Source organism: Gemmiger sp. An194 (assembly GCF_002160145.1).
GTDB lineage: Bacteria > Bacillota > Clostridia > Oscillospirales > Ruminococcaceae > Allofournierella.
Genome location: NZ_NFKA01000001.1, coordinates 227,009 through 271,225, shown reverse-complemented (window position 1 = coordinate 271,225; position 44,217 = coordinate 227,009). Strand labels below are relative to the sequence as shown.

Annotated in this window: 40 protein-coding genes and 2 tRNA genes (1 of these 42 running past the window's edge); 6 read left to right on the top strand and 36 right to left on the bottom strand. The window is 59.3% G+C overall.

The features are described 5' to 3' along the window. Positions 1 to 274: 274 nt before the first annotated feature. From B5F28_RS01235 to B5F28_RS01205, 7 genes are all read right to left on the bottom strand, one after another. Positions 275 to 949, bottom strand: coding sequence for a sigma-70 family RNA polymerase sigma factor (locus tag B5F28_RS01235; protein ID WP_087180856.1), 675 nt, complete (start codon positions 947 to 949; stop codon positions 275 to 277). A gap of 39 nt (positions 950 to 988) precedes the next feature. Further along, positions 989 to 1,423, bottom strand: a complete 435-nt coding sequence (gene spoIIAB, locus B5F28_RS01230; protein ID WP_087292347.1) for an anti-sigma F factor — start codon at positions 1,421 to 1,423, stop codon at positions 989 to 991. 16 nt (positions 1,424 to 1,439) lie between these two features. Beyond that, the gene (locus tag B5F28_RS01225) at positions 1,440 to 1,736 is read right to left on the bottom strand and encodes an STAS domain-containing protein (RefSeq protein WP_087183634.1); all 297 of its coding nucleotides are present in this window, start codon (positions 1,734 to 1,736) and stop codon (positions 1,440 to 1,442) included. A 137-nt stretch (positions 1,737 to 1,873) separates the two neighbouring features. Further along, positions 1,874 to 3,151: a bifunctional folylpolyglutamate synthase/dihydrofolate synthase gene (locus B5F28_RS01220; protein ID WP_087292344.1), complete on the bottom strand. Its 1,278-nt coding sequence runs from the start codon at positions 3,149 to 3,151 to the stop codon at positions 1,874 to 1,876. Further along, entirely contained in the window at positions 3,123 to 3,893 is a 771-nt protein-coding gene (locus B5F28_RS01215) for a VanZ family protein (RefSeq protein ID WP_247643365.1), read from the bottom strand. The genes B5F28_RS01220 and B5F28_RS01215 overlap by 29 nt, the downstream gene beginning before the upstream one ends. Before the next feature lie 182 nt (positions 3,894 to 4,075). After that, positions 4,076 to 6,703, bottom strand: a complete 2,628-nt coding sequence (locus B5F28_RS01210; protein WP_087292338.1) for a valine--tRNA ligase — start codon at positions 6,701 to 6,703, stop codon at positions 4,076 to 4,078. 368 nt (positions 6,704 to 7,071) lie between these two features. After that, complete coding sequence (locus tag B5F28_RS01205; protein WP_087292335.1) at positions 7,072 to 8,148, bottom strand: 6-phosphofructokinase; 1,077 nt, start codon at positions 8,146 to 8,148, stop codon at positions 7,072 to 7,074. A 228-nt stretch (positions 8,149 to 8,376) separates the two neighbouring features. On the opposite strand from B5F28_RS01205, the gene B5F28_RS01200 reads away from it, so the two are divergent. Both B5F28_RS01200 and B5F28_RS01195 read left to right on the top strand, forming a co-directional pair. Further along, a tRNA-Gln gene (locus B5F28_RS01200) sits at positions 8,377 to 8,450 on the top strand. 40 nt (positions 8,451 to 8,490) lie between these two features. Continuing rightward, positions 8,491 to 8,566 (top strand) — tRNA-Pro (locus tag B5F28_RS01195). 149 nt (positions 8,567 to 8,715) lie between these two features. Here B5F28_RS01195 and B5F28_RS01190 read toward each other — a convergent pair. Then, positions 8,716 to 9,198: a GNAT family N-acetyltransferase gene (locus tag B5F28_RS01190; protein WP_087292332.1), complete on the bottom strand. Its 483-nt coding sequence runs from the start codon at positions 9,196 to 9,198 to the stop codon at positions 8,716 to 8,718. 209 nt (positions 9,199 to 9,407) lie between these two features. Between B5F28_RS01190 and B5F28_RS01185 the strand changes: the two genes are divergently transcribed. The 3 genes from B5F28_RS01185 to udk all read left to right on the top strand — a co-directional run bounded on the left by B5F28_RS01185 (position 9,408) and on the right by udk (position 13,660). After that, complete coding sequence (locus B5F28_RS01185) at positions 9,408 to 11,159, top strand: ABC transporter ATP-binding protein (RefSeq protein WP_087292329.1); 1,752 nt, start codon at positions 9,408 to 9,410, stop codon at positions 11,157 to 11,159. Further along, complete coding sequence (locus tag B5F28_RS01180) at positions 11,156 to 12,892, top strand: ABC transporter ATP-binding protein (RefSeq protein WP_087292325.1); 1,737 nt, start codon at positions 11,156 to 11,158, stop codon at positions 12,890 to 12,892. Before B5F28_RS01185 ends, B5F28_RS01180 begins: the two co-directional genes overlap by 4 nt. 150 nt (positions 12,893 to 13,042) lie before the next feature. Then, a complete protein-coding gene (udk, locus tag B5F28_RS01175; RefSeq protein WP_087292322.1) occupies positions 13,043 to 13,660 on the top strand; it encodes a uridine kinase in 618 nt (205 codons plus the stop codon). 80 nt (positions 13,661 to 13,740) lie between these two features. Here the strand turns inward: udk and B5F28_RS01170 are convergent, their stop codons facing one another. The 21 genes from B5F28_RS01170 to B5F28_RS01070 form a co-directional block, all read right to left on the bottom strand. Continuing rightward, positions 13,741 to 14,712, bottom strand: coding sequence for a serine hydrolase (locus B5F28_RS01170; protein ID WP_143424664.1), 972 nt, complete (start codon positions 14,710 to 14,712; stop codon positions 13,741 to 13,743). Positions 14,713 to 14,932: 220 nt separating this feature from the next. Continuing rightward, a complete protein-coding gene (locus tag B5F28_RS01165) occupies positions 14,933 to 15,142 on the bottom strand; it encodes a hypothetical protein (protein WP_087292315.1) in 210 nt (69 codons plus the stop codon). 102 nt (positions 15,143 to 15,244) lie between these two features. Then, a complete protein-coding gene (locus B5F28_RS01160; protein ID WP_087292312.1) occupies positions 15,245 to 15,445 on the bottom strand; it encodes a hypothetical protein in 201 nt (66 codons plus the stop codon). 13 nt (positions 15,446 to 15,458) lie between these two features. Then, complete coding sequence (locus B5F28_RS01155; protein WP_087292309.1) at positions 15,459 to 15,650, bottom strand: hypothetical protein; 192 nt, start codon at positions 15,648 to 15,650, stop codon at positions 15,459 to 15,461. A gap of 75 nt (positions 15,651 to 15,725) precedes the next feature. After that, a complete protein-coding gene (gene glgA / locus B5F28_RS01150) occupies positions 15,726 to 17,144 on the bottom strand; it encodes a glycogen synthase GlgA (RefSeq protein WP_087292306.1) in 1,419 nt (472 codons plus the stop codon). Between the two features lie 115 nt (positions 17,145 to 17,259). Then, a complete protein-coding gene (gene glgD, locus B5F28_RS01145; protein ID WP_087292303.1) occupies positions 17,260 to 18,384 on the bottom strand; it encodes a glucose-1-phosphate adenylyltransferase subunit GlgD in 1,125 nt (374 codons plus the stop codon). Then, the gene (locus B5F28_RS01140) at positions 18,378 to 19,595 is read right to left on the bottom strand and encodes a glucose-1-phosphate adenylyltransferase (protein ID WP_087292299.1); all 1,218 of its coding nucleotides are present in this window, start codon (positions 19,593 to 19,595) and stop codon (positions 18,378 to 18,380) included. The genes glgD and B5F28_RS01140 overlap by 7 nt, the downstream gene beginning before the upstream one ends. Before the next feature lie 70 nt (positions 19,596 to 19,665). Continuing rightward, the gene (gene glgB / locus B5F28_RS01135; protein WP_481808384.1) at positions 19,666 to 21,744 is read right to left on the bottom strand and encodes a 1,4-alpha-glucan branching protein GlgB; all 2,079 of its coding nucleotides are present in this window, start codon (positions 21,742 to 21,744) and stop codon (positions 19,666 to 19,668) included. 479 nt (positions 21,745 to 22,223) lie between these two features. Further along, positions 22,224 to 23,435: an AGE family epimerase/isomerase gene (locus B5F28_RS01130; RefSeq protein WP_087292292.1), complete on the bottom strand. Its 1,212-nt coding sequence runs from the start codon at positions 23,433 to 23,435 to the stop codon at positions 22,224 to 22,226. Positions 23,436 to 23,542: 107 nt separating this feature from the next. Next, the gene (locus B5F28_RS01125; protein WP_087292289.1) at positions 23,543 to 24,460 is read right to left on the bottom strand and encodes a dihydrodipicolinate synthase family protein; all 918 of its coding nucleotides are present in this window, start codon (positions 24,458 to 24,460) and stop codon (positions 23,543 to 23,545) included. A 166-nt stretch (positions 24,461 to 24,626) separates the two neighbouring features. Next, positions 24,627 to 25,076 carry a NanQ anomerase/TabA/YiaL family protein gene (locus B5F28_RS01120; RefSeq protein ID WP_087292286.1) on the bottom strand — a complete coding sequence of 150 codons (450 nt, stop codon included), beginning with the start codon at positions 25,074 to 25,076 and terminating at the stop codon, positions 24,627 to 24,629. Between the two features lie 6 nt (positions 25,077 to 25,082). Further along, positions 25,083 to 26,720, bottom strand: a complete 1,638-nt coding sequence (locus tag B5F28_RS01115) for an FAD-binding protein (protein WP_087292283.1) — start codon at positions 26,718 to 26,720, stop codon at positions 25,083 to 25,085. Between the two features lie 2 nt (positions 26,721 to 26,722). Beyond that, positions 26,723 to 27,733, bottom strand: a complete 1,011-nt coding sequence (locus B5F28_RS01110; RefSeq protein ID WP_087183653.1) for an ABC transporter ATP-binding protein — start codon at positions 27,731 to 27,733, stop codon at positions 26,723 to 26,725. A gap of 2 nt (positions 27,734 to 27,735) precedes the next feature. Beyond that, entirely contained in the window at positions 27,736 to 28,761 is a 1,026-nt protein-coding gene (locus B5F28_RS01105) for an ABC transporter ATP-binding protein (protein ID WP_087292280.1), read from the bottom strand. A gap of 12 nt (positions 28,762 to 28,773) precedes the next feature. Then, positions 28,774 to 29,667 carry an ABC transporter permease gene (locus tag B5F28_RS01100; protein WP_087292277.1) on the bottom strand — a complete coding sequence of 298 codons (894 nt, stop codon included), beginning with the start codon at positions 29,665 to 29,667 and terminating at the stop codon, positions 28,774 to 28,776. Positions 29,668 to 29,686: 19 nt separating this feature from the next. Next, positions 29,687 to 30,649, bottom strand: coding sequence for an ABC transporter permease (locus tag B5F28_RS01095; RefSeq protein WP_087180822.1), 963 nt, complete (start codon positions 30,647 to 30,649; stop codon positions 29,687 to 29,689). Positions 30,650 to 30,803: 154 nt separating this feature from the next. Beyond that, on the bottom strand, positions 30,804 to 32,402 hold the full coding sequence (locus B5F28_RS01090) for an ABC transporter substrate-binding protein (RefSeq protein WP_087292274.1): 1,599 nt from the start codon (positions 32,400 to 32,402) through the stop codon (positions 30,804 to 30,806). Positions 32,403 to 32,909: 507 nt separating this feature from the next. After that, on the bottom strand, positions 32,910 to 33,380 hold the full coding sequence (locus tag B5F28_RS01085) for a NanQ anomerase/TabA/YiaL family protein (RefSeq protein ID WP_087292271.1): 471 nt from the start codon (positions 33,378 to 33,380) through the stop codon (positions 32,910 to 32,912). A gap of 107 nt (positions 33,381 to 33,487) precedes the next feature. Then, a complete protein-coding gene (locus B5F28_RS01080) occupies positions 33,488 to 34,321 on the bottom strand; it encodes a carbohydrate ABC transporter permease (RefSeq protein WP_087292268.1) in 834 nt (277 codons plus the stop codon). 13 nt (positions 34,322 to 34,334) lie between these two features. Further along, positions 34,335 to 35,279 carry a carbohydrate ABC transporter permease gene (locus B5F28_RS01075; protein WP_414600602.1) on the bottom strand — a complete coding sequence of 315 codons (945 nt, stop codon included), beginning with the start codon at positions 35,277 to 35,279 and terminating at the stop codon, positions 34,335 to 34,337. Positions 35,280 to 35,442: 163 nt separating this feature from the next. Further along, positions 35,443 to 36,789, bottom strand: a complete 1,347-nt coding sequence (locus B5F28_RS01070) for an ABC transporter substrate-binding protein (protein WP_087292265.1) — start codon at positions 36,787 to 36,789, stop codon at positions 35,443 to 35,445. 341 nt (positions 36,790 to 37,130) lie between these two features. Between B5F28_RS01070 and B5F28_RS01065 the strand changes: the two genes are divergently transcribed. Next, a complete protein-coding gene (locus tag B5F28_RS01065; RefSeq protein ID WP_087292262.1) occupies positions 37,131 to 37,985 on the top strand; it encodes a MurR/RpiR family transcriptional regulator in 855 nt (284 codons plus the stop codon). Between the two features lie 81 nt (positions 37,986 to 38,066). On the opposite strand, the gene pgsA is transcribed toward B5F28_RS01065, so the two are convergent. The 7 genes from pgsA to B5F28_RS01030 all read right to left on the bottom strand — a co-directional run. Continuing rightward, a complete protein-coding gene (pgsA, locus tag B5F28_RS01060; protein WP_087292259.1) occupies positions 38,067 to 38,642 on the bottom strand; it encodes a CDP-diacylglycerol--glycerol-3-phosphate 3-phosphatidyltransferase in 576 nt (191 codons plus the stop codon). Next, a complete protein-coding gene (gene rimO / locus B5F28_RS01055; protein ID WP_087292256.1) occupies positions 38,626 to 39,978 on the bottom strand; it encodes a 30S ribosomal protein S12 methylthiotransferase RimO in 1,353 nt (450 codons plus the stop codon). Before rimO ends, pgsA begins: the two co-directional genes overlap by 17 nt. A gap of 193 nt (positions 39,979 to 40,171) precedes the next feature. Then, positions 40,172 to 40,684: a regulatory protein RecX gene (locus B5F28_RS01050; RefSeq protein ID WP_087292252.1), complete on the bottom strand. Its 513-nt coding sequence runs from the start codon at positions 40,682 to 40,684 to the stop codon at positions 40,172 to 40,174. A 4-nt stretch (positions 40,685 to 40,688) separates the two neighbouring features. Continuing rightward, entirely contained in the window at positions 40,689 to 41,855 is a 1,167-nt protein-coding gene (gene recA, locus B5F28_RS01045) for a recombinase RecA (RefSeq protein ID WP_087292249.1), read from the bottom strand. Positions 41,856 to 42,036: 181 nt separating this feature from the next. Next, entirely contained in the window at positions 42,037 to 42,900 is an 864-nt protein-coding gene (gene prmC / locus B5F28_RS01040; protein WP_158097476.1) for a peptide chain release factor N(5)-glutamine methyltransferase, read from the bottom strand. Next, complete coding sequence (locus B5F28_RS01035; RefSeq protein ID WP_087292246.1) at positions 42,894 to 43,826, bottom strand: DUF1385 domain-containing protein; 933 nt, start codon at positions 43,824 to 43,826, stop codon at positions 42,894 to 42,896. The genes prmC and B5F28_RS01035 overlap by 7 nt, the downstream gene beginning before the upstream one ends. 11 nt (positions 43,827 to 43,837) lie before the next feature. Beyond that, positions 43,838 to 44,217 carry the end of a hypothetical protein gene (locus B5F28_RS01030; RefSeq protein ID WP_143424663.1) on the bottom strand. 1,474 nt of this gene lie beyond the right edge of the window, so only the last 380 of its 1,854 coding nucleotides appear in the window; its start codon lies beyond the right edge, outside the window; the stop codon is at positions 43,838 to 43,840.

Here is a 44,217-nt window from a genome sequence, read left to right as displayed (position 1 = left end):
GTGATTTTCCATCACGATAAGGTTCCGTTCAAGCTTCGATATTGTTCAATTTTCAAGGTCCTGTGCCGCTCTCCCTCGCGGGACAGCTTGTTTATTATATCTCGCAAAGTCTCGTTTGTCAAGCACTTTTTTGAAATATTTTTTCAAGCTCTTTCGAGCGGCTTGCCGTTTTTGACGGCTCAGTTATAATACCACACCTGTTTTCAAAACGCAAGCGTTTTCGACAAAAAAATTCAAAAAATTTCAGGAGGTCATCCAAAGCCTCCTGAAATCCTTATTCCTGCAGCAGCTGCCCCCGCAGATTCTGCAATATCTTGCGCTCCCTGCGGGAGATCTGTACCTGGGTGGTGCCCAGTACCTTTGCGGTCTCGCTCTGGGTCTTGCCGGAGAAAAACCGCAGAAAGATCAGCTGCCGGTCCTGGGGCGGCAGGGTGGCCAGCACCTCCTGCAAACTGATGCGGTCCGCCAGCTCCTCCTCCGGGGATTCCACCGGGATGTCCACCTCCCGGCCGCCTTCCTCCTCTGCCGCCGGGGTGAGCGAAAGCGCGGGCTGGCTGGCGCGGATGGCCAGGGCCACCTGCTCCGGCTTTGCCTGCACCGCCTGGGCCAGCTGGCTCACGCTGGGCTCGCAGCCGTTCTGTTTGATCATCCGTTCCCGGGCAGCACTCACCCGCAGACCCAGCTCCTTGAGCGACCGGCTCACCTTGACGGTTCCCCCGTCCCGGAAGAGCTTTTTGATCTCGCCCAGAATTACCGGCACCGCATAGGTGGAAAACTGCACCCCTCGCTCCTGATCGAATCCGTCGTAAGCCTTGATCAGTCCCATGCAGCCCGCGGAATACAGATCGTCATATTCCACGCCCCTGCCCCGGAACCTGCCGGCACAGGCGTGGACCAGCCCCAGATTGTTTTCAATGAACTCCTCCCGTGGACCAAGTGTTGTGGGCATGCTTTCCTTCCCCTTTCTATCTCTTATGTAAAAGGGGGATCATTGTTTGGTACTCAGGGTCTTGCTCATCACCACCCGGGTACCCTTGCCCGGTGTGCTGGTCACCCGCACCTTATCCATAAAGCTCTGCATCACCGCAAAGCCCAGTCCGGCCCGTTCCTCCGGGTTGCCGGTGGTGAACATGGGCTGCATGGCCTTTTCCACATCCGGAATGCCCACGCCCCGGTCGGTCACCGTAATTTTCACCAGACCGCCCTCATACAAAGCCGCGGTCAGATAGACCAATCCCACCTGCTGGGGGTAGGCATGGACGATGCAGTTGGTCACCGCCTCGCTCACCGCGGTTTTCATATCCGCCAGCTCGGGCACGGTGGGGTCCGCCTGGGCCAGAAAGGCCGCCAGCGCACCCCGGGCAAAGCCCTCGTTCACGCTGCGGGAATAAAAGCTGATTTTCATCAGGTTATAGGCTTTCATACTTGCCGCTCCTCTTCTATTGATATTCCACACGGGCCAGATCCAGCATCTTCTTGATGGAGTCCGGCGCCTGCTGCACCACCAGCTGCCCTTCAGTGGCCTGCATCCGCCGGGCCCGTCCCAGAATCAGCCCCACACCGGAGGAATCCATGAAGGTCACCCCGCCGAAATCCAGAATCAGCCGGGCGGGCATCCGGGCCGAAAGCTCCGCGTCGATCTGCTGGCGCAGCATCTGGGCGGAATGATGGTCGATCTCGCCGCTTAAGTAGGCCGCCAGCACATCGTCTGCGCTGGTAAACATCACCTGTGCCATTTCCGTTCTCCTTTCACGTCCTTTTGGGGGCAAAAAAAGACCCCGTATTCTTGGCACTTACCAATATACGGGGTCTTGGGTGAATATTTTGCCGCAACCGGTCAGCTGCGGTGAATTTTTCAGGACAGTACCGCCTTTCAGGAAAGCCGCTTCAGCAGCTCCGGCCGGGCCTGGGCCGCCAGATACAGCGAGCCGCACACCACCACGCCATTTGTATGGGCCAGCGCCTGATCCAACGCCTGGTCAAGATCCGTGCAGGCGGTCACCTTGGCCTTGGGGGCCACGGTGCGGGCCAGATCCGCCAGCTCCTTGGCCTCCATGGCCCGGGGGCAGGGCGGCGTCACTGTGTAAATGGTATCAAAGCAGGGGGCCAGCGCCTCCAGGATCTGAGCAGCCGCCTTATCCGCCAGAACGCCCAGCACTGCCGCCGGCTTCTTTTTGGTATGGGTGCGCAGCACGCCCGCCAGGGCCTTGGCCCCCGCCGGGTTGTGGCAGCAGTCCAGAATCACCAGCGGATCCTTGCGCAGCACCTCGATGCGGGCCGGGAACCGGGCGGTCTCCAGGCCGCTCAGAATGGCTTCATCGGGAATCTCGTAACCCTTGCGCCACAGGGCCAGAGCGATCTCCACCGCCATAGCCGCGTTGTAGCTCTGGTGCGCGCCCAGGAAGGGCAGCTCCACCTCGTAGCCGCCGTAGGAGAAGGGATTGGTCAGCGGCTGGGGCTCTTCGGGCAGGTCCAAATCCTCCGGCTGGGGCTGCACCAGCTCCGCCTTCTGGCGGATGCACTCCGCCACGATGGCCTTCTGGGCCTCGGGGTCCTGCAGCGGATAACAAACCACGGTGCAGCCGGGCTTGATGATGCCCGCTTTCTCCTGGGCGATGGCTTCCAGCGTATCGCCCAGCACCTCGGTGTGGTCCAGGTCGATGCGGGTAATGGCCGCCACCAGAGTGTTGTCCACCCCGTTGCTGGCATCATTTTTTCCGCCCACGCCGGTCTCCAGCACCGCCAGATCGCACTGTTCCTGATAGAACCAGAGCAGCGCCGCCGCGGTGACCGCGGTGAACTGCACCGGCTCCTCGTCCAGCTGCGCGGCGGCGGCGCGCACCTGGCCCGCCACCTGTTCCAGCGTATCCGCCGGGATCATCTCGCCGTTGATCTGCATCCGCTCCCGGAAGTCCAGCACGTAGGGAGAGATGGTCAGCCCGGTCTTATACCCGGCTTCCTTTAACATGTTAGCCGTCAGGGTGGACACGGTACCCTTGCCATTGGTACCCGCCACATGTACAAAATCCAGATAATTCTGCGGGTCACCCAGCTTGGCCAGCAGCTGGCGCATCCCCTCCATCCCGGGCTTTCCGTTGGTACGGGGCAGGCTTTGCAGCCACTCAGTATTCGATCTCGATGCTGGTGTCATAGCTTTCCTCTTCCTCCTCTTCCTCCTCTTTCTCCTGTTGGGGAACCGGCTCCCACCGGGGCTGAGGGTCCGGTGCGCGCCGGGCGGCCTGACGGGCCGGGCGTGCGGGCGGCTGGTACTGAGGCAGGGGTTCCTCCTCCCATTCCTCTTCCGGCTCCTCGTCCCACTCCTCCTGAGGCTGGGGCGCCGGGCTGGGGGCAGGCCGCTCTTTTGCAGGGCGGGGCTGCGGCTCCGGCTGCACCAGTTCCTCATCATCGTGCCGATGCACGAACAGAATCACGCACATGCGGCAGAACATCAGAATCACCAGCGCCACGAACAGACCCACCAGAAAACCGGCAAAGTCGATCCATACATCCTTCACGCTGGAGCCGCGGCCATCCACAAACAGCTGGATGGTCTCGTCGGTCACCGCGGTACCAAGGCCCAGAAACAACGGCCAGCTCACATGCTTGATGAAGTGGCGGGTATACACCCGCAGGCAAAGCATGAACCAAAAACCCATCATCATAAATTCGGCAAAGTGCGCCATCTTGCGGACCACAAGCAGGCTGAAGGGGCCAAGGCCCACGGTACCGGCCACCTCGTTGACCACCTGCTGCACCTGCTCGCTGCGCAGACTGGACTGCTCTGCGATCTGCAGAGAGTTTTGAAAAATGAACACCACGCTGTAGATCAGACAGGCAGTGAAAAGAATCCGAAAAAAGATTGTAAACGGGCTCGTACGTTTTTTCTGATACAAAAATCCATCCCTCCTAATGAATATGATGCACACAATACTTTCCCTTGTGTCTTCCGCCATTATAGCACATCTGTCAAACCCTGGAATATCCCGGGTCCTGTCTGTTATACGAAAAAAGGGCCCGGTTTTGTGCAAACCGGGCTCCTTTTTCATGAATTTTTTACAATTATTCCGGGAATTTCTCAGCCCAGAGCCGCGATGGACTCCTCCACGCGGACCAGCTTTTCCTGGGCGCGGGCCAGCTTCTGGCGGATCTCCTCCACCACATTGGCGGGAGCCTTGTTCACAAAGCCCTCGTTGCTCAGCTGACGGCTGAACATGCCGATCTCCTTCTCGGCGCCGGCCTTTTCCTTGTTCAGACGGGCCAGTTCCTTCTCCCGGTCGATCAGCTCCATCATGGGAATGAAACCGCGGGCCGCATGGGTGATAACCTGCACCATGCCGGCGGTGTCGCCGGTGTACTTCTCGGTGAGGGTCACGTCGGTGGCGAAGGCAAACTTGGCCAGGTAGTCGCCGCCGCGGCGGAAGGCCTCGGTCTCGCTGGTCTCGATGATCATGCTGCTGCGCTTGGCCGGGTGCACGTTCATCTCGGCGCGGATGGTACGAACCGCCTTGATGTAGTCCATCAGCTTCTCAAAGTCGGCCTCCTCGGCAGCGTAGTTCAGCTCCTCGGTGAACACAGGCCACTGCTCGGTCATGATGGTCTCGGAGGTGCCGGGCAGAGCACGGTAGATCTCCTCGGTGATGAAGGGCATGAAGGGATGCAGCAGCTTCAGCGCCTGGGTCAGCACGTATACCAGTACCTTGCGGGCGTTGTCGGCCTCCTCGGGATCGGTGGAGTTCAGGCGAACCTTGGCGATCTCGATGTACCAGTCGCAGTAAACCTCCCAGATGAAGTCCTGCACCTTCTGGGCAGCCAGGCCCAGCTCGAACTTGTCCAGATTGTCGGTAACGGTGCGGGCCAGATTGTTCAGGGTGGACAGAATCCACTTGTCGCTCAGATCCAGCTTGTCCGCAGCGGGCAGACCGGCCTGGAAGTCCTCGGGCAGGTTCATCATCACGAAGCGGGTGGCGTTCCACAGCTTGTTGGCAAAGTTCCGGCTGGCCTTGATCTTCTCATCGGAGAAGCGCATGTCGTTGCCGGGGGTGGAGCCCAGAACCAGGGTCAGGCGCAGAGCGTCGGCGCCGTACTGGGCAATGATCTCCAGCGGGTCGATGCCGTTGCCCAGGCTCTTGGACATCTTGCGGCCCTGGGCATCGCGCACCAGACCATGGATCAGCACGGTGTCAAAGGGCACCTTGCCGGTGTATTCCAGACCGGAGAAGATCATGCGACTCACCCAGAAGGTGATGATGTCGTAGCCGGTGACCAGGGTGTTGGTGGGATAGAAGTAATCCAGGTCCTCGGTCTTATCCGGCCAGCCCAGGGTGCTGAAGGGCCACAGGGCGCTGGAGAACCAGGTGTCCAGGGTGTCCTCATCCTGACGCAGCGCGCCGCCGCACTTGGGGCAGGTGGTCATGGGCTCATCGCTCACGTGCACCTCGCCGCAGGCGTCGCAGTAGTAGGCGGGAATCCGATGGCCCCACCACAGCTGACGGCTGATGCACCAGTCGCGGGTGTTCTCCATCCAGTGGTAGTACTGCTTGTCAAAGCGCTCGGGCACGAACTTGATTCGGCCGTCCCGCACCGCGTCGATGGCCGGACCGGCCAGAGGCACCATGCGCACGAACCACTGCTTGGAAACCATGGGCTCGATGGTGGTGCCGCAGCGGTAGCAGGTACCAACGTTGTGGGCGTGGGGCTCGATCTTCTCCAGATAGCCACCCGCCTCCAGGTCAGCCACGATGGCCTTGCGGGCCTCGTAGCGGTCCATACCGGCGTACTTGCCGCAGTCGGCGGTCATGTGGGCGGTCTCGTCCAGCACCTTCACGATGGGCAGGTTGTGGCGCTGGCCCACCTCGAAGTCGTTGGGGTCGTGAGCGGGGGTGATCTTCACCACGCCGGTACCGAACTCCATGTCCACATAGGTATCGGTGACGATGGGGATCTCCTTGTTCAGCAGGGGCAGCAGCACCTTCTTGCCGTGCAGGTGCTTGTAGCGCTCGTCGTCCGGATGGATGGCCACGGCGGTATCGCCCAGCATGGTCTCGGGACGGGTGGTGGCCAGGATCAGGAACTCGTCGGTGCCCGCGATGGGGTACTTCAGGTGCCAGAAGCTGCCCTCCTGGTCCTCATACTCCACCTCGGCATCGGAGATGCTGGTCTTGCAGTGGGGGCACCAGTTGATGATGCGCTCGCCGCGGTAGATCAGGTCCTTGTCGTACAGATACTTGAAGACCTTCAGAACCGCCTTGCTGCAGCCCTCGTCCATGGTGAAGCGCTCGCGGTCCCAGTCGCAGGAGCAGCCCAGCTTTTTCAGCTGGCTCACGATGCGGTTGCCGTACTGGTTCTTCCAGGCCCAGGCGCGCTCCAGGAAGCCGTCGCGGCCCAGCATCTCCTTGGTCAGGCCCTCTTCCTTCATCTTGGCCACAACCTTGGCCTCGGTGGCGATGGATGCGTGGTCGGTGCCGGGCACCCACAGGGCGGCGTAGCCCTGCATGCGCTTGTAGCGGATCAGGATGTCCTGCCAGGTCTCGTCCATGGCATGGCCCATGTGCAGCTGGCCAGTCACGTTCGGCGGCGGCATCACGATGGTGTAGGGCTTTTTGCTCTTATCCGCCTTGGTGTGGAAGTAGCCGCCATTCAGCCAGAAGGCATAAATGTCGTCCTCCACGCGGGCGGGATCATACAATTTTTCCAGTTCTTTCATTGATTTTCCCTCCTGTTTCGATTGCTGCCGGGGCAAACAAAAAGGCCGCCCCAGGCGTGTGTTCACACTTGGGACGGCCTGTACAAAACAATACAATACCGCGGTACCACCCAAATTGCCGCCGAAAACCGGCAGCCACTCGGAGCCCTTAACGCGGGCGGCACGGGCAGAGGCTACTGAAGGTTCACCCCGCCTGCTCAAAAGCGACAGCACCCGGCGCGTTCTGCCGGGCTTTCACCTGCCCCCGGCTCTCTTTTCCAAAACGCATTGCCGCGCGCCCTCTTTTTCAGCGCATTTGTAATAATGATTATAGCAACATCCGGCCGCCGCGTCAATCACTGCAGCGCAAAAGCCGGTCAGACCCCCGGTCAGCCCAGAGAAATGCCCATGCGGCGGGCGACCTCCAGCATGCCGTGGCCGTCCGGAACCAGTCGGCTCTTGCCGGCGATCTCGTCCAGCGGGTTCTCGGTGACATGATTGTTGCGCATGGCAACGGTCACGCCGTACTTCTCGTGTTCCACCAGCTTTGCGGCGTAGGTGCCGAACTGGGTGGCCAGCACACGGTCGTAGGCAGAAGGCGAACCGCCCCGCTGCATGTGGCCGGGCACGCAGACGCGGGTCTCGAAGCCGGTCATCTTCTCGATCTGGGCTGCGATGCGGTTGGTGGCGGTGGTGTAGCCCTGCTCCTTGCGGCGGGCGGCACGCTCCTTCTTCTTCATGCGGGCTTCCTCGTTGTCGAAGGCACCCTCGGCCACCGCCAGGATGGAGAAGGTCTTGCCCTGAGAGGCACGGCGCTCCACGGCGGCGCATACATTATCAATGTTATAGGGCATTTCGGGAATCAGGATGATGTCCGCGCCGCCGGCCACGCCCGCGTACAGGGTCAGCCAGCCGGCCTTGTTGCCCATCAGCTCCACCACCATGCAGCGGCGATGGCTGGAGGCGGTGGTGTGGATGCGGTCGATCACCTCGGTGGCGATGTCCACAGCGGTGTGGAAGCCGAAGGTCACATCGGTGCCGTAGATGTCGTTGTCGATGGTCTTGGGCAGGCCGATCACGTTCAGGCCCTCCTGAGCCAGCAGGTTGGCAGTCTTATGGGTGCCGTTGCCGCCCAGGCAGAGCAGGCAGTCCAGCTTCATTTCCTCGTAGTTCTTCTTCATGGCGGCCACCTTGTCCACCTGGTCCTCGCCGATGACCCGCATCAGCTTGAAGGGGGTGCGCTTGGTGCCCAGAATGGTGCCGCCCATGGTCAGGATACCGGAAAACTCCTCCGGCTCCATGTCACGCCACTGGCCGTTGATCAGGCCGGAATAACCGTTGGTGATGCCCACGATCTGCACATCGTCGCCCATGCGCTGATACAGCGCCTTTGCCACGCCGCGAATGGTGGCGTTCAGGCCGGGGCAGTCGCCGCCGGATGTCAGGATACCGATCCGTTTTTTCATAGTTCCAATTCCTCCCTCTCAGCCCGGCCAAACCGCCGGGATCAGCCTTTGACTCTGTGTCAAAAACTGCATGCATTTTCTTTTTTTAGAGTATCGCCCTTTTTGGTGGTTTGTCAATCTTTTTGCGGAAAAAGAACCGTAAAAAAAATTGAAAAAAGTGGTTGACATTTTCCGGTTCAGTGCTATAATAAGTTATCGTTGGGGCAAGACGCTCCGGCAAATGAATATTGGAGAATTGTGTAAGGGTAGCACGACAGACTCTGACTCTGTTTGTGAGGGTTCGAATCCTTCTTCTCCAACCAGAAATAGCAGCAGCCCGCACGCTGCTGCTATTTTTTACATCGGGGTGTAGCGCAGTTGGTAGCGCGCCTGGTTCGGGACCAGGAAGCCGTGGGTTCAAGTCCCGTCACTCCGACCAAAAATCGGCAAGCACCGTCAGGGGCTTGCCGATTTTTACTTCTTCACTTTTCGCTCTTCACTTTTCACCCTTTTCACCAAAAAGTAGTACAGCTTTTTCTTTGGATACCGCAGAGGCTTCGGCTTCCGCGATATTTTTGTTTGTTCAAATCATTCCCCGGCCAGACTCGTCAATGTGTCGCCGGTGATGCGGTAGACCGTCCAGTCCTCCATGGGCTGCGCCCCCAGCGAGAGATAAAAATCGATGCTTGGCCTGTTCCAGTCCAGGCACCACCATTCCAGGCGGCCACATCCCCGCTCCACCGCGATGGCCGCCAGCTTTTTCAGAATCGCCTTGCCGTAGCCCCGGCCCCGGTACTCGGGCTTCACATACAGATCCTCCAGATATAAACCGGCCCGGCCCAGGAAGGTGGAAAAGTTGTGGAAGAACAGCGCAAAGCCCACCTCCCGGCCGTCCGCCAGCACAAACAATACCTCCGCCTTCTGCTTGCGGGAGATCCATTCTTTCAGCGTGGCCTCATCTGCCACCACCTCACTGAGCATGCCCTCGTAGTCGGCCAGCTCCCGGATAAATTGCAGAATCAGCGGAGTATCCCCCTCCTCTGCAAAGCGAAATACGTGCGTTTGATTCATCCGGCTCTCCTCCTATCGTTCCGGGCGCTTTTCTGTTGCGGGAAAAGACCCGTTTTTTTGTATCTACCACAAATTTTATCACAAATCCGCCGGAGAATCCATTTTGCCGCCCGCCGGACGCTTCGCTTTTCTTTTCTTGTTTCTTCTTATATAATAAAGGATAGGCCGGATTTTTCCCGGCCCTATTTTATTGCAAAGGAGCGTATCGCTTGAAAGCACTGTGCACCAATTTCCGGGGATACTACCCCCAGCTGATCCTCGGGCCCCTGTTCAAATTGCTGGAAGCCGTACTGGAGCTCATGGTCCCTCTGCTCATGGCCAACATCATTGATGTGGGCATTGCCGGCGGAGACCGGGCCTATGTGCTGCGGCAGGGTCTTTTTCTTCTTTTGCTGGCGGTACTGGGCGTCGCGGCGGCTACCACCTGCCAGTACTTCGCCAGCGTGGCCGCCTTCGGGTTCGGCGCTTCCCTGCGCCGCCAGGTCTTCCGCCACATCCTCAGCCTTTCCGGCCATGAGACCGATGCCATCGGCGCGGGCAGTCTGATCACTCACATCACCAACGATGTGAACCAGGTGCAGAACGGCGTGAACATGTTCATCCGCCTTGCCACCCGCGCCCCCTTTCTGGCCATCGGTTCCATCGTGATGGCCTTTGTGCTGAACGCCCGCATCGCGCTGATCTTCCTGATCTCCACCCCGCTGATCGTATTGGTGCTCTATCAGGTGATGAAGCGCACCCTGCCGGACTACGCCCGCATCCAGCAGCGGCAGGAGACGCTGGGCACCCTGACCGGCCAGAACCTGGAGGGCGCCCGGGTCATCCGGGCCTTTTCCCGCCAGGAAAGCGAGAAGAAGGATTTCGCCGCTGCCAGCGATGCCCACAGCGCCCTCACCATCCAGGTGGGCCGCATTTCGGCCGCGCTGAATCCCCTCACCTATGTGATCGCCAACTTTGCCATTCTGGCCATTCTCTGGTACGGCGCCCGCTTTGCGGACCGGGGGCTGATCCTCAGCGGCGATGTGTTCGCCATGGTCAACTACATGACCCAGACCCTTCTGGCGCTGATCGTGCTGGCCAACCTGATCGTTCAGTTCACCCGCGCTGCAGCCAGCGCCAAACGGCTGAGTGCCCTGCTGGCCACCGAGAGCAGCATCCGAGGTGAGAGCATGCCCCTCACCCGGGAGCAAGGTGCCTTTTTGGCCTTTGAGCAGGTGGATTTTTCCTACACAGGCCCCGCGGGCAAAAACACCCTGGAGGGAGTGAGCTTCACCGCCGAACAGGGCCAGACCATTGGCGTGATCGGCGGCACCGGCTGCGGCAAGACCACTCTGGCCAACCTGATTTTGCGGTTTTACGATGTCACCGGCGGCCGCATCCTGCTGGATGGCCAGGACCTGCGCAGCTATCCGCTGGAAGCCCTGCGGGAAAAGATCGGCTATGTGCCCCAGAACGTGAAGCTGTTTTCCGGCACCATTCGCAGCAACCTGCAGCTGGGTGCACCCCAGGCGGACGATGATGCCTTGTGGGCAGCACTTACCACCGCCCAGGCCCGGGACTTTGTACAGCAGAAGCCGGAAGGCCTGGACACTCCGGTGGAGGAGGGCGGCAAAAACTTTTCCGGTGGCCAGCGCCAGCGCCTGACCATCGCCCGCGCTCTGGCAAAGCGGCCCTCACTGCTGATTCTGGACGACTCCTCCAGCGCACTGGATTTCGCCACCGACGCGGCGCTGCGCCGTGCCCTGAAGCAGGATACCGGCGGCATGACGGTGCTGCTCATCAGCCAGCGTGCCTCGGCCGTAAAGGACGCGGACCGCATCCTGGTCATGGACGAAGGCCGACTCGTGGGCCAGGGCAGCCATGAGGAGCTGCTGCAGACCTGCCCGGTCTACCGGGAGATCTGCGTTTCCCAGAAGCTGGTGCCGCAAGCAAACCCGGAAAGTGAGGTGAGTGCCCGATGAAGCGCTCGATTCTGAAACGGATTTTTTCCTACCTGCGGCCCTACCGGGGCAGCCTTGTGCTGGGCTGCATTTCCGCAGTGCTGCAGGTGGCCTTCACCCTGATGACGCCCGTGCTCATCGGCCGCGCCATCGACTGCCTGATCGGCCCGGGGCTTGTGCAGTTCCGGCATCTGGCCGTTCTGCTGGCAGCGATGGCCCTGTGCATCCTGTTGGCGGCAGGTTTCCAGTGGGTGATGAACGTGTGCATCCGCCGCATCAGCGCCCTTGCCGCACAGGACATGCGCCAGCAGGCCTTCAACGCCCTGAACGCGGTCCCCATTTCTACCATCGACCAGCTGCCCCACGGCGATCTGGTCAGCCGCCTGGTCAACGACACGGACGCAGTGTCCGAAGGTCTGCTGCAGGGGCTTACCCAGCTGCTGCCCGGCGCGGCCACCATTCTGGGCGTGCTGGTCATCATGTTTTATCTGAACCCCTTCATCGCACTGGTGGTGGTGCTGGTCACCCCGCTGTCCATCCTGTTTGCCCGCTTTGTGGCCAGCCGCACCCATGCGCTGTTCCGCAAGCAGGCCGCGGCCCAGGGCCAGCTTTCCGCTTATGTGAACGAGATGGTGAACGGCCAGGATCTGGTGAAGGCCTTCAGTCATGAGACTCAGTGCTGCGAAACCTTCGACCGGATCAACGAGGAGCTGCGCAGCGCCAGCCTGTGGGCGGTGTTCTACTCGGCGGCAGCCAACCCGGGCACCCGTTTTGTGAACAACATCGTTTACGGCGCGGTGGGTGTGTTCGGCGGTCTGGCCGCTCTGAGCGGCGCGCTGAGTGTGGGCACCCTGAGCGCCTTTCTCACCTACGCCAACCAGTACACCAAACCCTTCAATGAGGTCACCAGCGTGCTCACCCAGCTGCAGACCGCCATGGCCAGCGCCCAGCGCCTGTTCCAGACCATTGATCTGAAGCCGGAACCGGCGGATGCGCCCGGCGCGCTGGCACCCGAGCGCTGCAGCGGCCGGGTGGAGCTGGACCGGGTGGATTTTTCCTACCGGAAGGACGTTCCGCTGATCCAAAATCTCTGCCTGAAGGTGGAGCCGGGCCAGCGCATCGCCATCGTGGGGCCCACCGGCTGCGGCAAAACCACCCTCATCAATCTGCTGATGCGCTTTTACGAGGTAGACAGCGGGCGGATTCTGGTGGACGGTGTTCCGGCGCGGCAGCTCAAGCGCAGCGCTTTGCGGGGTATGTACGGCATGGTGCTGCAGGAAACCTGGCTGAAAAACGCCACCGTGCGGGAGAACATCGCCTACGGCAAGCCGGACGCCACCATGGAACAGATCATCCAGGCCGCCAAGGCCGCCCATGCCCATGGCTTCATCCAGCGCCTGCCCCAGGGCTACGACACCCTCATCGCCCCGGGCGGCGGCAACCTTTCCGCCGGGCAAAAACAGCTGCTGTGCATCGCCCGCATTCTGCTGTGCCGGCCCCAGATGCTCATTCTGGACGAGGCCACCAGCAACATCGACACCCGCACCGAGATGCTGGTGCAGCAGGCCTTCGAGCAGCTGATGGAGGGCCGCACCAGCTTTGTGGTGGCGCACCGGCTTTCCACCATCCAAACGGCGGACCAGATTCTGGTCATGGATGCGGGCCACATCGTGGAACAGGGCACCCACCGGGAGCTTCTGGCCAAGGGCGGCTTCTATGCCCGGCTTTACAACAGCCAGTTCGCCATTCAGTGACACAACTCGCCTTTTCCCGTCCAAATTCTCATTTTTTGTTCCCCTTGTGGGCACAGATATGATATAATATATAAAATAACGATTCAGCCGAGGCAGGCGGTTCACCGCACGGCCCGGGGGCTCTAGGGATGTGCAAGGAGGCAATCTGGCATGGATATTATGGTACTGGGCGTGGCCGGCGGCACCGGCAGCGGAAAAACCACGTTGACCCGACGTTTGAAGGAGCGCTTTGGCGACCAGATCAGCGTGATCAGCCACGACAACTACTACAAGCGTCAGGATCATCTGACCTACGACGAGCGCTGCCGCACCAACTACGACCACCCGGATGCCTTTGATACCGACCTGATGGTGGAGCATCTGGCCGCGCTGAAGCGGGGCGAGACCATCTACTGCCCGGTGTATGATTTCTCGGAGCACAACCGCTCGGATGACCTGCTGGAGGTCAAGCCCGCGCCGGTGATCCTGGTGGAGGGCATCCTGATCTTTGCCAGCCAGGAGCTGTGCGATCTGATGGACATCAAGGTCTTTGTGGACACCGATGCCGATGTGCGCATCCTGCGCCGCATCGTGCGGGACGTGAAAAAACGCGGCCGCACGCTGGACAGCGTCGTCTCTCAGTATCTGACCACCGTAAAGCCCATGCATGAGCAGTTTGTGGAGCCCAGCAAGCGCCGGGCGGATCTGATCATTCCCGAGGGCGGCAAGAATCCCGTTGCTCTGGAAATGCTTATCCACCGGCTGGAAAGCCATCTGAACCAGGCCTAAGTGATAAAAAAAACGGTCCCGCGTACCTTGAACCAGGTACGCGGGACCGTTTTTTTATTCTTTGTCGCGCCAAAAGCCGCTCAGTCATCCAGAATGATCTCCGCCGCCAGTTTACCAACCTGCTGCATCCGCTCACGCCCCTCCTCCGGGAAGGAGATATCCTCGTCGCCCCAGTCGGTGAACATGGAGATGATGTAGGGCCGGTCCGCATAAACGATGGCCATATCGTGCAGCGCCTGATCCCAGCTGCCGTACTTTTTCGCCGCCGGGGCCGGGCAATACAGCAGATCATGGTCCGCCGCCAGGAAGGACTCTTGCAATTTCAGCGCATTCTCGCTTCCGGTCTCAAAATAATCATACAGCGCCCGCATGGCCCGTCCGCCGTCCGCGCCGGTGACCCAGCCGTGGATGCCTTCCTCCACCACTTCACAGCCCTCCGGGCTGGCAAATCCCAGCTCCGCCAAAAAGTCCGAGAAGCCAGTCTCCAGGCTGCCGGGCCACATCTGGCCCAGATCATGGGCCGCCCCATTGCTGCTGTGGGCGATCATCGGGTCGATCAGCTCCCAGCCGGTCTTGCTGCCAACCGCCGCATTCAGATCGATCATCCCTTCCTCATCCCGCTGGCAGAGCCACAGGGCATAGGGTGCCTTCAGCGTACTGGCACAGTAAAAGCCGTTGTCCGGCTTGTATGTATAGGTCTGACCGGAAGCGATGTCCTGAATCCACACCGAAATGCTGCCGGGCATGCTGTCCAGCAGCGTATCCATCTCAGCAGCTTCCGCCGCAGTAATGGGCTTCTCACTGCTCAGCTCCGGCTCAGGTGTGGCAGTAGGCTGTGGCGTGGCGGTGGGCTCCGGCTCGGATTCCGGCTGCGGTGCGGGATGCGCCTGGCTGACACTCTGGCTCGCAGAGGTACTGGCCGCCGCTCCCACTGCCTGCCGCATCATTGAGCGGGCAGCCGCCACGATCACCAGGACCATGACCACCGCCATCGCGACCCAGGGCCAGCGGGTGTGTTTCTTTTTGCGGGTCTTTTTTGCTTGTGTTTTCATTGTCGTTTTGACGCGCAGAAGCTTAAACCTCCGCGCGCTCCTCCCTTTTCCCCCAAAAGCAAACCGCCGGCCATATGAACATCGACCGGCTGGTTTTTTCTATTATACTACAATTTTTTTAAATAGAGCAATTACACAATTTTTTCAACTTCTTGCTTTACGCAAAAAGCCACGCCGGAACTTCCGGCGTGGCTTTTTCTGCATCTGATACGTCCGCCCCTCAGGCACCCTTCTTCCAGTTGTCGCTCATGCGCTCCCACCAGGTGGGCTCGTAGGTTCCCAACTGCTTGTGGTATGCCTTTTCCGCAGCGCGCATTGCCTTATCCGCTTTGCGCTGCTCGGCGGTGTAGTTCACCATTCCGTAGCTGTTCACATCGATCTCGATCTCGGTCTTTACCCGACCAGACTGTGCAGGCATCAAAAACAACATAAAACGCGCATCTCCTTTCAACAGCGTTCGTACCAGCATGCGCACAAACCCCGGTGGCTGTGCGCGAAAAAACGGGGAATGCAACCGCATCCCCCGCCTTTTTCATTTGAAGAATCGTTTCAGCAGGGTCTGCAACCGCCGGCCAACTCCCGGCCGGTAAGTTCCAAGCTCTTTCTGATAGGCCTCTTCGGCCGCTTTCATCTGTTTTTCCGCTTCGCGCTGGCCGGCATTCTGCCGGCGGGAAGCCGCGGTCTCATCAAACTGCCGCATCTCCGCGGCTGTGCGCGGGATTCTGGTGTTCATGAGTACCCCCTCTTTACGCGCTGCGGAACATCGCCTTCAGGCGTTCCAGAAGGGTAGGCTTATAAATTCCAAGCTCCTTCCGGTAGGCCGCTTCCGCAGCCTTCATTGCCTTTTCTGCATCCTTTGCGCCGGCAGAAAAGCCCTCTGTCTCGTTATACAGCTTGGCGTTCAGCCCTTGCTGAATTTGATTGGGGCCATAATTCATAGTTCCTACCTCCTCTCCTCGCCCTTAGAATATCATACAAAATTCAAAAAAGCAAGAAGAATTCTTTTAGCCGAATTACCAAAGTGTAATCACTTGATTGTACATATCGATGTAGCTTTGTGCCGAGCTGTTCCAGCTGAAATCGCAGCACATGGCGCGGCGCACCAGCACCGGCCAGCCCTCCTTCTGCCAGTAGCCCTCCTTGGCACGCCAGCAGGCCTCGTACAGGTCGTGGGCGTTGTACTGACTGAAGGTGAAGCCGTTGCCGTAACCGTCACCGGAGTCATGGATGGAATCCCGCAGACCGCCGGTCTCCCGCACGATGGGAATGGTGCCGTAACGGCAGGCCACCATCTGGGCCAGGCCACAGGGCTCGGACTTGGAGGGCATCAGGAACATATCCGCGCCCGCATAAATGCGGCGGGCCAGCGGCGGCACGAAGCCGATGTAAACGCCCACCCGGCCGGGATGCCGGGCTGCCAGATCGCTGAAGAAAGCCTCATAGGCATGTTCACCGTTGCCCAGGATCACCAGCTCGATGCCCTGCTCCAGCAGGCCCTCGGCCACACTGCGCACCAGATCCACGCCCTTGTGGCCCACCAGACGGGTCACCATGGCCATGACGGGGCTGCCGTCCTGATCCAGATTGAACTCCTCCTGCAGTGCTTTCTTGCAGGCAGCCTTGCCCTCTGCGAAGGTGTCGGCATTGTAATGGGCGGCAATGTTGGGGTCGCTCTCTGGGTTGTAGGAATCCACATCGATGCCGTTCAGAATGCCGCACAGCTTGTACTGCTTCTGGCGCAGCAGGCCGTCCAGACCATGGCTGAACCAGGGGTCCAGAATCTCACCCGCGTAGGTGGGGCTTACGGTGCTCACCTTGTCGGCGGTCTCGATGGCGCCCTTCATGAAGTTGGCGCAGCCGTCGTACTCCACAATGTGGGCATCCCGGCGGCCGATGCCGCAGGTATCCTCCAGAATATCCAGGCCGTACTTGCCCTGGTACTGGATGTTGTGGATGGTAAACACGGTCTTGATGCGGCTGAACTTGTCCAGATGACGGTAGTACAGGTTCAGGAACACCGGCACCAGCGCGGTCTGCCAGTCATTGGCATTGATCACATCCGGCACGAAGTCGGTGTAGAACAGCATCTCCAGAATGGCGCGGCTGAAGAAGGCGAAGCGCTCGCCATCGTCATAGAAGCCATACAGACCGCTGCGGCGGAAGTAGTATTCGTTGTCCAGGAAATAGAAGGTCACACCGTCCCGCTGACAGGTGAACAGGCCGCAATACTGGCTGCGCCAGCCCACCGGAACGCTGAAGTTGGTCACGTAGGTCAGCTGGTCACGGAACTTCAAATCGCCGTACAGCGGCATGACCACCCGGCAATCCACGCCGTTTTTCACAAGGGCCTTGGGCAGGCTGCCCGCCACATCGCCCAGACCGCCGGAGGCGGCAAAGGGATTGGCCTCGCTGGCGCAAAAAAGAACATTCATGTGTTGTTCCTCCTTCAATGGGGTATATATGGGATAGGGCGGGAGCCGGTGGAATCCCCGGCTCCCGCCCCGGGGAGAGAGATCAGGGAATACGCAGATTCCCTTCAAGGATTATTTATACCGTGTGTCCCTTGGCCACATATACCGGGAAGGTATCTGTACCGGACAGCTTCTTGTCGGCAGTGATCTTCACGTTCTTGTCGGTCACAGTGTACTCCACTTCTGCACCGGCTTCCACAACGGTGTTCTGCATCAGCACGCAGTTCTTCACCTTCGCGCCCTTCTTGACCTTGACACCGCGGAACAGCACGCAGTTCTCCACTTCGCCCTCGATGATGCAGCCGTCGGCCACCATGCTGTTTTTCACGTGACAGTCCATGGCGTAGCGGGTGGGCGCATTGTCATGCACCTTGGTGTAAACGGGCTTGTTTTCCGGGAACAACGCATCCAGATTCTTGGGGTCCAGCAGACGCATATTCTCTTCAAAGAAGCTCTTGCGGTCCGCAATGCGGGCAGTGTAGCCGGTGTATTCAAAGCCCTGCACGTTCAGCAGCTCCAGGTTGCGGGCCAGGATGTCCTTCTCGAAGTACAGCAGGCCGCGGATGGAGGCGTCCTTGATCATGGCGATCAGGCTCTCACGCTGGATGATGTACACGTTCATGGACAGGTTCTGCACGCCGGGACGGTAATCGTTGGTGAGCAGCTCGGTCACACGGCCGTCCTGCAGCTTCAGGGTGTAGTTGTCCTCTTTCAGGCCCTGAGGAATCACGCTGCGCTGATACATCACGGTCACATCGGCCTGGCTGGCCACATGCGCAGCGATCAGCTCGTTGAAATCAAAGTTGAAGGCCACATCGGAATCGCTCATGATCACGAACTCTTCCTTCTGATCCTCCAAAAATTCCACCAGGCTGGCCAGTGCTTCCACGCGGCCGCGATACAGCTTCACGTTGGACTCCGCATAGGGAGGAACCAGGTTCAGGCCGCCGCGCTTGCGGGTCAGGTCCCATTCACGGCCGGAGCCCAGGTGATCCATCAGGGAGTGGTAGTTCTGCTTTACCACGATGGACACATTGCTGATGCCGGAATTCACCATGCTGGACAGCACAAAGTCGATCAGGCGGTAACGGCCGCCAAAAGGCACGGAAGCCATGGTACGCTCGGCCACCAGCTCCGGCACCAGGGAGTCATGCGCGTTAGGGAAAATTACGCCCAGGGCGTCAGTGTTCGATTTTACCATTGCTCCTCACCATCCTTAACATCTTTAACAACCATTGCCTTGGGGCCCACCTTGGCATTCGCGCCAATGGTCACACCCTCACCAACAACGGCCACGCCCCAGTCGTCCACATTCTCCATGTCCTCCGGGCGCTCGCCAACAACCGCGCCGCTCTTCACGACCACGTTCTCGGCAATAATGGAATATTTTACGGTTGCACCGGGCTCGATGACTGCGCCGGGCATTACGATGGAATCCTCCACCACGGCGCCCTCACCCACCTTAACACCGGCGAACAGAACGCTCTGGATCAGCTTGCCTTCCACACGGCAGCCCTCGGTGACCATGGAGTTGTCAATCACCGCGTTGGCGCCGATCCACTGGCCGGGCATACCGGAGTTGCGGGAGTAGATCTTCCAGTCGTCGCTCCAGACATCCAGCGAAACATTGGGGTTCAGCAGGTCCATGTTGGCATCCCACAGGCTGCTGATGGTTCCAACGTCCTTCCAGTAGCCTTCGAAGTGGTAGGCCACCATCTTTTCCTTGCTGGCCAGCATGCTGGGGATGATGTTCTTACCAAAATCGTTGTCGGAAGCGGGGTTGGCCTCGTCCTCGATCAGGAACTTGCGCAGCTTTTCCCAGGTGAAGATGTAGATACCCATGGAGGCCAGATTGCTCTTGGGCTCCTTCGGCTTCTCTTCAAACTTGGTGATCACGTTGTTCTCGTCGGCGGTCATGATGCCGAAACGGCTGGCCTCTTCCCAGGGCACTTCCATAACAGCGATGGTGCAGTCGGCGCCGTTCTCCTTGTGGAAGTCCAGCATTTTGCCGTAATCCATCTTGTAGATGTGGTCACCGGACAGGATCACCACATAGTTGGGATTGTAGCGATCGATGAAGTTGATGTTCTGATAAATGGCATTGGCAGTGCCCTTGTACCAGTCAGAGCCGGTGGCCGTCTGGTACGGAGGCAGCACATGTACACCACCGTACAGCCGGTCCAGGTCCCAGGGCTGGCCATTGCCGATGTACTCATTCAGCACCAGAGGCTGGTACTGGGTCAGGATGCCAACCGTGTCGATACCAGAGTTCACACAGTTGGACAGGGGGAAGTCGATGATACGATACTTTCCTCCAAAAGGTACAGCCGGTTTTGCCAGCCGTTGGGTCAGGGCGTAAAGCCGTGAGCCCTGGCCGCCGGCCAGCAGCATTGCGATACATTCTTTCATAATTTTTCTCCCCTTATCGGCGGTTTTCCGCCTTAATGTGCTGTTTTATTCCAAAGCGCCCAGTAAGAAGCATTCACTTCTCCTTGGGAGCCGCCTTTTTGGAGGCGGCAGGCTTCCTGGCTTGTTTGGTGCCCGCAGCTGCAGTTTTTGCCGTTTTGGCCGCGGCGGATTTCTTCGCGGCAGGCTTTTGGGCAGCGGGCTTTTTCCCGGTGGCCTTCTTTTCCGCAGTCTTCTTGTCTGCGGTCTTCTTGGGCTGTGCCTTTGCTTCCGGTACGGCCAGATACACGGTGCTCAGAGGCGGCAGCGTAAGCTGGATGCTCTGATCGAAGCCATGCATGGGCTTTTTGCGGGTGCGCTTGGCCGGGTTGTGTACCCCGCCGCCGCCGTACTTCACATCGTCGCTGTTGAGCAGCTCCTTGTAGGTACCGGGGTTGGGCACGCCCATCTGGTAGTCCACGCGCTGGATGGGATTGAAGTTGCAGACCACCATGATCATCTTGCCCTTGGCATCCCGCCGCAGGAAGGCGATCACAGACTGCTGGTTGTCATCCGGCACGATCCACTGGAAGCCCTCCCAGCTGTAATCCACTTCCCACAATTCGGGATGCTCGATGTAGAAATGGTTCAGATCCCGCACATAGGCCTCCATCTGGCGGTGGCTGTCGTATTCCAGCAGCATCCAGTCCAGACCCTTGGCCTCGTTCCACTCGCTGAACTGGGCGAATTCCTGGCCCATGAACAGCAGCTTCTTGCCGGGGTGCGCCATCATATAGCCGTAGAAGGTGCGCAGGTTGGCGAACTTGTCCTGATATTCGCCGGGCATCTTGTTGATCAGGCTGCCCTTGCCGTGCACCACCTCATCGTGACTGATGGGCAGAACAAAATTCTCGCTGAAGGCGTAGAAGAAGCTGAAGGTCACCTTGTTGTGGTTGCCTGCGCGGAACAGCGGGTCGGTGCTCATGTAGCTGAGCATGTCGTTCATCCAGCCCATGTTCCACTTGAAGTTGAAGCCCAGGCCTCCGTCCTCTGCCGGCTTGGATACCATGGGCCAGGCAGTGGATTCCTCGGCGATCATCAGCTTGTGGGGATGACGGCCCAGCACGGTGCTGTTCAGCTTGCGCAGGAAGGCAATGGCCTCCAGGTTTTCCTTGCCGCCGTGGATGTTGGCCTCCCATTCCCCGTCGCGCCGGTTGTAATCCAGATACAGCATCGAGGCCACCGCGTCCACGCGCAGGCCGTCGATGTGGTACTGCTCGATCCAGAACAGTGCGCTGGACACCAGGAAACTCTCCACTTCGGGCATGCCGTAGTTGAAGACCATGGTGCCCCATTCCTTGTGCTCGCCCCGCCGGGGGTTGGGGTCCTCATAGCAGGGCGCGCCGTCGTACATGTACAGGCCGAAGGCATCCTTCGGGAAGTGGGCGGGCACCCAGTCCATGATCACGGCGATGCCTGCCTGATGGCACTTGTCCACAAAGTTCATAAAGTCCTTGGGGGTGCCGTAGCGGCTGGTGGGGGCAAAGTATCCAGTCACCTGGTAGCCCCAGCTGCCGTCGAAGGGATGCTCGGTCACCGGCAGCAGCTCCACATGGGTGTAACCCATGTACTGTAAGTACGGAATGAGCTGGTCGGCCAGCTCGGAGTAGTTATACGGATCACCGTTTTCCTTCACCTTCCAGCTGCCGGCGTGCAGCTCGTAGATGTTCATGGGGGCGTTGATGGGGTCCGCCTTTTTCTGCTTGGCTTCCCACTCACCGTCCTGCCACTGGTAGCCCTCCAGGTTGTACACCTTGCTGCCGTTGGACGGCCGGGTCTCCGCATGGAACGCATACGGGTCCGCCTTGAACAGAAGCTCGTCGCTCTGCGTGGTGATGCAGTACTTGTACACATCGTATTCCTGAATGCCCGGAACAAACGCTTCCCAGATGCCGCTGTCCTCCAGCTGCTGCATGGGATGACTGCCCGGCACCCAGCTGTTGAAATCGCCAACGATGCATACTGCTTTCGCGTGAGGGGCCCAGGTGCGGAACACGACCCCCTCCCGGTCTCCCTGCCGTTCCATATGAGCGCCGAAGAACCGGTAAGCCTCAAAATTGTTGCCCTGCTTAAACAAATATACGGGCAGCTCCGCATGTTTATGTTCTTTCTTCACGCCTGTCTCCCTCCCTGGGGCATTCCCGCCCCAATACGTTACCTTTATCATACCATTTTTAAGATATTTTTCAAGTATTTTATGTCATATACTGCCAAAAAACTATTTTGCTTCTTTTTGCTTTTAGCATATTTGCACAATGCTTTTTCCACTTAGTTGGGCAAAGCGGCGGATTTTTCGAACACTTTCGGTTTTGGTTTTTCCTACTTTTTTACTGCTATTTTATGCATTCTTTACCGCCTTCAAAAGACTGGTTTCCACCGCGAACAAGCGTGTTTAGTATATGGACATTTTCCCGCTTTAGAACATGTTCTTATTTTAGTATACAGAATATTTTTGCTCCTGTACACGCAGAACTGTAAAATGTGCGTTAATTCCAATTTTCTCACTATGTTTTTCCACAAAAAGAACCCCTGTACCGGCAATTCCGGTACAGGGGTTGGCTTTGTTTGGTAATTTTGTCAGTCGGCAGACGAGGCTCAGCGGGCCAGGATCTCGTCGATCAGCTGATCCACCATCATCAGGCAGCGGGGCAGATGGAAGGGGCCCTTGAAGGTGGAGCCCTTGCAGGCAGGCTCGGTGGGCTTGCCGTCGCGTCGCAGGTAGCCGTACCAGTCGCCGTACTCGGGATCGCTGAACACCTTCTTGCAGTACTCCAGGGTCTCGTCGAAGATCTTCAGGTATTTCTCGTCCTGGGTGTCGCGGTAGATCATCATGCTGGCGATGAGCAGCTCGTTGTGAGGCCACCACAGCTTCATGTCATGCTCGTAAGCCTCCGGGGGCAGGCCCTTGCAGTCGATGAAGTACAGCAGGCCGCCGTACTCCTTGTCCCAGCCGCCCTCGTAGGCGTAGTCGAACAGGGTCTGGGCCTTCTTGCGCAGCTCCTCGTCGCCGGTGTGCTTGGCCTGCTCCATCACGAACCAGCTGCACTCGATGTCATGGCCGGGGTTGACCACACGGCCGGCGGTGTAGTCCATCTGCAGCTCGCCGTTGGGGCCAACACTCTCCAGAGTGCACTTCAGCTCGGGCTTGAAGTGGTACTTGAAGATGGTCTCGCAGCACTCCTTGGCACGGGCTTCATACAGCGCGGTGTTCTCGGGGTCGCAGCGGCGCATCACGGCGGTGATGTTCAGGTAGATCATGGGATCGGCCAGAGCGCGGCCGGTGCGGGTCTCGGGAATGGTCTTGGGGCCCATGCCGGTGGGGTCCTTAATCAGGCCGTTGTTCAGCTGATAGATCAGCTCGTAGGCACGGCGGGCGCGCTCGATGCACTCCTTCTCACCGGTCACGCCGTAGTACTCGGCGTTGGCGATGGCGTAGAAGCCCTCGGAGAAGCAGTAACGGCGCTGACGCAGGGGCTTGCCGTCGGCGGTCACGGTGAAGTACATGCGGTCGCCGGCTTCCCGGTTGATGCAGTATTTCTCCATGAAGTCCAGGCAGCTCTTGGCGGCGTCCAGCCACTCCTGCTTCTTGCCATACACGTGGCACAGGTAGGAGAAGGTCCAGGCGCAGCGGCCCTGGAACCAGACGCTCTTGTCGGTGCTGAACAGCTTGCCGGTACGATCCAGGCAGGTGTAAACGCCGCCGTGCTCGTGGTCCATGCCGTTCTTCAGCCAGAAGTTCACGCTGCGCTCCAGCTCCTCGCGAACCCACTTCTGATACTCTTTCAATTGCTCTGCATGCTTATCCATGATAATCACAACTCCTTGTGCGAAGCGGCTCAAAAGGGCCGCTTGTTAAAATCTCTGAAAGCCCGGGCCCTGCCAGCGCAGGGTCCGGGCTGAATGTTCCGTTCCGATCAGCAGAACTTGGCAATGGCCTCGTCGATCATCTTGGCGCACTTCTTGACCTGCTCCATATCCTCGGGGAACAGGTTGGGCAGGGGCTTGCGAACGCCGCCGATGTCCAGATTCTCACGGATGCGCAGAATCTCCTTCATCACAGCGTACAGGTTGCCCTTGCAGGCGCACATGGCGTAGATGATGGCGTCGATGGCGTACTGAACCGCGGCAGCTTCCTTGACCTTGCCGGCCTTCAGCAGCTCGTCAGCCTTCAGCAGCAGCTCGGGCATTACAGCGTAGGTACCGCCGATGCCGCCGTCAGCGCCCATGGCACGGCCAGAGATGAACTGCTCGTCGGGACCGTTGAATACAACGAAGTCCGGGCCGCCTTCCATCTTGAACATCTGGATGTCCTGTACGGGCATGCTGCTGTTCTTCACAGCGGCAACGCGGGGGTTCTTGCGCATCTCGCGGAACAGGGGCATGGTCAGGGCCACGCCGGCCAGCTGCGGGATGTTGTAGATCACGAAATCGGTGTTGGGAGCGGCGGAGGAAATGTCGTTCCAGTACTGAGCGATGGCGTGCTCGGGCAGCTTGAAGTAGATGGGAGGAATGGAGGCGATGGCGTCAACGCCCAGGCTCTCGGCATGAGCAGCCAGCTCCATGCTGTCGGCGGTGTTGTTGCAGGCAACGTGGGCGATCACGGTCAGCTTGCCCTTGGCCTCGCTCATCACAGCCTCCAGGGTCTGCTTGCGTTCTTCCTTGCTCTGATAAATGCACTCGCCGGAGGAACCGCAAACGTATACGCCCTTAACGCCCTTCTTGATAAAGTAACGGGTCAGTTCTTTGGTGCGCTCCACGCTGATGTTGCCTTCGTCGTCGTAGCAAGCGTAAAACGCGGGAATAATGCCCTGGTACTTGGAAATGTCTTTCATGTTTTTCCTCTCCTTTTTTGGAAATACACCTAAAAATTCGTCCGCAAAGACTTATGGCAACACTGCGCAATCCACAGCGAACGCCTCAGGCAGCGTTTCACGCCAAAATTTTCCGGCATGCTCCACCACCTGGAATTGTGCGGCATTGCCTTATTTAAACTGCGGTTTAAGCCCGCACTTTAAACACAGCTTTCTGCACATGTGCCTCGCCGTTCAGCTGCACCTTCACCATATGAACGTCCTCGGGGAAAACCACCAGAACATCGCCGGGGTGCATGGTGAACCAGGTCTCCACCGGGCCCTCGTAGCCAATGAAATCAGTGGCCTCATCCCGGGTGGTGGCCGTCAGGCGGGAGACATCGGTCACGCCGATCTTCTCCTCGCCGCTGAGCAGCACGTGGATGTCGGCGTACTGGGCGTGTCCCTCCCAGGCGGCCTTGTCCAGCGGCAGCGTGTCGTAATCAAAACGGTTGATGTAAACGTTGTCGCCGTCCACATCGTTGCGGCCGAACTGCAACTGGCTCAGGTCGGCCGTTTTCAGATAGTGGATGGCGGTATCCAGCGCGTCGCTCACGCCCAGATAACGCTCCATCTGCTGGTAATTGGTATAGATCATTGTACTTCAAACCTCTTTTCTGCAAGGTTTTTGCTCAAAAGCAGCCTGGGCCGTACCGCCCTGCATCCGCACCAGAATGCGCTTTTCCAACGCCGGGTCCCGTTCCGGGTAATCCGCCCGATAATGGGAACCCCGGCTCTCGGTGCGCATGCGCTGGACGCTCAGGATCGCCCGGGCCAGATGCAGCTGGGCCCACAGGCGGCGGCTGGCCGCGATCTGTGCCGCGTCGGTGCCGCTGGTAAATTCACAGCCATCGGTCAGCTGATCCAGACGCTCGATGCCCCGGGCCAGTGCCTCGTCACTGCGCACCACCATACCGCATTCGCTCATCACATCCTGCATCCGGCGGCGGCGCTCGGCCTGGTCCGGAATGATCCGTGCCTCGAACTCCACCGGCTCGTCCGTTTCGGCCGCAGGCTGAGCCGCCGCAAAGGCCGCGGCACTCTCGCCTGCTTTTTTGCCGAACACCAGGCCGTTGGCGGTGGAAAGCCCGCCGATCCGGTCTGCACCATGCATGCCGCCGGTCACCTCACCGCAGGCAAACAGCCCGGGCACTCCGGTAAAGCCGGAAGCATCGATGCGCACACCGCCGTTTGCCGCATGGGCAAAGGGGGCGATCTGCACCGGGTCATCCATGGTCAGATGCTTTTTCTCCCAGAGCCAGTCGAAATAAGTTCGCACGAATTCCGGCGTATCCTGCCGGATCTCGGGTCCGTAGGTCACGGTGACCCCCTGCTCCGGCGCAGCCTGGGTGGCCTTCACCATGGCCAGATCCACCCGTTTGGAGGCAAGGCGGTTGGTGAAGGGGCCGTGGGTGGACCGGCACTCCAGAAGAGCCTGCCGGTCCGGTTCGTTCTCCAGAATATCCCTTCCGTCCGGTCCTGTCAAGCGGGTATAGCGGAAGGTCTTCTCGTTAAAGATTGTTTTTCGGCAGGGAGTCAGGTAACCGGGCATCATCTGCATAAACTCCAGGTTCACCAGCTCCGCCCCAGCCTCCAGCGCCAGCCACTGGCCGGTGCCTGCCACATCGTCGGTGGTGAGCCGGTCCCGGAACAATCCGCCGTAGCCGCCGGTGGCCAGCACCAGCGCGCCGCACCGAATGGCGGTCAATTCGCCTTTCTGGCAGATCACCGCACCGCTCACCCGCTCGCCGGTTTTGATCAGCTGCAGCAGCTCGCAGCCGGGCAGCTGCTGTACGCCGGTCTCCTCCATTTTACGGGAGAAGACCTGACGCATGCTGTCGAACAGCAGGCCGTTCCAGCTGCGATGCTTGCGGTCGAAACAAGGGATGAAATCCTTTTGATTCTGGTCGGCTGCAGCCTTCAGCTGAACACCCATGGCCTTTACGCCCTCGATGGCCGGGCCGATGCCCGCCACAAAGGCGCGGACCATGGTTTCGTCCGCCATGCCGCAGCCCACCTCCAGGATACTCTGGACCAGATCCTCCCGGTCAGCTTCGTTTTCCGGCCCGATCAGCCCGAGGCCCCAGGTTCCAGGGTAGAAGCTGGAACCGGAAAACACCGGGCCGCTGCTTGCCAGGATCACCGAGCGGCCGGCCCCTGCCGCGGCAAGGGCCGCCATGATCCCGGCAATTCCCGAGCCGGCCACCAGCACATCACAGTGCCTTGTATATTCCAGCCGCATAATCAGGCCTTCGCCGCCTCTTTGTCGTACAGATGGCAGGCGACCATGTGGCCCTCTGCACCGTGGTGTACCATAGCAGGGTCCACGGTCTTGCAGATCTCCATGCACTTGGGGCAGCGGTTGTGGAAGGCACAGCCGCTGGGCTTGTGGATGGGGCTGGGCACCTCGCCCTCCAGCACCTGACGCTTCTTGGTCTTGTGGATGTCAGGCACAGGAATGGCGCTCAGCAGCGCCTGGGTGTAGGGATGCAGGGGCTCGTCGTACAGCGCGCGGCTGTCGGCGATCTCCACGATCTTGCCCAGGTACATAACCACGATGCGGTCGGACATGTACTGCACAACGCTCAGATCGTGGGCGATGAACAGGTAGGTCAGGTTCATTTCCTTCTGGATATCCTTCATCAGGTTCAAAACCTGGGCCTGAATGGACACGTCCAGTGCGGAAACGGGCTCGTCACACACCAGAACCTCGGGCATAACCTCCAGCGCGCGGGCAATGCACAGGCGCTGGCGCTGGCCGCCGGAGAACTCGTGGGGATAACGCATCAGGTAGTCGGGCTGGATGTTGACCATCTTCAGCACCTTCTGCATCACGGCCTCCCGGTCCGCCTCGTTCTTTACACCATGGACCTTCAGGGGCTCCTCGAAAGAGGTGTAGATCTTCTTCTGGGGGTTCAGGGCGGAATAGGGGTCCTGGAACACCATCTGCACCTTGCGGCGGAACTGGAACATTTCCTCCTTGTTGAACTTGGTCACGTCCTTGAACTCGCCGCCGTAGTTGAACAGCACCTTGCCGCCGGTGGGCTTCTCCAGCATCATGATGGTCTTGCCGAAGGTGGACTTGCCGCAGCCGGACTCACCCACGATGCCCAGGGTCTCGCCCTTGTACACCTCCAGGCTCACGTCGTCCACAGCCTTTACATGGCCCACGACCTTCTTGAAGGCGCCCTTGGTGATGGGGAACCAGGTCTTCAGGTTTTCAATCTTAAAGATAACTTCACGATTTTCGCTCATGATCAGTCCACCTCCGGGAAGTTCTTATACTTCAAGCAGCGAACCCGGTGGCCGGGGCTGATCTCGAAGGTCGGGATATCCTTTTCACGGCAGGCGGCGGTGCATTCGGGGCAGCGGTCCGCGAACTCACAGCCGGGCTTCAGGTTGGCCGGGTTGGGAGTGGAGCCGGGAATGGTCTCCAGCTTCTGGCCGTCGGCCAGGCCCAGCACGGGCACGCTGCGCAGCAGCGCCTTGGTGTAGGGGTGGGAGGTGCGGTCGAACACATCCTCCAGGCTGCCGAATTCCACCACGCGGCCCATGTACATGACGCAGACCTCGTCGGCCATCTCGGCCACCAGGCCCATGTTATGGGTAATCAGCACGATGGACTTGCCTTCCTTCACCTGCAGGTCCTTGAGCAGCTCCATGATCTGCGCCTGGATGGTCACATCCAGCGCGGTGGTGGGCTCGTCGCAGATGATCAGCTCCGGGTTGCAGATCATGGCAATAGCGATGACCACGCGCTGCTTCATGCCGCCGGAGAACTGATGGGGATAGCTGTCGATGCGCTCCTCAGGATCGGGGATGCCCAGCTTGCGGAACATCTCCAGAACCTTCACACGGGCTTCCTTCTTCTTCATGCCGGTGTGCTGGATCAGGCCCTCAGCCACCTGGTCACCCACCTTGTAAACCGGGTTCAGGCTGGACATGGGGTCCTGGAACACCATGGACATATCCGGGCCGCGCAGGGCGCGCATCTCAGGGCCGTTGGGGTCCTTGATCTTTTCCAGATGATACTCGGTCACCTTGCCGTCCCGCAAAGCGTTGTACTGGATGCTGTCCGCCTCGACCCGGGCGTTCTTGCCCAGGAAGCGCATGATGGAGTTCATGGTCACGCTCTTGCCGCAGCCGGACTCACCCACAACCGCCAGCGCGGTGCCGCGCTTCAACTGGAAGGAAACGTTCTTTACGATCCGGATCTCCTTGCGGTCGGAAATAAAGGTGGTATTCAGATTTTTTACGTCTAAGATGATCTCTTTTGTATCCATACTGCCGCCTCCTTACTGCTGTTTCGGGTCCAGAACGTCCCGCAGGCCGTCGCCGAAGAAGTTGATGGCCAGAACGAACAGGCTGATGGCAAGACCGGGGAATACCCAGATCCACCACTGGTTGGTAACCACGGAAACAGACTTTGCAGCGTTCAGGATGTTGCCCCAGGTGGGGGTGCTGTCGGCAACGCCCAGGCCGATGAAGCTCAGGGAGGCCTCCTGCAGGATGAAGAACGCCACGTTGGTGGTGGTGGAAACGATGATGGGGCTCATCACGTTGGGCAGGATCTGCTTGAACATGATGTTGCTGCGCTTCATGCCGAAGGCCTCGCAGACCTTAACGTAGGTCTCGTTCTTCAGGCTCATGAACTCGTTGCGCACCATACGGAAGGTGGTCATCCAGCCGGTGACCACGAAGATGAACAGCAGGTTGCCCAGACCGCGCTGGTTGAGGATGGCCACCAGCATCATGACCAGAACCAGCTGGGGGAAGGCCTGGAAGATCTCGGAGATACGCACGATCACGCTGTCCACCCAGCCGCCGAAGTAACCGGCGATGGCGCCCAGCGCCGCGCCGATCACACTGCTGAGCACGGCGCAGAACACGCCGATCAGGATGGAATAGCAGCCGCCGATCAGCACGCGGGCCAGCAGGTCACGGCCGATGGTGTCGGTGCCGAAGATGTGACCGGCCTCAGGGGCAGCCTTCATGTTGGTCAGGTCGGGGGTGGCGTAGTCCACGCCCATAATGGCGCCGATGATGCAGGCCAGGGTCATCACAACAACGACCACCAGACCGAACACAGCCAGCTTATTGTTCAAAAATTTGCGGATATTCTTTTTCAGCAACGAGGAGGCTGCGCTTTTGTTTTGTTCCTTGATGCTTGCTGCATTGGGATTGCTCATATTCTACTCCTCCTCTCGCTTATTCGCCCAGGCGTACGCGCGGGTCCATGATGGCGTTCAGCACGTCCACCATGAAGGAGCACACTAGCATGGTGGCGGCGATAATCAGGGTGGTGACCATAACCACGTTGTAGTCGTTGGCCACGATGGCGTTGGTCATGGTCATGCCGATGCCGGGGTAAGAGAACACGCTCTCAACAACCACGGAACCGCCGATCAGGGTGGGAATACGGAACATCAGGATAACCAGAACCGGCTTCATTGCGTTGCGGAAGCCGTGCTTTAAGTAAACCTTCCACTCGGGGATGCCCTTGCTGCGGGCGGTCTTGATGTAGTCGCTGTTCAGCACGTCCAGCATGGTGTTGCGGGCGTAGCGCATCAGAACCGCCACCATGCCGATGGTCAGGGTGGTCACCGGCAGGAACAGGTGCATGAAGGCGTCCACAAAGGCGTTGGTGGCGTCCGGGCTCACCCGGTTCGCCGCCGGGAAGATGCCCAGCTTGATAGAGAAGATCTGGATCAGGATGATGCCAACCAGGAACTGGGGAACCGCCTGGCCCAGAACAGCCAGCACGCGGCCGATGTAGTCGATGATGCCGTTCTGGCGGATGGCGGAAATAATACCGATGCCGATACCGATGATGGCGGACAGCACCAGAGAGTAACCGGCCAGCTCCAGGGTGTAAGGCATACGGACGGCCAGGGTGCTGGCGATGGAGGTACCGTCGGTGATGGAATAACCGAAGTCACCGTGCAGCATGTTGCCCAGCCAGTTGAAGTACTGAACAATCAGGGGATCGTTCAGGCCCAGCTCCTCACGCAGCTGCTCCACCACCTCGGGGCTGGCGGAAAGCTGTTCTGGGCTGAGCATGAAGTTGATGGGGTCGATGCCGGTCGCCTGCAGGCCGAAGAACACGATCAGGCTGATGACGAGCAGCATCGGGATCATCAGAAGAAGCTTTTTGAGAATGAACTTTAGCATGTTCTCACTCCAATCTCGGTGATTCAAATGGGGCGAAGCACAGGCCCGCCGGAGGAGCCTGCCGAAAAAGAAAGGGAGAGACGAAAGGCAAAGGCCAACGTCTCTCCCTTTCCAGCAATCACATTATGCTAGGGATCGCAGCGATACCAGCGGATCAGGCCATCTCCCAGTTGGCGAAATCCAGATCGCAGCTGTACAGGGGGTTGCAGAAGGTAACGCCCTCGGGAATCTTCACGTTGCTGCTGGTGAACACGTAGTTACCAACGGTGAACAGGGGAACCTTGTACAGCTTCTCCTGCTCCAGATCCTGCAGGGTCTTCAGAGCAGCGTTCTTCTCTTCCTCGGTGGTGGCGGCAGAGTAGGTGGCGATGGCCTCGTCAAAGGCGGTGTCGCCGCCCCAGATGTTCTGGAACAGAGCGTCGGTGCTCAGGTACTCGCTGTACCACTCGTCCAGGGAGAAAGAGCTCTTGCCCTTGAAGCCGATGTCGTACTGGCGGGTGGTGAACAGATCGGTGGTGCCGTCGTTGGACAGGGTGGACTCAACAGTCAGGCCAGCCTGCTCCAGGTAGTAAACGATGGTGTTGATCAGGTCGATGCTGGTCTGATCGTTGTTGTAGTAGCAGATGCGGATGGGACGGCTCATATCGTAGCCGGAAGCGGCGATATCGGCCTTGGCCTTCTCAGCGTCGAAGGTGTAGCTGAAGCCGTTGTAAGCGGGGTGAGAATCGGGCACGCCGGAGTTCAGCACGGTAGCGCTGGGATACAGGGTAGCCAGAGTAGCGCGGTCGATGGCTTCCATGATGGCCTTGCGGACCTCAACGTTCTGCATGGCCGCGTTCTCGGTGCCGTCGGTGCCCTTCATGTTGAAGATGAAGTACTTGTAGAACAGTACGTCAACCTCGTGAGAGGTGTAGTTGCTCATGCCCTCCATGGCCTCTACCAGGTCGGTGGCATTGCCGTACAGGTAGTCGGCATTGCCGGACTGGGCAGCGGTCAGGTAGTCGTTCACGTAGGAAACGGTGACCTTCTGGATCTTGGCAGGAGTGCCTTCATAGTTGGGGTTGGGAACCATGGTGAAGTAGTTGCCCACGTTGAACTCGCCAACCATGTAATAGCCGTTGGTCACGGGGTTCTGCCAGAAGGTGGTGTCGGCATCCAGCTTCAGAACATCCACGTTCTCCAGGCTGTGCTTGGGCAGGATGGCGAACTGGCTCAGGATCTGAGGCAGGGAGCTGTAGGGCTCGCTCAGGGTCAGGGTGATCACATTGCCTTCAGCGCTCTTCTCGGCGATCTTCTTGAACGCGGAGGTGTAAATGGCGTTCACCTGGGTGGTCTGCAGGGCAGCGTCGATGGACCACAGCACATCGTCGGCGGTCAGGGCCTCGCCATCGCTCCACTTCAGGCCGTCCTTCAGGGTGATGGTGTAGGTCAGGCCGTCCTCGCTGACCTCATAGCTCTCGGCCAGGTCAGGGCTTACCTCGTTCAGGGTGCTGTCCGCAATGAACAGGCTGCGGAACATCAGGTTGGTGGGCAGGGTGCGGTTGTACCAGGGGGTGGGAACCTTGTCGTCGGTGCTGCTGCCGTCGGTGGTGGACAGGACCAGCTTCAGGGTGCCGTCGCTTGCGGGAGCGGCAGTGCCGGCGCTGGATGCACCGCTGGTGGCGGTGGAACCGCTGGTGGTCGAGCCACCGCCGCAGGCTACCATAGAAAGTGCCATGGCAGCTGCGAGAACAAGTGCAAGAACTTTCTTCATGTTTTTTGCCTCCTTCAAAAATCGAGAGTCCCTTCTCCGATCGCTTCACAACACATATGCATCAGAGCCAAGGGGCTCCATTTCCCTTGGAACAAGGTGTGCCTTCGTGCACCCCTTGCTGTACTCTTATGGTACCATTTATGAAAATTTTTTTCAATTATAAAGTCCTACGAATCTGCCCGAGTCAAATTTGTCACTTTGCACAAGTCATCTTTAAAAAAGCCATTTTTTGGCTTCATAGTGCTATTTTTTAGAGTGCGCTCTGTTATTTTTTGTTACTTTTGCCGCCTCTTTTTTCCAATTTTCTCCACACTCTCCTTTCTTCTTTTTTCCGGGCATCGATCCCCTTTCGGGCGGAAAATGAAAAAAATTTTCTCATTTTGAAAGGATTCTATCGTAATCCTCTTTTTCCACCGATCTCTCCCCTGCTTTCCGCCGCACGATTGCAAACACAAAAAAGCCCGGGCGCACCCTCACTCAACAGGTGCGCCCGGGCACGATTCCCGGTCAGACTTCGTCGTAGTATTCGTTGCTCAAGATTTTGAACACAGCTTTCTTCACATGGGTGCAGCTGCCGTTGCTCACGGTGGGCATGTGGGACTCACCCGCCAGGAACAAGGCGAACATACCATCTCCCAGACGGCTCCGGTTCCCCAGAGGGCCATCGCCGAAGCCGATGTCCGCCGCGTCATCAAAGCCGTTTGCATCCGGGGTGTAGCAGCTGGACACCAGAATGTCCTCGCTGCCCTCCAGATCCATCTGCAGGTCAATGTATTTGCGGTGCACCTCGTAGTGTGCGCCCTCCTCCGGGCGGGTATCCGCCTCCATCACGTTCACAAATACCCGGCTGCCGTCGATCTCAGTGCGGCCCAGGGGCAGCTCCTCCACCTTATGGGTCTTGGCCCATTCGATCACCTTGTCCAGTCCCTTGGAAAGGCCCTTGTAGGCGCTCAGATTGCTGAAATTATCATAAATCATGGTTCATCCTCCTTTTCCGGCCGCCATTTATGGGCAGCCGGTTCAAACAAACAAAATACCAGGTGGCAGCAGCCACCTGGTATCGATAAACAATCGGGTCTGAGAAATCAGCCCTTCACAGCACCCATGGTGATGCCCTGCGTGAAGTACTTCTGGAACATCAGGAACACGGCCAGGATGGGAATGGCGGCAACCGCAGCACCGGCCATGATCAGGCCGAAGTCGGTGGCCATTTCGGCCTGCAGGTTCGCGATACCCAGCGAGATGGTCAGGCTGGTGTTCTTGGTCAGCATGATCAACTGCATGAAGTAATCGTTCCAGGCGGTGATGAAGGTGAAGATGGCCAGCGCGCCGATGCCGGGCTTGACCATGGGCAGGATGATCTGCACGAAGGTACGCACTTCACCGGCACCGTCAATGCGGGCGGCCTCCAGCATCTCGTTGGGGATGCCTTCGCTGAACTGCTTCATCAGGAACACGCCGAAGGGCCAGCCCACGGTGGGCAGAATCACGGCCCACAGAGTATCGTGGATGCCCAGGAAGGACATCTCCTTCAGCAGGGGGATCAGGATAACCTGCTTGGGCAGCGCCATGGCGCAGACGATCAGGCTGAAGATCACGGTGCGGCCGTAGAATTTCTTCTTGGCCAGAACATAACCGGCCATAGCGGCGGTGATGCAGGTCAGGATCATGGCGACCACAGCGATGAAGATGGTGTTCCACAGCCACAGCAGAGCCGGGTTGTCAAACAGCTTCTCGTAGTTGGCCAGAGTGGGGTTGGTGGGGAACCACTGGGGAGTGGGGGTGTTGATGTCCGCTGCAGTCTTCACAGAACCGGTGAAGATCCAGTACAGGGGAAACACCAGGAACACGGTCAGAACGGCAAGGATGATGCCGGAAAAGACCTTGTAAGGAGTCATTTTACCAGTCACAGTCTTCATCTTCTATGCCTCCTTAATCGTTGCCCTTGCCGGCTACCTTGAACTGCAAAGCAGACAGCAAAGCGATGATGATGGCCAGAATCACGCCCATGGCGTTGCCGTAGCCGTATTCATACAGCTTGAATGCCTTGTAGTAGATGTAGTACATGATGGTGTTGGTGGAGTTGTTGGGTCCGCCGCTGGTCAGCAGCTGGATCAGCGCGAAACACTGGAAGCTGTTGATGGTGGTGATGACCAGAATGTACAGGGTGGTGGGAGTGATCTGGGGCCACATGATCTTCCAGAAGGTCTGCAGCTTGGTGGCGCCGTCCACCTGCGCGGCCTCAGTCAGGCTGGCATCCACATTGCCCAGAGCGGAAACGTACAGCACGATGGGCTGGCCAATGCTGGTGGTGAACAGGATCAGGATGATACACCAGATGGCGGTCTGGGTGTTACCCAGCCAGTTCACGTTGTTGTCGATCACGCCAACGCCCTTGGCCACATAGTTGATGATGCCGTAGTAGTTGTTGAACATCCACTTCCACACCACGGTAACGGCCACGGTACCGGTTACAACAGGCAGGTAGAAGATGCAGCGGAAGAAGGAGCACGAAGCCGACTTCATTTTATAAATGGCCGAAGCCACCCACAGGGAGAACGCGGTAACAGTGGGCACAGCCACCACCACGATCAGTGCGGTATTCATCAAGGCCTTCCAGAAGATCTCGTCCTGAAACATCTTGATGTAGTTGCCAAAACCAACGAAAATGTCCTCACGGGCCATGGTGGAATCGAAGAAGCTCGTCCACAGGCACATGACCATGGGGATCAGAACAAAACCAACGAAAACGATCAGAAACGGCAGCAGGAAAAGGTAGGCCGCAAGGGTCTCGCGGCGTGCCTCCGCCCGGCTGATGCCAAGACCGGAGCGTTTGCTGGGTCCTTTTACAGGCTGCTTAGCGGCAGATGTAGTCAAATGGATCCTCTCCTCTCATCTCTCACAGGTTCCTCTAACGCCGGAACAGCGGGTGAATCATGTTCACGTCTTTTAAGAAAGAGCGCACCTCTCTTTTTGCGCATCGGGCGAAAAAGAGAGGTGCGCGTCCCTGCTCTAACGAATCAGTTGGAAGGGCTGCTCCTTAGCCGATGGCGGCGTTGGAGGTCTCAACGAACTTGTCAGCAGCAGCCTGAACGTCGCTGCCGTTGCCAACTTCCTGCAGCATGTTCCACCAAGCAGTGCGCTGCTCGGTCCAGCCGCCGGTCACGTTGTAGTAGTCACCCATGTTGGGCAGGAAGGTCTGGAAGGTAGCCATGCGCTCCTCGTTCTCGGTGCCGGCGTAAACATTGCCGAAGGAAGCACGAACGGGGAAGAAGCCGGTGGCCTGCACGCTGGCGGGACCCTGGGTAGCGTCGTCACAGATGAACTTGATGAAGGTCTTGGCAGCCTCGATCTTGGCCTCGTCGCCGTTGTTGAAGATGCCGAAGCCCCAGATACCGCCGCACAGCTCAACCTTGCCGTCATCGGTGGGGAAGTTCATGGCGTAGGGGGTGAAGGTGACCTGCTCAGCGTAGGTAGCCTCGTTGGAAGCGTTCCAGCAGAAGGTCATGGCAGCAGTGCCGTTGGCGAACATCTGCAGCTCGTCGGAAGCCTGCATAGCGGGGTCGAAGGTCAGAGCCTTCTCACTGTTCAGCTTCTGCAGCAGCTCCAGAGCCTTTACGTTCTCGGCGCTGTTGGCAGTGTAAGCGGTGTGATCAGCGGTGGTGTAGGTGCCGCTGTACAGGTTGTTCACCAGAGCGCGGGTGCCCTGGTCGCCGCCCTGGCCGCCGCAGTAAACGATGGCGGGGGTCATAACCTTGCCGCTGTCGCGCAGGGTCTCCAGAGCCTTCACGAAGTTATCGGTGGTCCAGGTACGGGTCTCCTGATCAATGTACTGCAGAGCGCCGGTCTCCTCGAACAGCTCGTAGTTGATGGCCATGTTGTGAGCGGTCATGCACATGGGGTACTCATAGTACTTGCCGTCGGCGCCCTTGCAGGCGTTCACAACAGCCTCGCTGGTCTTGCTGATGTCGGCGGTGGCCTCTTCGGTCCACAGGTCGCTCAGATCAACCATCAGGCCCTTGGCGCCCCAATTGGATACCAGACGCTCGGGACCCTCGAAGATGATGTCGGGGGTGTTCTTGGCTTCGATGGCGGTGGTCACCTTATCGTCGCCGTTGGTGTAGTCCAGGTACTCCACGTTGACCTTGATGTCGGGGTACTGCTTGTTGAACTCGGCGATGAAGCCGTTCACGGTCTCCTCCTTCTGCCAGGAGCCGATGGGATAGGTCCACAGGGTGATCTCGGTAGCAGCGCCGGAAGCGGTGCTGGTGCCGGTGCTCGCTGCAGTGGAACCAGAGGTGGCGGTGCTGGTGCTGGTGCTGCCGCCGCAAGCCACCATGGACAGCGCCATTGCGCCGGCCATAACAAGTGCTAACGCTTTTTTCATTTGAAATCTCCTCCTTAAGGATTTTCTGTCTGTTCGGTCCGATCATGGCGTGAAAAACACGCCGTCTCGCTTTACTAAAATTCTAGCATTCGTGAAAAATTTTTTCAATTGTGAAGTCCACCTATCTTTCCTGTGAATATTCAGTGAACTTGCACAACGGATTTTTGGGCTTTTTTTCCTTGAGATTCCGTCATTTTTGACTTATAATATAGTTATCGTTGATTCTATTTTGTAATTATTACATAAAGTTACAAATTATCCTCATTTTCTCCTTTCTAAAACATGTTTGAAAAATTTTTTCTTTCAAAACCTGCGAGGAGCATTTCTGGAGTGTATCGCCTATGTTAGACCTTATGTATCAAATCAATACCCACTACGATCAGTTCACCCCCTCTTCCCGGAAGATCGCAGACTATCTGCTTGAGCACTGCGCCCAGGCGCAATATCTTTCCATCTCAGGGCTGGCCAATGAATGCGGAGTAGCCGAAGCCACCATCTTCCGGTTCTGCAAGCAGCTGGGTTTCGGGGGATACAACGAATTCAAGCTGGCATTGGCGAAATCCAGTATACTGAATCAGCCCAACCCCTACGCGGCCTACGGTGAACTCACCCCGGAGGACAACACGGTGGAGGCCATGTGCCGCCGGCTGTACGAGTCAAATATCCAGGCGCTGAACCAGACGCTTTCGCTGCTGGACGAGGCAGCCCTCATCAAAGCGGGCGATCTGCTGGCAGGCGCGGGCAAGATTCTGGGCCTGGGCTACGGCGGCAGTATGGCCACCGTGCGGGAGGCCTGGAGCCGCTTTCTCACCGTGACCTCCAAGTTCTTCGTCATTGAGGACAATCACATGCAGATCATGGCCGCCAGCCTGCTGGAGGAAAACGATGTGATCCTGTTCGTCTCCTATTCCGGCTCCACCCGGGACGCGGAGGATGTGCTCCGGCCCGCCAAAGCCCGGGGTGCCAAGATCGTGCTGATCACCCACTACGCCGACTCCCCCGCCGCCGGTATGGCGGATGTGGTGCTGCTGTGCGGCGGGCACGAGCGTCCGCTGCAGACCGGTAGCATCGCAGCCAAGATGGCCATGCTGTTCGTGGTGGATATGCTGGTGAACGAGTTCTGCCGCCGGGATATGGACACCACCATGCGCAACAAGGACTTGACCGCAAACGCACTGGCCATCCGCCATCTGTAATCCTGTTTTTGCCACAAAAAAGGACCCGCCTTCCAGCAGGAAGGCGGGTCCTTTTTTCTTTTTACAATAAAAACAGCGGAATTACTTGGCGTTCATAAAGCATTCCCGGTTCTGCCACAGGTAGATGCCACCCGAAAGCAGGGTCACCAGCGCCACCGCCCAGCACAGCACCATGGAGATCAGGCCTACCGCCATGATATCGCCGCCGCTGGAGAAGGCCGCCGCAAAATAGTAGAACAGGATCGTGAGCATCTGCAGCACGGTTTTCACCTTGCCCCACATGTTGGCCGCGATCACATGATTGGAGGAAGCCGCCACCATGCGCACACCGGCCACGGCAAACTCCCGGGCCAGGATGATGGCCACCACCCAGATGCTGCACACGCCGTCCCGCATCATGTACAGGAAGGCCACAGTGGTGAGCAGCTTGTCGGCCAGGGGGTCGGCAAATTTGCCGAAGTCGGTCACCAGGTTCCACTTGCGGGCCAGGTAGCCGTCCAGAAAATCGGTGAAGCTGGCCACCGCGAACACCACACCCGCCGCCAGATACCAGACGGGGTCAAAGCTGGAGGTGCCGTACTGGCTCATCTGAGCCAGTACCATAAACACCGGCACCAGCACGATGCGGGCCAGGGTAAGCTTATTGGGCAGATTCATCCTTCTCATCCTCCACTACATAGCCGTACAGATCGTACATATCGCTTTCCTCGATGTACACCTGATAGAACTCGCCGGGATACATCGGGTCCTCGCTGGAAACGCACACGTTGCCGTCGATCTCCGGGGCATCCGCCTCACTGCGGCACAGATACAGGCCGCTCTCCTCGTCGATGCCGTCGCAGATCACGGTGAGGGTCTTGCCCACCTTCTCCTCCAGCTTGGCGGCGCTGATGTTGGCCTGGGCGCGCATGATGATATCGGCCCGGCGCTGCTTCTCCTCCTCCGGCAGCTGGTCCGGCATGGAGGCAGCCACAGTGTCCTCCTCGGGGCTGAAGGCAAAGCAGCCCAGCCGCTCAAAGGCGGTGTCCTTCACGAACTGACACAGCTCCTCGAACTCCTCCTCGGTCTCGCCGGGGTAACCCGCGATCAGAGTGGTGCGCAGGGTGATGCCGGGAATGGCCTGACGCAGCCGCTGGATGGCGCTTTCCACCACCTGACGATCGCCCTTGCGGTTCATGGCCTTGAGCACCCGGCTGTTGCAATGCTGGATGGGCAGGTCCAGATAGGGCACCACCTTCTCGTTGCGGGCCATGGCCGCGATGAAGGCGTCGGTGATGCGCTCAGGGTAGGCATACAGGATGCGGATCCAGCGGATGCCCTCGATCTTGTTCAGCTCGTCCAGCAGCTCGCAGATGCTGTTCTTGCCCCAGTCATCGCCGTAGGCGGTGGGGTCCTGAGCAACCAGCACCAGTTCCTTCACGCCCTCGTTGGCCAGCCAGCGGGCCTCGGCCAGGCAGTCCTCCATGGGACGGCTGCGCAGCGGACCGCGGATCAGCGGGATGGCGCAGTAGTGGCAGCGGTTGTTGCAGCCCTCAGCAATTTTCAGATAGGCGTAGTGATGGGGGGTGGAGATCACCCGGCGGCCGCCCAGAGGCAGGTCGGTCTTGGGGCCGTAGTATTCCCGGTTCTGGTCCTCCGCGCCGCCGCACAGACGGTCGATGATCTGGGGAATGGCCTTGTTGGAGCCGATGCCCACCACCGCGTCCACCTCAGGGATCTCGGTGCGGATCTCATGCTGGTAGCGCTCGGCCAGGCAGCCGGTGACCACCACCTTCAGGTTGGGGTTCTGCTCCTTGTAGGAGCAGGCGTTCAGGATATTCTCGATGGCCTCGGTCTTGGCGCTCTCGATGAAGCCGCAGGTGTTCACGATGATCACATCCGCCAAGCTCAGGTCGGCGGTGGTGGTGTGACCGGCAGCGATGAGACCGTGGCACATCACGTCGGCATCCACCTGGTTTTTGGGGCAGCCCAGCGAAATGATTGCGATATTCAATGCAGTATTCTCCTTTTTGTCTGGTTCGTTTGCGCCGCGCCGCTCTCGATTCACGGGCGGGCGGTCATTACAGGAAAAGGCGAGGGAGCAGCCTCCCTCGCCTTTTTATTCTATCATGTTTCTAGAGGTAAAGTCCAGCTTTGCAGGGTGGAAGTTGGCGGAAATCCGGCCCTTCCCCCGCCCTTTTCGCCGTTCAGAACTCCGGTTCCCAGTCCGGCTGGTCCTCTTCGGGCGGGTTTTCCTCCTCCCAGCGGGCCAGCGCCTCCTTGATGTCTCCCAGAGAAAAGCCACGGCGTGCCATGGCGGCGATCACGTTCTGGCGTTTGCCCGCGGCCAGCTTGCGGCCGTAGCTGCGGCACAGCAGCTGGTAAACCGCGTCGGCGGGGCTTTCCTCTTCAAAAAGCTCCTCCAGCACCTGAGCGGCAATCTGCCGGTCCACGCCCTTTTCCGCCAGATGGGCCCGGATCTGGGCCGGGCTTTTGTGCCGAGCCAGCAGGTATTTTGCCCGGTGGCGGGCAAAGGCCTCGTCGTTGAGCAGCCCCAGCTCCACGCAGCGGGCCACGGCTGCCGCGGCCGCCCGGTCGTCCTCCAGCTTTTTGCGCACTTTATCGTACAGCTCGCCGCTGGAATGATCCCGCAGCGAGAGGTATTCCATGGCCTTATCCAGCGCGCGGCGGTAGGCCTTGTCCTCCTCTTCAAACAGCACCGGCTCAGTCCTCGACCATGATGTCCAGGTCGGCCTCGCTTACCGATACAGCCTGCTCCTTGGCGGGAGCCTCTGCTGCGGCGGGGGCAGGCGCAGCCACCACCGGGGTCACCGAGCCCTTTGCCTTCTTGCCGCCCTTCACCAGCTTATCGGCGTTCTGGCGCACCAGCTCTTCGATCTCGGCCATCAGCTCGGGATGCTCCTTGAAATAGATCTTCACGTTGTCGCGGCCCTGGCCCAGGCGGGTCTCGCCATAGCTGAACCACGCGCCGCTCTTCTGCACGATGCCCAGGGTCACCGCCAGATCCAGGATCTCGCCGGTCTTGCTGATGCCCTCGCCGAACATGATGTCGAACTCGGCCTCCTTAAAGGGAGGCGCCACCTTGTTCTTGACCACCTTGGCACGGGTGCGGTTGCCGATGAAGGCGCCGGTGGAATCCTTCAGGCCCTCAATGCGGCGCACATCGATGCGCACGGAGGAATAGTATTTCAGCGCGCGGCCGCCGGCGGTCACCTCGGGGTTGCCGTAGGACACACCCACCTTTTCACGCAGCTGGTTAATGAAGATGGCCACGGTGTTGGTCTTGCCGATAACACCGGTCAGCTTGCGCAGGGCCTGGCTCATCAGGCGGGCCTGCAGGCCCACGTGGGAGTCGCCCATCTCACCCTCGATCTCAGCGCGGGGCACCATGGCGGCCACCGAGTCGATAACGATGGCATCGATGGCGCCGGAGCGCACCAGCGCCTCGCAGATCTCCAGCGCCTGTTCGCCGGTGTCCGGCTGGCTCACCAGCAGGCTGTCGATGTCCACACCCAGGGCGCGGGCATACACCGGGTCCAGCGCGTGCTCCACGTCGATGAAGGCCACCTCGCCGCCGGCCTTCTGGGCCTCGGCCAGCACATGCAGTGCCAGGGTGGTCTTACCGCTGGATTCCGGTCCGTAGATCTCCACTACACGGCCGCGGGGCATACCGCCCACACCCAGCGCCAGGTCCAGCGACAGGCTGCCGGTGGAAATGGCATCCACCTGCATGGACACGTTGCTGCCCAGCTTCATCACAGCGCCCTTGCCGAACTGTTTTTCGATCTGAGCCAGCGCGGTTTCCAGCGCAGCCTTTTTGTCTCCCGCCGCCTTTTTGCTGGGGGAAGGAAGAGGTTTCTTGTCTGCCATAATGCTTCTTGCTCCTTTATTCAAATCGGATTCGTTTTCATCACTTTCCACCACAGGCCCAACGGACCGGGCGGCTTTTGTTTCGCATGCTCTTATTATACACAAAAGAAAAGAAACTTACAACTGCAAGTTGTAAGTTTCTTGTTGATCGACCGTTTTATCGGACCTTTTCTCCCTTTTTTCAGGGCTTTTGGCCCAGAACCACCCGGTCCTTGCCCGCCAGATCCTGCCGGACGGCCACATTCCGGTAGCCCGCGGCCTCAAAAATGCCGCGCACCGCCGCCCCCTGGGCCCAGCCGATCTCCACCGCCAGCCAGCCGCCGCGCCGCAGCGCAGCAAAGTAACCGGGGGCAATGTGCTCGTAAAAGGCCAGCCCCTCGTGCTCCGCCTCCAGGGCCATTTCCGGCTCAAAGCGCAGCTCCGGCTCCAGGGTCTTCATCTCGTCGCCGGTCACGTAGGGCGGGTTGGAGAGGACGAGGTCCAGGCTCTCCGGCTCCAGTTCGTTCTGGTAGGTGAATACATCCCCTGCCACCGGCTGCACCGCGGGCCGCTCCGAATCGAAGCCGGGCAGTGCTCCGGCAGCATTCCAGGTCAGGTAAGCAAAGGCCTCGGGGCTTTTTTCCAGGCAGGTGACCCGGGCGGCGGGAACCAGCCGCTTGACGCCCAGGCCCACACAGCCGCTTCCGGCGCACAGATCCAGCACCTGCGGGCCGGTCTTGCCCGCCAGCAGCTCCGCGCCGGTCTCGCACAGCAGCTCGGTGTCCGCCCGAGGGATCAGCACCCCGGGGCCCACCTCCAGCTCAAAATCCAGGAAGGGCCAGCGCCCCGCCAGATACTGCAGCGGATACCGCTGCGCCCGCTTTTCGGTCAGCTGCTCCAGGCGTTCCTTCTGCGCTTCGGTCAGCTCACCGTCCGCCCAGCGCCAGTTTTTGCCCGCCACCAGCTCCATCAAGCAGGCCGCATCAAAAGCCGCATCCTCCACACCGGCCGCCTCCAGCCGGGCCCGCGCCCAGACATGGGCGGCCCGGGGCGCACCGCTTACCACAGCCCCTCCTCCGGGCGGCCGGGCAGCACCGGCTTCACCGCGGCGATGGCCACCTCGATCATGGAATCATCCGGCTCGAAGGTGGTCAGATGCTGCAGCCAGAGGCCCGGTGCACTGATGATGCGGGTGGCCAGATTATCGTATCGGCCCGCCAGCTTGATCAGCTCATAGCTGATGCCCATGACCACCGGCAGCAAAAGCAGCTTGAGCACCACCCGCAGGCCGGTGCTGTTCCAGGGCAGCACGCTGAACAGAAGGATGCTCACGATCAGCACCAGGATCATAAAGCTGGTGCCGCAGCGAGGATGGAACCGGCAGTGGCGGCGGATGTTCTCCACCGTCAGCTCCTCGCCCGCCTCATAGCAGGCGATGGTCTTGTGCTCCGCACCGTGGTACTCAAATACCCGGTGGATCTCCTTCATGCGGGTGCACAGGAACAGATAGATCACGAACATGGCAATCTTGAGTACGCCCTCCAGCAGAACCTTGCCCCAACCCAGGGGTACAAAGTGGTTGATACCGCCTACAATGGCGGTGGGCAATACCATAAAGAGCACAATGGCCATCATGCCGCCGATCACCGCGGCCAGCCCCATCAGAAAGCTCTGGAATTTGGGCCCGGTGTGCTCCTCCAGCCACAGATCCAGCTTGCTGGGCTGCTCCTGCTCCTCCTCGGTCATGCTCACCTCGGCGGAGTGCATCAGGTACCGATAGCCCAGCACCAGATTTTCAATCATGGCGCAGGCGCCCCGTACAAAGGGGATCTTCTGCCAACTGTGATGCTTCACGTCCTCCATGGTCAGGTCGATCTCGCCGTCCGGCTTGCGCACGGCCACGCAGATTTTTTTGGGGCCGCGCATCATGATGCCCTCCATCAGGGCCTGACCGCCCACGCTGGTCTTAAAACGTTCCTTTGGTTTTTCCATTCTTTCTCCTTTCAGCCGGGCTGACACACCGGCTCCAGCTTTGCGGAGCCGTCCTCTGTGTTCACCCGGTAAAGCCAGCCTGACCGCACCGGCGCACCGGTCTGGTCGGTCAGCAGCTCCTGGTCCGCGGTGGGCTGGCCATCCGCCGCGCAGTATACATATTCAAACCCCTGTTCCACCAGATACTCGTTCCACCGCAGCGAAAGCCCGTGGGAATCGCCGCACTCGGTGGGGGACCAGTATTCCACCTGATTGGGCAACAGCGCATAGCGCAGCAGCTGGCCCAGCCGGTCCATGGAGGAGGTCTGGGTGATCGCCAGCACCCGGTCCGTGGGTTCCAGGCAGCCGTGCAGCGCCTCGGCCTCCTGCAGGATGCCGTCCACTCCGGATG

What these genes read in the sequence shown, in the direction of transcription:
- B5F28_RS01105 (WP_087292280.1), bottom strand. Translation starts at nt 28,761, where the DNA reads ATGGATACAAAAGAGATCATCTTAGACGTAAAAAATCTGAATACCACC.
- B5F28_RS01165 (WP_087292315.1), bottom strand. Translation starts at nt 15,142, where the DNA reads ATGTTGTTTTTGATGCCTGCACAGTCTGGTCGGGTAAAGACCGAGATC.
- B5F28_RS01085 (WP_087292271.1), bottom strand. Translation starts at nt 33,380, where the DNA reads ATGATTTATGATAATTTCAGCAATCTGAGCGCCTACAAGGGCCTTTCC.
- B5F28_RS01170 (WP_143424664.1), bottom strand. Translation starts at nt 14,712, where the DNA reads ATGAAAACACAAGCAAAAAAGACCCGCAAAAAGAAACACACCCGCTGG.
- recA (WP_087292249.1), bottom strand. Translation starts at nt 41,855, where the DNA reads ATGGCAGACAAGAAACCTCTTCCTTCCCCCAGCAAAAAGGCGGCGGGA.
- B5F28_RS01035 (WP_087292246.1), bottom strand. Translation starts at nt 43,826, where the DNA reads ATGGAAAAACCAAAGGAACGTTTTAAGACCAGCGTGGGCGGTCAGGCC.
- B5F28_RS01130 (WP_087292292.1), bottom strand. Translation starts at nt 23,435, where the DNA reads ATGGATAAGCATGCAGAGCAATTGAAAGAGTATCAGAAGTGGGTTCGC.
- B5F28_RS01115 (WP_087292283.1), bottom strand. Translation starts at nt 26,720, where the DNA reads ATGCGGCTGGAATATACAAGGCACTGTGATGTGCTGGTGGCCGGCTCG.
- B5F28_RS01235 (WP_087180856.1), bottom strand. Translation starts at nt 949, where the DNA reads ATGCCCACAACACTTGGTCCACGGGAGGAGTTCATTGAAAACAATCTG.
- B5F28_RS01110 (WP_087183653.1), bottom strand. Translation starts at nt 27,733, where the DNA reads ATGAGCGAAAATCGTGAAGTTATCTTTAAGATTGAAAACCTGAAGACC.
- B5F28_RS01220 (WP_087292344.1), bottom strand. Translation starts at nt 3,151, where the DNA reads ATGACACCAGCATCGAGATCGAATACTGAGTGGCTGCAAAGCCTGCCC.
- B5F28_RS01120 (WP_087292286.1), bottom strand. Translation starts at nt 25,076, where the DNA reads ATGATCTATACCAATTACCAGCAGATGGAGCGTTATCTGGGCGTGAGC.
- B5F28_RS01155 (WP_087292309.1), bottom strand. Translation starts at nt 15,650, where the DNA reads ATGAATTATGGCCCCAATCAAATTCAGCAAGGGCTGAACGCCAAGCTG.
- B5F28_RS01225 (WP_087183634.1), bottom strand. Translation starts at nt 1,736, where the DNA reads ATGGCACAGGTGATGTTTACCAGCGCAGACGATGTGCTGGCGGCCTAC.
- B5F28_RS01070 (WP_087292265.1), bottom strand. Translation starts at nt 36,789, where the DNA reads ATGAAAAAAGCGTTAGCACTTGTTATGGCCGGCGCAATGGCGCTGTCC.
- B5F28_RS01190 (WP_087292332.1), bottom strand. Translation starts at nt 9,198, where the DNA reads ATGAATCAAACGCACGTATTTCGCTTTGCAGAGGAGGGGGATACTCCG.
- B5F28_RS01160 (WP_087292312.1), bottom strand. Translation starts at nt 15,445, where the DNA reads ATGAACACCAGAATCCCGCGCACAGCCGCGGAGATGCGGCAGTTTGAT.
- B5F28_RS01090 (WP_087292274.1), bottom strand. Translation starts at nt 32,402, where the DNA reads ATGAAGAAAGTTCTTGCACTTGTTCTCGCAGCTGCCATGGCACTTTCT.
- B5F28_RS01210 (WP_087292338.1), bottom strand. Translation starts at nt 6,703, where the DNA reads ATGAAAGAACTGGAAAAATTGTATGATCCCGCCCGCGTGGAGGACGAC.
- B5F28_RS01100 (WP_087292277.1), bottom strand. Translation starts at nt 29,667, where the DNA reads ATGAGCAATCCCAATGCAGCAAGCATCAAGGAACAAAACAAAAGCGCA.
- B5F28_RS01205 (WP_087292335.1), bottom strand. Translation starts at nt 8,148, where the DNA reads ATGAAAAAACGGATCGGTATCCTGACATCCGGCGGCGACTGCCCCGGC.
- glgD (WP_087292303.1), bottom strand. Translation starts at nt 18,384, where the DNA reads ATGGTAAAATCGAACACTGACGCCCTGGGCGTAATTTTCCCTAACGCG.
- glgA (WP_087292306.1), bottom strand. Translation starts at nt 17,144, where the DNA reads ATGAATGTTCTTTTTTGCGCCAGCGAGGCCAATCCCTTTGCCGCCTCC.
- udk (WP_087292322.1), top strand. Translation starts at nt 13,043, where the DNA reads ATGGATATTATGGTACTGGGCGTGGCCGGCGGCACCGGCAGCGGAAAA.
- pgsA (WP_087292259.1), bottom strand. Translation starts at nt 38,642, where the DNA reads ATGAATCTGCCCAATAAGCTTACCCTGGCCCGCATCGTGCTGGTGCCG.
- B5F28_RS01125 (WP_087292289.1), bottom strand. Translation starts at nt 24,460, where the DNA reads ATGAAAGACATTTCCAAGTACCAGGGCATTATTCCCGCGTTTTACGCT.
- B5F28_RS01065 (WP_087292262.1), top strand. Translation starts at nt 37,131, where the DNA reads ATGTTAGACCTTATGTATCAAATCAATACCCACTACGATCAGTTCACC.
- spoIIAB (WP_087292347.1), bottom strand. Translation starts at nt 1,423, where the DNA reads ATGAAAGCCTATAACCTGATGAAAATCAGCTTTTATTCCCGCAGCGTG.
- B5F28_RS01080 (WP_087292268.1), bottom strand. Translation starts at nt 34,321, where the DNA reads ATGAAGACTGTGACTGGTAAAATGACTCCTTACAAGGTCTTTTCCGGC.
- B5F28_RS01180 (WP_087292325.1), top strand. Translation starts at nt 11,156, where the DNA reads ATGAAGCGCTCGATTCTGAAACGGATTTTTTCCTACCTGCGGCCCTAC.
- B5F28_RS01095 (WP_087180822.1), bottom strand. Translation starts at nt 30,649, where the DNA reads ATGCTAAAGTTCATTCTCAAAAAGCTTCTTCTGATGATCCCGATGCTG.